Source organism: Methylobacterium sp. Leaf106 (genome assembly GCF_001422895.1).
GTDB lineage: Bacteria > Pseudomonadota > Alphaproteobacteria > Rhizobiales > Beijerinckiaceae > Methylobacterium > Methylobacterium bullatum.
Genome location: NZ_LMNB01000034.1, coordinates 55,495 through 111,543 on the forward strand (window position 1 = coordinate 55,495; position 56,049 = coordinate 111,543).

General features: G+C 69.4%; 50 protein-coding genes and 1 tRNA gene (2 of these 51 cut by a window edge). 17 read left to right on the forward strand and 34 right to left on the reverse strand.

The features are described from left to right. From ASF34_RS19875 to ASF34_RS19930, 11 genes are all read right to left on the reverse strand, one after another. Positions 1–3,627: the 5' portion of a baseplate multidomain protein megatron gene (locus tag ASF34_RS19875; RefSeq protein ID WP_056163861.1), read on the reverse strand. The gene continues 282 nt to the left of window position 1, outside the view; 3,627 of the gene's 3,909 nt are visible here — the first part of the coding sequence; it begins with the start codon at positions 3,625–3,627; its stop codon lies off the left edge, out of view. Between the two features lie 270 nt (positions 3,628–3,897). Then, positions 3,898–4,344 (reverse strand): NlpC/P60 family protein, encoded by a 447-nt coding sequence (locus ASF34_RS19880; protein ID WP_056163865.1) that lies wholly within the window; start codon positions 4,342–4,344, stop codon positions 3,898–3,900. A 19-nt stretch (positions 4,345–4,363) separates the two neighbouring features. Next, entirely contained in the window at positions 4,364–5,257 is an 894-nt protein-coding gene (locus tag ASF34_RS19885) for a DUF2163 domain-containing protein (RefSeq protein ID WP_056163868.1), read from the reverse strand. A gap of 15 nt (positions 5,258–5,272) precedes the next feature. Continuing rightward, entirely contained in the window at positions 5,273–5,908 is a 636-nt protein-coding gene (locus ASF34_RS19890; protein ID WP_056163871.1) for a DUF2460 domain-containing protein, read from the reverse strand. A 55-nt stretch (positions 5,909–5,963) separates the two neighbouring features. Next, positions 5,964–6,536 carry a phage tail tape measure protein gene (locus ASF34_RS19895; protein WP_056163875.1) on the reverse strand — a complete coding sequence of 191 codons (573 nt, stop codon included), beginning with the start codon at positions 6,534–6,536 and terminating at the stop codon, positions 5,964–5,966. A gap of 256 nt (positions 6,537–6,792) precedes the next feature. Then, the gene (locus ASF34_RS19905; RefSeq protein ID WP_056163880.1) at positions 6,793–7,011 is read right to left on the reverse strand and encodes a phage tail assembly chaperone; all 219 of its coding nucleotides are present in this window, start codon (positions 7,009–7,011) and stop codon (positions 6,793–6,795) included. Further along, positions 7,008–7,331, reverse strand: a complete 324-nt coding sequence (locus ASF34_RS19910; protein ID WP_056163882.1) for a gene transfer agent family protein — start codon at positions 7,329–7,331, stop codon at positions 7,008–7,010. Before ASF34_RS19910 ends, ASF34_RS19905 begins: the two co-directional genes overlap by 4 nt. After that, positions 7,331–7,738, reverse strand: a complete 408-nt coding sequence (locus ASF34_RS19915; RefSeq protein ID WP_018045758.1) for a phage major tail protein, TP901-1 family — start codon at positions 7,736–7,738, stop codon at positions 7,331–7,333. Before ASF34_RS19915 ends, ASF34_RS19910 begins: the two co-directional genes overlap by 1 nt. A gap of 62 nt (positions 7,739–7,800) precedes the next feature. Next, positions 7,801–8,241 (reverse strand): tail completion protein gp17, encoded by a 441-nt coding sequence (gene gp17, locus ASF34_RS19920; RefSeq protein ID WP_056163885.1) that lies wholly within the window; start codon positions 8,239–8,241, stop codon positions 7,801–7,803. Further along, entirely contained in the window at positions 8,238–8,585 is a 348-nt protein-coding gene (locus ASF34_RS19925) for a phage head closure protein (RefSeq protein ID WP_056163888.1), read from the reverse strand. Before ASF34_RS19925 ends, gp17 begins: the two co-directional genes overlap by 4 nt. 22 nt (positions 8,586–8,607) lie before the next feature. Further along, complete coding sequence (locus ASF34_RS19930) at positions 8,608–9,168, reverse strand: head-tail connector protein (RefSeq protein WP_056163891.1); 561 nt, start codon at positions 9,166–9,168, stop codon at positions 8,608–8,610. Between the two features lie 50 nt (positions 9,169–9,218). Between ASF34_RS19930 and ASF34_RS19935 the strand changes: the two genes are divergently transcribed. Continuing rightward, complete coding sequence (locus ASF34_RS19935; RefSeq protein WP_244479055.1) at positions 9,219–9,968, forward strand: S1 family peptidase; 750 nt, start codon at positions 9,219–9,221, stop codon at positions 9,966–9,968. A gap of 108 nt (positions 9,969–10,076) precedes the next feature. Continuing rightward, positions 10,077–10,940, forward strand: coding sequence for a S1 family peptidase (locus tag ASF34_RS19940; RefSeq protein ID WP_056163900.1), 864 nt, complete (start codon positions 10,077–10,079; stop codon positions 10,938–10,940). Positions 10,941–10,989: 49 nt separating this feature from the next. On the opposite strand, the gene ASF34_RS19945 is transcribed toward ASF34_RS19940, so the two are convergent. Both ASF34_RS19945 and ASF34_RS19950 read right to left on the reverse strand, forming a co-directional pair. Beyond that, positions 10,990–12,297: a phage major capsid protein gene (locus ASF34_RS19945; RefSeq protein ID WP_056163903.1), complete on the reverse strand. Its 1,308-nt coding sequence runs from the start codon at positions 12,295–12,297 to the stop codon at positions 10,990–10,992. Then, positions 12,294–12,836, reverse strand: coding sequence for an HK97 family phage prohead protease (locus ASF34_RS19950; protein ID WP_056163906.1), 543 nt, complete (start codon positions 12,834–12,836; stop codon positions 12,294–12,296). The genes ASF34_RS19945 and ASF34_RS19950 overlap by 4 nt, the downstream gene beginning before the upstream one ends. 80 nt (positions 12,837–12,916) lie before the next feature. On the opposite strand from ASF34_RS19950, the gene ASF34_RS19955 reads away from it, so the two are divergent. The 3 genes from ASF34_RS19955 (at position 12,917) to ASF34_RS19965 (ending at position 14,167) form a co-directional block, all read left to right on the forward strand. Next, positions 12,917–13,153 carry a type II toxin-antitoxin system VapB family antitoxin gene (locus tag ASF34_RS19955; RefSeq protein ID WP_026176264.1) on the forward strand — a complete coding sequence of 79 codons (237 nt, stop codon included), beginning with the start codon at positions 12,917–12,919 and terminating at the stop codon, positions 13,151–13,153. Next, positions 13,150–13,563, forward strand: coding sequence for a type II toxin-antitoxin system VapC family toxin (locus tag ASF34_RS19960; RefSeq protein ID WP_056163908.1), 414 nt, complete (start codon positions 13,150–13,152; stop codon positions 13,561–13,563). Before ASF34_RS19955 ends, ASF34_RS19960 begins: the two co-directional genes overlap by 4 nt. 166 nt (positions 13,564–13,729) lie before the next feature. After that, positions 13,730–14,167: a YybH family protein gene (locus tag ASF34_RS19965; protein WP_018045748.1), complete on the forward strand. Its 438-nt coding sequence runs from the start codon at positions 13,730–13,732 to the stop codon at positions 14,165–14,167. 5 nt (positions 14,168–14,172) lie between these two features. On the opposite strand, the gene ASF34_RS19970 is transcribed toward ASF34_RS19965, so the two are convergent. From ASF34_RS19970 to ASF34_RS19990, 6 genes are all read right to left on the reverse strand, one after another. Next, positions 14,173–15,333 carry a phage portal protein gene (locus tag ASF34_RS19970; protein ID WP_056164025.1) on the reverse strand — a complete coding sequence of 387 codons (1,161 nt, stop codon included), beginning with the start codon at positions 15,331–15,333 and terminating at the stop codon, positions 14,173–14,175. A 319-nt stretch (positions 15,334–15,652) separates the two neighbouring features. Then, on the reverse strand, positions 15,653–16,930 hold the full coding sequence (locus ASF34_RS19975) for a DNA-packaging protein (protein WP_056163910.1): 1,278 nt from the start codon (positions 16,928–16,930) through the stop codon (positions 15,653–15,655). After that, complete coding sequence (locus ASF34_RS19980) at positions 16,863–17,612, reverse strand: putative DNA-binding transcriptional regulator (RefSeq protein ID WP_056163912.1); 750 nt, start codon at positions 17,610–17,612, stop codon at positions 16,863–16,865. Before ASF34_RS19980 ends, ASF34_RS19975 begins: the two co-directional genes overlap by 68 nt. A 260-nt stretch (positions 17,613–17,872) precedes the next feature. Further along, a complete protein-coding gene (locus tag ASF34_RS23035) occupies positions 17,873–18,259 on the reverse strand; it encodes a VOC family protein (RefSeq protein ID WP_274533770.1) in 387 nt (128 codons plus the stop codon). 762 nt (positions 18,260–19,021) lie between these two features. Further along, positions 19,022–19,531 (reverse strand): hypothetical protein, encoded by a 510-nt coding sequence (locus ASF34_RS19985; RefSeq protein ID WP_056163915.1) that lies wholly within the window; start codon positions 19,529–19,531, stop codon positions 19,022–19,024. 99 nt (positions 19,532–19,630) lie between these two features. Further along, the gene (locus ASF34_RS19990; RefSeq protein WP_056163918.1) at positions 19,631–20,155 is read right to left on the reverse strand and encodes an Hsp20 family protein; all 525 of its coding nucleotides are present in this window, start codon (positions 20,153–20,155) and stop codon (positions 19,631–19,633) included. Positions 20,156–20,804: 649 nt separating this feature from the next. Here ASF34_RS19990 and ASF34_RS23200 point away from each other — a divergent pair. From ASF34_RS23200 to zwf, 7 genes are all read left to right on the forward strand, one after another. Then, positions 20,805–20,945, forward strand: coding sequence for a hypothetical protein (locus ASF34_RS23200; protein ID WP_018045742.1), 141 nt, complete (start codon positions 20,805–20,807; stop codon positions 20,943–20,945). Between the two features lie 272 nt (positions 20,946–21,217). Then, a complete protein-coding gene (locus tag ASF34_RS19995) occupies positions 21,218–22,633 on the forward strand; it encodes an MdtA/MuxA family multidrug efflux RND transporter periplasmic adaptor subunit (RefSeq protein WP_056163921.1) in 1,416 nt (471 codons plus the stop codon). Positions 22,634–22,814: 181 nt separating this feature from the next. After that, entirely contained in the window at positions 22,815–25,931 is a 3,117-nt protein-coding gene (locus ASF34_RS20000) for an MdtB/MuxB family multidrug efflux RND transporter permease subunit (RefSeq protein WP_056163924.1), read from the forward strand. Continuing rightward, positions 25,928–26,518, forward strand: a complete 591-nt coding sequence (locus ASF34_RS20005) for an endonuclease domain-containing protein (protein ID WP_244479056.1) — start codon at positions 25,928–25,930, stop codon at positions 26,516–26,518. Before ASF34_RS20000 ends, ASF34_RS20005 begins: the two co-directional genes overlap by 4 nt. Then, positions 26,515–29,787 (forward strand): efflux RND transporter permease subunit, encoded by a 3,273-nt coding sequence (locus ASF34_RS20010; RefSeq protein ID WP_056163931.1) that lies wholly within the window; start codon positions 26,515–26,517, stop codon positions 29,785–29,787. The genes ASF34_RS20005 and ASF34_RS20010 overlap by 4 nt, the downstream gene beginning before the upstream one ends. Before the next feature lie 281 nt (positions 29,788–30,068). Next, positions 30,069–31,505: an efflux transporter outer membrane subunit gene (locus ASF34_RS20015; protein WP_056163934.1), complete on the forward strand. Its 1,437-nt coding sequence runs from the start codon at positions 30,069–30,071 to the stop codon at positions 31,503–31,505. Positions 31,506–31,704: 199 nt separating this feature from the next. Further along, positions 31,705–33,228, forward strand: a complete 1,524-nt coding sequence (gene zwf / locus ASF34_RS20020; RefSeq protein WP_056163937.1) for a glucose-6-phosphate dehydrogenase — start codon at positions 31,705–31,707, stop codon at positions 33,226–33,228. A 237-nt stretch (positions 33,229–33,465) separates the two neighbouring features. Here the strand turns inward: zwf and ASF34_RS20025 are convergent, their stop codons facing one another. The 3 genes from ASF34_RS20025 to ASF34_RS20035 form a co-directional block, all read right to left on the reverse strand. Then, positions 33,466–34,245 carry a restriction endonuclease gene (locus tag ASF34_RS20025; protein WP_056164027.1) on the reverse strand — a complete coding sequence of 260 codons (780 nt, stop codon included), beginning with the start codon at positions 34,243–34,245 and terminating at the stop codon, positions 33,466–33,468. Positions 34,246–34,982: 737 nt separating this feature from the next. Then, positions 34,983–35,480: a MucR family transcriptional regulator gene (locus ASF34_RS20030; RefSeq protein ID WP_056164029.1), complete on the reverse strand. Its 498-nt coding sequence runs from the start codon at positions 35,478–35,480 to the stop codon at positions 34,983–34,985. Between the two features lie 561 nt (positions 35,481–36,041). Then, positions 36,042–36,704 carry a class II aldolase/adducin family protein gene (locus ASF34_RS20035; RefSeq protein WP_018045733.1) on the reverse strand — a complete coding sequence of 221 codons (663 nt, stop codon included), beginning with the start codon at positions 36,702–36,704 and terminating at the stop codon, positions 36,042–36,044. A 99-nt stretch (positions 36,705–36,803) separates the two neighbouring features. On the opposite strand from ASF34_RS20035, the gene ASF34_RS20040 reads away from it, so the two are divergent. After that, complete coding sequence (locus tag ASF34_RS20040) at positions 36,804–39,446, forward strand: bifunctional acetate--CoA ligase family protein/GNAT family N-acetyltransferase (RefSeq protein ID WP_056163940.1); 2,643 nt, start codon at positions 36,804–36,806, stop codon at positions 39,444–39,446. Positions 39,447–39,546: 100 nt separating this feature from the next. Here the strand turns inward: ASF34_RS20040 and ASF34_RS20045 are convergent, their stop codons facing one another. The 4 genes from ASF34_RS20045 to ASF34_RS20060 form a co-directional block, all read right to left on the reverse strand. Next, a complete protein-coding gene (locus ASF34_RS20045) occupies positions 39,547–40,281 on the reverse strand; it encodes an ABC transporter permease (RefSeq protein WP_244479058.1) in 735 nt (244 codons plus the stop codon). Positions 40,282–40,489: 208 nt separating this feature from the next. After that, on the reverse strand, positions 40,490–41,857 hold the full coding sequence (locus ASF34_RS20050; RefSeq protein ID WP_056163945.1) for a hypothetical protein: 1,368 nt from the start codon (positions 41,855–41,857) through the stop codon (positions 40,490–40,492). 351 nt (positions 41,858–42,208) lie between these two features. After that, positions 42,209–42,526 carry a hypothetical protein gene (locus ASF34_RS20055; RefSeq protein WP_043764995.1) on the reverse strand — a complete coding sequence of 106 codons (318 nt, stop codon included), beginning with the start codon at positions 42,524–42,526 and terminating at the stop codon, positions 42,209–42,211. A gap of 201 nt (positions 42,527–42,727) precedes the next feature. Then, positions 42,728–43,213: an SRPBCC family protein gene (locus ASF34_RS20060; RefSeq protein WP_018045728.1), complete on the reverse strand. Its 486-nt coding sequence runs from the start codon at positions 43,211–43,213 to the stop codon at positions 42,728–42,730. Positions 43,214–43,707: 494 nt separating this feature from the next. Here ASF34_RS20060 and ASF34_RS20070 point away from each other — a divergent pair, with 494 nt between their 5' ends. Beyond that, complete coding sequence (locus ASF34_RS20070; RefSeq protein WP_018045726.1) at positions 43,708–45,282, forward strand: 2-isopropylmalate synthase; 1,575 nt, start codon at positions 43,708–43,710, stop codon at positions 45,280–45,282. Positions 45,283–45,384: 102 nt separating this feature from the next. Continuing rightward, positions 45,385–45,460: transfer RNA gene (locus ASF34_RS20075), tRNA-Lys, on the forward strand. A gap of 349 nt (positions 45,461–45,809) precedes the next feature. On the opposite strand, the gene ASF34_RS20080 is transcribed toward ASF34_RS20075, so the two are convergent. The 3 genes from ASF34_RS20080 to ASF34_RS20090 all read right to left on the reverse strand — a co-directional run bounded on the left by ASF34_RS20080 (position 45,810) and on the right by ASF34_RS20090 (position 48,742). Next, on the reverse strand, positions 45,810–46,061 hold the full coding sequence (locus ASF34_RS20080; protein ID WP_018045695.1) for a hypothetical protein: 252 nt from the start codon (positions 46,059–46,061) through the stop codon (positions 45,810–45,812). 402 nt (positions 46,062–46,463) lie between these two features. After that, entirely contained in the window at positions 46,464–47,303 is an 840-nt protein-coding gene (gene pucL / locus ASF34_RS20085; RefSeq protein WP_056163949.1) for a factor-independent urate hydroxylase, read from the reverse strand. Between the two features lie 41 nt (positions 47,304–47,344). Next, positions 47,345–48,742, reverse strand: coding sequence for a nucleobase:cation symporter-2 family protein (locus ASF34_RS20090; protein WP_244479059.1), 1,398 nt, complete (start codon positions 48,740–48,742; stop codon positions 47,345–47,347). A 175-nt stretch (positions 48,743–48,917) separates the two neighbouring features. Between ASF34_RS20090 and uraD the strand changes: the two genes are divergently transcribed. Both uraD and ASF34_RS20100 read left to right on the forward strand, forming a co-directional pair. Further along, positions 48,918–49,814, forward strand: coding sequence for a 2-oxo-4-hydroxy-4-carboxy-5-ureidoimidazoline decarboxylase (gene uraD, locus ASF34_RS20095; RefSeq protein WP_056163953.1), 897 nt, complete (start codon positions 48,918–48,920; stop codon positions 49,812–49,814). A 105-nt stretch (positions 49,815–49,919) separates the two neighbouring features. Then, positions 49,920–50,183, forward strand: a complete 264-nt coding sequence (locus ASF34_RS20100) for a hypothetical protein (RefSeq protein ID WP_056163956.1) — start codon at positions 49,920–49,922, stop codon at positions 50,181–50,183. A gap of 85 nt (positions 50,184–50,268) precedes the next feature. On the opposite strand, the gene ASF34_RS20105 is transcribed toward ASF34_RS20100, so the two are convergent. The 5 genes from ASF34_RS20105 to ASF34_RS20125 all read right to left on the reverse strand — a co-directional run. Next, a complete protein-coding gene (locus ASF34_RS20105) occupies positions 50,269–51,324 on the reverse strand; it encodes a BMP family ABC transporter substrate-binding protein (RefSeq protein ID WP_056163959.1) in 1,056 nt (351 codons plus the stop codon). Between the two features lie 95 nt (positions 51,325–51,419). Then, positions 51,420–52,346, reverse strand: coding sequence for an ABC transporter permease (locus ASF34_RS20110; protein ID WP_056143483.1), 927 nt, complete (start codon positions 52,344–52,346; stop codon positions 51,420–51,422). A gap of 28 nt (positions 52,347–52,374) precedes the next feature. After that, complete coding sequence (locus ASF34_RS20115) at positions 52,375–53,466, reverse strand: ABC transporter permease (protein ID WP_056163962.1); 1,092 nt, start codon at positions 53,464–53,466, stop codon at positions 52,375–52,377. A 302-nt stretch (positions 53,467–53,768) separates the two neighbouring features. Then, a complete protein-coding gene (locus ASF34_RS20120; RefSeq protein WP_056163965.1) occupies positions 53,769–55,364 on the reverse strand; it encodes an ABC transporter ATP-binding protein in 1,596 nt (531 codons plus the stop codon). Positions 55,365–55,366: 2 nt separating this feature from the next. After that, positions 55,367–56,049 carry the 3' portion of an 8-oxoguanine deaminase gene (locus tag ASF34_RS20125; RefSeq protein ID WP_056163967.1) on the reverse strand. Its footprint extends 682 nt past the window's final position, so the window shows 683 of its 1,365 coding nt (coding positions 683–1,365); the start codon falls outside the window, past its right edge — the gene reads right to left on this strand; it ends in the stop codon at positions 55,367–55,369.

Genomic DNA, 56,049 nt, shown 5'->3' on the forward strand with positions numbered 1-56,049 from the left:
CAGCCTGATCCCGCCGGCCTCGCGCCGCGCGGCCGGATGCACCGGCGCGAGTGGAAGGAGCGGCAGCAGGCCGGCGCTCGCCTGGAGCTCGACATAACTCGGATCGCCGGGGTCGCGGGCGGCCGGCCCGATCCGGTAGCGGAACGGCCGGCCGGCCTCGTCGAGCCGCTCCACCAGGGGCACTACCGCCCCGTCGTCGAGGCGCACCACGAGGCAGCCGGCCGGGTTTGCGCGCCGGCTGAGATCCTCGCTCCCCATCAGGCCGCGCAGCAGGCGGCTGAGGCGATAGGTGCCGGGGCCGATCAGATCGGCGCCGGCCGCCGCGATGATCTCGACCCGGCCGTCGCTTCCCACGAGGGCGAACAGGTTGCCGCCGGAGAGCGCATCGTCCTCCGCGATGGAGGACAGGGCACCGGCATGGCGCAGGCGCACATCGAGCCGGGTTCCCCGGTCGAAGCGCCAGAGCGGTCCCGGCGGCAGCGGCGTCAGCGTCTCGCCGAGGCAGGCCGGATAATCGACGATCCGGTGCAGGCCGAGGGGGCCGCTCTCGCCGGCCGAGCGCCAGACGGCCATCTCGCCGGGCCAGGGATCGGCCGAGACCGCGAGGTATTGCAGGATCGTTGGGCTACCCCTGTCCACGGGCAGGTCGAGCACGCGGGCGAAGGGCCGCCCGGCCATGGACGGGGGTGGCCGGTATCCCCTGTCGTCGGGGCTTCGGTTCGCGCCGAGGCGAGAGCTGTGGACCGGCACGGCGCGGGTCTCGATCCGCCGCGCGCCGGCGCTGTCGGCGATCCGCACGATCCGATGCGGCAGCGGCGCGCCGGGCAGGTACAGGAGATCGCCGGGCACCAGGTCGATCCGGCGCGGGCTCACCGCGAAACCCGCGCTGTCGCGCCCGGCGATGGCCATGTCGAGGAGCGCCTCGGCCAGCGCTTCGGCGCTCCCCCTGCGGGTGACGATGGGCGCGTCGGCGTTGCTCTCGCGCCGTCTCAGGCCGGTGGGGCGGATCGCCGAGGCGGTGGCGGTCCGGTAATCGGCGCTCTGCCCGTCGCAGAAGGCGAGGGTGAGCCCGCGGGGCAGTTCCGATTCCTCGGCGCGGACGAAGCTCAGCGGCGCCCGGACCCGCTCGGTGAGCACGAGATCGGCGGCCGCCAGGACGATCGGGCTCTCGCGGCGCGGGCCGCGAATGTCGAGCCTGCCGCCCACCGCCGAGACGTCGAGCCCGTAGACCCGGGCCAGCGGCTCCAGGGCGCCGCGCGCCGACATCGGCCGGTCGATGACGTAGCCGTCGAGAAAGGCATCGGCGGCGATCCGGGCCGGTGCCGTGATGCCGAGATCGGCGAGGATCGCGCCGATCAGGCGGTCGAGCTCCAGCCCCTCGATCCGTCCTGTGATCCAGTGACCCAGGGACCAGTTCTCCGCATCTGCCCAGACCGTGTCGAAATCCGGGAAGGCCGGGAAGGGCCGCGCGTCCCAGCACCAGACGAAGACGGAGCCGGGCGACACCATCGGGCCGCCATAGATGGGCGAAACCGGGTTGTGAGCCGGCTCGAAACCCGGCAGCGCCGCATCGAAGCGGGTCAGGATGGCGGTGAGGCCACGGGCCTGGATCAGGTCGTCGCGCACGTTGGCCGAGAAGGGCGGAGCTGCGTTCTCGGAGGATTTCGCGTCGGGAAAGACGTTGGGGCCGTTGGTGCCCCTGTCCACGGCGGGCACGCCGATCTCGGTGAGCCAGATCGGCTTGGATCGGGGAATCCAGGCCGTGGTGCCGGTCTCGACCCCGCCGTCGCGCTCGCGATGCGGGTTCGACCACCAGGAGACGAGGTCCTTGGCCCGGTAGATCCAGGGTTTGGCCGCAGCGCCGTCGGTGATGGGGGTGCGCGCCTGCGCCCGCCGGTCGGCGTCATTGGCATAGTACCAGTCGAACGCCTCCCCGGCCCCGAGGCGGCGCTTGAGATAGGCGGTGTCGTAGACGCTGTCGGTCTCGGCGAGGTCGGCATGGTCCGCGCCGTCGCGCCAGTCGCTGATCGGCGGGTAATAGTCGATGCCCACCGCCGCGATGGCGGGATCGGAAAACAGCGCGTCGAGGGGGAATCGCACGGTGGCCCCGCCGTCGCGGACATGGGCGCCGTACTCGGTCCAGTCGGCCGCGTAGACCAGGGCCACGCCGGCCCCGAGGCGGGCGCGCACCTCCTGCGCCAGGGCCTTGAACGCCTCCACCGCCGGATAGCGCTCGGCCTCGCCCCGCACGCGGGTGAGGCTCGGAAACTCGCTGCCGATGATGAAGCCGGAGAGCGAAACGCCGTCGGCCGCCCAGCCGGCGGCGAGGTCGGCGTAATGCAGGAGGAAGCGGCGGTAGCCGTCGGGATTGTGGAAGAAGGCCGCGACCTGCGCGGCCGCAACGGCGGTCCCGTCCGGGCTGCCGGGATGGTCGGGGGCCGGGAAACAGGTGATGCGCCCGCGCCAGGGATAGGGCGGCTGGTGGCCGGCGCCCGCGTCGCGCGGATCGGGCAGACCGTTGCCGGCGGGCACGTCCATCATCACGAACGGGTAGAGCACGACCTCGAGACCGCGGCGGCGCAGCTCTGCGACGAGGCGGCCGAGCCCTGCATCGGAGGGTGTGCCGCCATAGGCAGCACCTCCCATGGGCGCGGTCGAGACCGTCTTCACCTCATCGCGGGTCAGCCCGGCGACGCTCCAGGTGTCGCCGAGGGTCGCCTTGTCCGGCCGGTCGACCTTGGGCGTCACCGTGCATCGGCCCGCGCGCAGGTCGCTGCCGAACCAGCTCGCCACCACCGAGACCCGGGCGAGGCGCGGGCACAGGGCCTCGAGCGCGTCGAGGGAGGCGGTGACGTCGCTCGCCTCTTGGAACTGAAAGCGGTTGGCCGCCCGCGTGGCGCCGAAACCCGCATCCTCGGTGACGAGGCGGGGGTCGAGGCCGAACTCCGTCGAGCCGGGAATGAGGCAGACCGCGCGGACCATCCCGGCGAGCCCCTCCACCGGGCGGATCACCTCGAAGGCCAGTTGCGGCACCCGGTTGCCGAACTCGGCCAGCGCCATCCGCTCGAACACCATATAGGCGAGGCCGCGATAGGCCGGGGCTCGTTCCGCGCCCTCCTTGGCGACGATCAACGGATCGGGCGCCTGGTCGGCCCCGCCCCGGTGCAGGCGGTAATTCAGCGTGGTGAGGTCGATCTCGCGGCCATCGGCCCAGACCCGGCGGACATGGGCGATCTCGCCCTCGCACAGCCCCACCGCGAGGTCGGCGAAATACGCGTAGGTCGTGGTCACGGTCTTCTGGCCGTCGCCGCCCTTGCCCCCGGACGAGGCGCGCTGGACGCTGGTATTGGCCACCTCCAGCGGGCGCGTCGCCCAGATCAGGGTGCCGCCCACCTTGGCGCGGCCATAGACCCGCTTGATCGGCTCGCCCTCCGTGGAGGACAGCCCGGCCACATCGGTCAGGCGCGGGCCTTCGACGACGCGCGGCCCGGCCCGCGACCCGAACAGGGCGCTGTCGATCGCGCCGCCGGCCACGGCACCGAGCGTGCTCAGCACGGCCCCGCCGATCGGGCCGCCGAGCGCGGTCCCGAGTGCCGCCCCGGCTGTCTGCAGGATGAGCGTGGCCATGCGGGAGGGCTCCGGGAGGGAGGGCTAAAGGATCAGGGACACTCGGTGCGCATCGCCTCGCCCCGCTCGCGGGGAGAGGGACGTGTCTCCCCCTTGCCGGGGAGCATGTCGAGGCGGCAGCCGAGGGTGAGGGGGCTTCTTCGGACGAGCCTCACTCGGAGCCGCCCCCTCACCCTCGCTCCGCTCGTCACAGGCACCGCGAGGTGCCTGTGACCCTCTCCCCGCGCGCGGGGAGAGGGGAGGCGCACCTTTCGTCTAGGCTTCCCGATATCAGGCGCCGGGAAACCGGAACACATGCGCCAGGTGACGGCGCCACCATCGCGTGAGGGCGACCTCCGTCACCGCCGCGCCATCATGGGCGTGGATCATCGTCCCGGCCCCGCTCGCGATCGCGCAGTGCTTTGCCGGCAAATGAGAGCGGAAGGCGAAGAGTAGAATGTCGCCTGCTGCCGGTATGTAGCTGGCCGAAAAGTCGCGCACGGCGACGAGGTGGCGCCGTGCGGCTTCCGCCATCGGGTCGGCGCCACCGGGGGCGGATTCCGCCCAGGAGGCCGAATAGGGCGGTGCGGTCTCTGGCTCGGGGCCGAGGAGCCCGCGCCAGACCCCTCGGACCAGGCCGAGGCAATCGCAGCCGACGCCCTTGAGCGAGGCTTGGTGCCGATAGGGCGTGCCGATCCAGCCCCGTGTCTCGGCGACGATCCGGTCGGCGCTTGGCATGACGTTCTCCTTTGCCGGCTCAGCGGAACAGGCTGCCGCCGTCGAGGGCGGTGCCGGAGCCGGCGGTGCCGCGGATGACGAAGTCGTTGCCGGGCATGTGCGGGAAGCCCTGGAAGTTCACCGCATTGGCGAAAGTGTCGACGCAGGTGGACAGGCGCTTGTCGCATCCGGCCGTGAGCGTGAAGGCGTCTCCCGCCGCGACGGCGCGGGGCGGCTCCTGCCAGAGTTCGATCCGGGCGCCCCCCTCGACCACTGTGTGGGACCGGACGTCATTGGCGAGTCCGGCATTCCCGCCCGAGTTCCAAGTGAGCCGCCCGCCGCTGAAGCGGCCGGCGGGAAAGGCGCCGGCCAGGGTCGTCAGCATCTCGCCGGGCTGCGCCGGCGCCAGAACGGTCCCGGTGGTGCGGAAGCGCGGATCGGCGAGATCGACGCGGCAGCGCGCATCGCCGAGGTCGGCGCCGCAGGTGGCGCGGAAGGTCCGGCCGCGCTCCTCGTCGAGGCGGTCCATCAAGCCGCGCACTTCCGCCACAAAGGCGGTGCCCGCCCGGCGGATCTCGCCGATGGTCCCGACATCCAAGAGGAGGCGCGTTCCCGGATCGGTCCAGTCCACGAGCCACGTCTCGATTCCGGCCGCGTCGTAGAGCCCGCCCGCCACGTCCGCGTCGGCGATGCCCAGCGACGTCAGCGCCCCGGCCACCTCGCCGCCCCCCACCGCGAAGCCGAGCTCGGCGCTCGCCTCGGCGGCCTCTAACCCCGAGCGCGCAGCGAAGGTGATGCCGGAGAAGACGAGGTCGCGGTCGTGGTCGGTGAAGCCGAGGGTGAGGCCGTCGCGCCGGGTCAGCGACCAGCAATGGCACAGGGTGGTGGACCCGCCGGCGAGATGCGCGGCGAGGGCGGCGGGGATGTCGCGCATGCGTTCAGGCTCCGGTCAGGGCACGATCTCGACGAGGGGCACGTTCGGGATCTCTCCGGCGCTGAAGGCCTGGAGGTCCACGCTGAGCTCGTCGGTGTCGAAGCGGACGGGCACGTCGAACCAGAACCCCGCCGTCACCGGCGCACCCGCGGCGGGGGCCGCCGCCAGGGTGACGAGGCCCGTGGTGCCGTCGCAGGTGAAGGAAGAGGCCGGTCGCTCGACACCGGCCACCGCCACCCGCACGGTCTCCGCCACCGGCTTGGCGATGAGGCGGCGATAGGGCAGCGGCCCGGTGCCGTAGGTCTTGGCGAGGGGAAACACCCGCGTCGCACCGTCGCCGAGGCCGAGCCGCTGGTCGCCCGGCCCCACCGCCTGGCTCGGCGGCCCCGAGCGATGGTCGATCCGGTCGCGATAGCGGAATCCGTAGAGGCGCCCGCGCCGCTCTTCGAAGAAGGCCAGGACCGCATGCAGGGCGTCGAGGGTGCGGATGCCCAGGCCCGCATCGTAGCGCCGCCGCGAATCGGCCCAGCGGCTGTTGCGGTGCTCGCGCCCCGAGGCCAAAGTCACGATCTCGGTGAGGCGGCTCGGCCCCCCGCTGCCGCGCAGCGCCACGTCGAGGGGAAAGCGGACCTCGTGGAAATCACCGGCCATGGCGGGCCTCCCTGGATGATGGTCAGGATGCGCGACGGCCCCGCGTCGTTCTCGCTCAGGACGCGCGCCTTCCGCGCGCTACGGCGCGGGCGAGGGCGGCGGCCACCTGCGCCTCGGAGCGGCGGAAGCTCTCTGCATCCGGCGTCGCGATATGGACGGTGACGGAGACCGGCTGCCCCGCCGCCCCGCCGGCGACCCCGAGACGCCCGTCGCTGCCCCGCGCGAGGGGCAGGATCGCCTCCGGGCCGGCCTCGCCCATCAGGCCCGTCCCGTCGCGCAGGGGGAAGTAGGTGGGGGCGGCCACCACGCCGCCGCTCGCGAAGGGGCGCACCTGGCCGCCGGAGATCACCCCGCCCTTGGCGAAGGCGGTGCCCGATGCGCCGGAATTGATCAGGCTCCTCACCAGGGATTCGATGCCGCCCTTCACCGGGTCGAGGACGGCCTTGCCGGCCATGCCGGCGAGCTTGGTCACGAGGGATGTAAGCGCCCCGTCGAGCTGCTTGGCCGGGCCGACCGTGCCGGTGAAGGCCTTGCTCAGGCTGTCGCCGAACTTCTGGGCCAGATTGTCCAGGGTGCTCAGTTGCTTCGCCCGCGCGGCGAGGGTGCGGTCGATCTCGGTCTCGGCCATGGGTGCCTCCTGTCATCTGCGTCTCAGGGGCTCGGTTCTCCCCGCCCCCATCCGATCCACCGACCTCATCCTGAGGTGCCGCAGCGCAGCGAAGGCCTCGAAGGAGGCCTCCAGAAGCCGCAGAGTGGGCTGGAGGGCTCCTTCGAGGCGGCTGTCGCCGCACCTCAGGATGAGGTGGTTTTTTGGGACGAGACGTCCCTCGCGGACAGCACGGCGGCTCGCGCGGGAGCCGGGTTTCATCGACGGCCGAACCAAATCACGACGGGTCTGGATAGGCATCCATCAGCCGCCGCAGGTCGGCGGCGCCGGTCGCGTCGCGCCGGCCGTCGCGACCGGCGGCGGCCATCAATTCGCGGGGCGTCGCCGCCCAGAAGTCGCGCGGGCTCCAGCGCAGGGCGTTCAGGCCCAGGGCCATGGCCTCGTCCCACGGGAAGGCGGAGGGAGCCTCCGGCGCCGTCCCGCCCGTGGGGCTCAAGGGTCCGGCGTATCGGCCCCGAAGGCGGCGGCGAGCGCCTCGCCGAGGGCCGTTGCGATGGGTTCGATCCCGCCGGAGAGCGGCAGCCGCGCCACCGTTTCGTCGTCGAGGTCGTGGCCGCCGCCGCGCAGGGTCGCGCCGAGGAGGGCGATGAGGTCGCGGCTGGCGAGGCGGCCTTCGGCGAAGCGGCCCGCGAGGCCGGTGAGATCGGAGGCGCCGAGCGCGTCTTCCAACTCGGCCAGGGCTCCCAGTGTGAGGCACAGAGTGTAGCGCCGGTCCCCGATCGCGACGGAGACCTCTCCGCGTCTGCGGTTGGCCATCACAGGCTCGTAAAAGTGAGGGGGCCGGCCGAATCGAGGGCCATGTCGAAGGTCACCTCGCCGGCATGGTCGCCGCGATATTCCAGGCTGGTGATCTGAAACAGGCCCTGGATCGTGCCGAAGGCCGGCACCACGACCTGCAGCGTGTCGATGCTGCCGTCGAAGAACATCTGGCGCAGGCGCGCATCGGAGGCCTCGTCGCGAAAAACGCCCGAGCCCGAGACGGCCGCGCGGCGCACCCCCGCCCCGGCCAGCAGCTCGCGCCAGCGCCCGACGGATTCGGCGCTCGTCACGTCCACGGTCTCGGCGTTGAAGGCGAGCTGCCGGGCGCGCAGGCCGGCCACGGCCGTGAACCCCGTTCCCTCGCTGATCCGGATGAGGAGGTCCTTGCCTTTCTGGGCACTCATGGGGTCGCTCCTTGAAGCGGGTTTCGCAAAGGTGGCCACCGGTTCCGCGGAGCAAAACCGGTTCAGGAGGTCGGCAGCCGCTCGGTGACGGCCTGGAGGGTAAGGATGGCGCGGGTCCCGCCGCTGCGCTCGTCACGGGCGCAGGCGAGGGATTCGACCCGCAGGATCGACAGGGCATGGCCGGCGGGGGAGAGCAGCGCCTCGTGCAGGAGCGCGGCGGCCCGGCCGGCGGCCTCGATGGCGCTGCGGCTGGAGCCGGGCCTGGCGAACAGGATCAGCCCGAGCCGATGGGTATGGCGCAGCGCGCCGTCGACGGAATCGTCCCGCATCTCGGCGGGTCCGAACACCGCATAGACCGGCGCCGCGCCGCGCGGCGGCTCGTCATGGATGCGGACCTCGCCGCCCATGAGCCGGCCGAGCTCCGCGTCGCCGCCGAGGACGGTGAGGATGGCGGCCCGCAGGGCGAGGAGCGGGTTGGCCGGAAGGGACAGGGCGTCGCTCATGTCGGGCCCCCCGTCGTGTCGATCAGCTCCTCGACCTCGCAGACGAGGTCGCGCCCGCGCCCGTCGGGATCGCCCGCCGCGCGGATGGCGAAGCGGCGCGAGCCGGAGACGAGCCGCATGGCGGGCGTGACGTCCGCCCGGTAGGCGAGGCGGATGCGGTGGGTCGCCACCGCATCGGACCGGCCGCCGCGTGTGCGCTCGGCATGGCCGGTGGATTCCAGCGTGCCCCACAGGAGCGGGCCGGCCACGAACCGGCGAAGGTGCCCGCCGAAACCGTCCGGGTCGTCGACGAAGCGTTCGAGCACGTAGTGGCGTCGCCGCGCGCCGATGGGCGGGTGCGTCATGGCAAAGCTCCGGACGGTACGGTTAGAGGCGCATCCGGCGGTGGGGGGCGATCAGCGCCTCCACCATCGGGGTGAGGGCGACAGGCAGGTCGCCGCGATGCTCGAACCCGTGCGCCGCCACGAGCCGGATCGCCTGGACGAGGGCAGGAGGGACCGGCGGACCCGCTCCGCCATAACCGGCATCGACCTCGATCAGGGCGGCGGTCCGGTACAGGGCGGGAAGGGAGGGCGAGACGATCAGCCCCGGCGCCTCGACCATGTCCGGCGCGAGGCGGACGAGGCCGGGGGCGAAGGCGGTGCCGGTGCCGGTCGCATCCACCGAGCCCGCGCTCGCCAGGGCAACGAGGGGGCTCAGGGGAAGGGGGACGAACCCGTCCCGGGGCCAGGCTGTGAGCATCACCCGGTAGCGTCCGGGCACCAGGATGCGCCGCGTCGCGAGCTCCACCATGGCGCGGGCCGAGGCGATCAGGCCCTCCACCAGACCGTCCTCGGCGGTGTTGTCCGGGTCGAGGCGCAGGTGGGCGCGCATGTCGGCCAACGTGACCGGCTCGACGATGGCGGCATCGACGCGTATCGGACTCATCGTCGTCTCCGGGTGGGGCGAGGAAGGGGATGGGCGGAATGGATCTCGACATGCGGTCTGCGGGTATCGCGCTGCTGCTCGGCCTCGCCGCCGCGCCGGCCGGCGCCGTCGTCGGCGGTCGCGAGGCGCCGGAGGCGGCCGGCTCGGCCGTGATGGTGCTGTCCTCGAACGGCGGCGTGTGCACCGGCATCGTCGTGGCGCAGGATTCGGTGCTGACGGCGGGCCATTGCGTGGCGGCGGGCTCCCGCCAGGGTGGCGCGGAGCACCGGGTGCATTTTCGCGACGAGGCGGGCCAGCCGGTGCTGGTCGATCTCGCCGCCCGCGCGGTCCATCCCGGCTACGATGCCGGCGCCATCGCCGGGCGTCGGCGCTCCATCGATCTGGCCCTCGTCCGCACCGCGACACCGCTTCCCGGCCGCTTCCGGCCGACCCCCCTGAGCACCGCCCTGCCGCGCGCCGGCGAGAGCCTCGTCCTCTCCGGCTACGGCGTTTCGAAACCGGGCGAGGCACGCACCACCGGCACCTTCCGCAGCGCCGTCCTCCCCGTGGTCGAGCCCTACGGGCAGAGCCGCATCCTGGTCTGGATGAAGCCGTCCGGCGGCGCATCCGGCGCCTGCCAGGGCGATTCCGGCGGGCCGATCGCGGAGGCGCCCGGAGCGCCGCCGCTGGCCGTCTCCGCCTGGGTCGGGGGCGGGGCTTGCGGTAGCATCTCGCAAGGCGTCCTGCTGGGGCCGCAGCGCGACTGGATCGACCGCACCCTCGCGGGCTGGGGCCGCTCCGCAGGCTGGTCCGCCCCCTGACGCCGCTCCGCCTCAGCGACGGAACCGGAGCTTGGCCGAGGGATTGCCTTAGGCTAGGCTTCATTCCAGGGACGTCCGGGGCTTTCAGCCGGGCGCGGGAGAGACACGATGTTCGCGACCGCGCTCCGCAGGGCCGTCGTCACGGCGCTGGTCGGGCTGATTCCGGCTCCGGCCTTTGCCGTGATCAACGGCGAAGTCTCCCGTGATCCCAATGGGTTGCGCGCCTCGGTGGTGCGCATCGAGAGCACCCAGGGCGAGATCTGCTCGGGCACCCTCATCGGACCCGATCTCGTGCTGACCGCCGCGCATTGTGTCATGCACCAGGCCGGCTACAGCGTCGTCGCCGTCGACCGGTCGTTCCGCCAGCGCCGCATCTCCGCCATCGCGGCGTCGATGCACCCCGATTTCGTGCCCGGCACCACGCCGGAGGATCAGCCGGGCATCGATCTCGCCCTCATCAAACTGTCCGAGCCGTTAGGGGCCGATTTCCAGCCCCTCGATCCGCGCGGCGGCGGGGCCATCGGCACCGGCGAGTCGGTGGACATCGCCGGCTTCGGCGTGGTGGCGGAGAACCGCCGCAACACCGCCCGCACCCTGCGGCAGGCCCATCTGGTCTCCATCGGCTCGCTCCAAGTCGCCAACACGGTCACGGTGGTGACCGACCGGCGCAAGCTCGCCGAGACGGCGGGAGCCGGCGCCTGCCTCGGCGATTCCGGCGGGCCGATCCTGCGCGGCGGTCCGGGCGGCTACCAGATCGTCGGCGTGGTCAGCTGGTCGAGCGGCGCCATGCGCCAGGACAAGCGCGCCCGCACCGCCTGCGGCGGCTTCACGGCGGTGACCCCCACCGGCCAGCATGCCGGCTGGATCACGTCGCGCGCCGCCGAGATGGCACAGCTCACCGCCAGCGAGGCACCCGCCAGCTTCCGCCGCTCCAACCGGTCGGACTGGATGGCGCGGCCGGGACGGCGGTAGGGCGCTACAAGGATTACCCCCGGGCTGTCTCGACCGGGGGCAGCCAGACTCACGCGAATTTCAGCAGCTTGATCGCGTCGAAATCCTGCACGCCGCCGCCCACGCGCTTGGTGGTGTAGAACAGCACGTAGGGCTTGGCCGAGTAGGGATCGCGCAGGACGCGCAGGCCGGCGCGGTCCACAACGAGGTAGCCGCGCTTGAAGTCGCCGAAGGCGATGGACAGGCTGTTGGCCGCCACATCCGGCATCGCCTCGGCCTCGGCCACGGGGAAGCCGAGCAGGGTCGCGATCCTGTCGGCCGAGACCGGCGGCTGCCACAGGTAGTTTCCGTCGGCATCCTTCATCTTGCGGATCGTGCTCTGGACCTTGCGGTTCATCACGAAGCTGGCGTTCTGGCGGTAGCCGGCCCGCAGGGCGTAGACGAGGTCGAACAGCACGTCGGACGGGTTGGCGGTGGGGAAGGCCCCGGCCGCGCCGGTGGCGACGAAGCCGAGCTTGCCCGGTACCCAGGCGGAATTCGCCACGTTGTCCACGCTGAGGAAGCCGCGCGGGCGGCTGACCCCGTTGCCGGTGACGAAGGCGACGCTTTCCTGTTCGGCGAAGGCGGTCTCCACCTCGTCGGCGAGCCAAGCGTCGATATCGACGATGGCATCGTCGAGGAGCGTCTGGGTCGCCGCCGGCATGGCATAGAGCTCCATGGCCGGGAAGCTCAGTTCCGAGAGAGACGGCGCGTCGGTCTGGGGCCGCGCCGCCGTCTCGGCGACCCAGCCCGAGACGGCATCGGTGGCGGAGACGGCGCGCTTGTAGAGCCCGCCCGAGATGGTGCGCACCGTGGCGAGCGCCCGGATCGGCGAGAGGTTGGCGAGCCGCCGCAACACGTCCCGTTCGATGGCCTGCGGCACCAGATAGCCGCCATCGGGGCCGGACCCGGCCGAGAGCGCCTTCTCCTCCAGCCGTTTGAGGCCGCCGCTCTCGCCCGCCCGGACATAGAGGTCGAAGGCGGCCTTGTGCTCCACGGAAGCCGGGTCCGGACGGCTCGGCCCGTCCCCGCCCAGGGGCGGACGGCGGCCGTCGAGGGTGAGGCGGTCGAGGCGGGTCCGCGCCGAGTCGAGGGCCGCGTCGATGCGGGCGAGCTTCTCCTCGGTGAGGACGTCGCCCGAGCGGCGACCCTCCAGTTCGGCGAGCCGGCTGTCGTTGGTTTCCTTGAAGGCCTCGAAGGCGCGGGAGAGTTCGCCCATGGCGGCGCCCACCTCGGCGTCGGAGGCGGGGCGCGCCGCCTTGTTTTCGAGAAGGGCGTACGGGTCGGCCTTGGTCTCCGGGGCGGCGGCAGCGGCGTTGGGCGAGACGTGGACGGTCATGCGAGCCTCTTGGGTTGGGCGACGGAGGGGAGGGTGAAGGGGGAAACGGCGGGCCGGCTGGACGGCGCTCCGCGTGGGGCGAGCCGACGGGCGAAGGCCCGCAGCTCCATGGCGAGTGGCGCCGCCGTTCCGTCCGGCACGGCGGCGCGGGCGCCGGGCAGGAGGGGGAAGGTGACGAGTGAGATCTCCCAGAGGTCGACCGCCAGCAGGCGGCGCAGGCCGCCGCGCTGTGGGCTCGACCGCAGGGTGCGAAAGCCGATGGACAGACCGTCGAGGCCGCCATCGCGCATCAGCGCGTCGACCTCGCGCCCGCGCTGGACGGCGAGGTTGATCAGCCCCTCCACCCGCAGGCCGCGCGCATCCTCGCGCAGGGAGAGCCAGCGCCCGATCGGCTCGGCCGGATCGTGCTGGAACAGCATCCGCACGCCTGCGGCCCCGCGCTCGCCGAGGCTCGCCGCGAAGGCCCCGGCGGACACGACGTCGTTGCCGAGATCGGGCACGCCGAACAGGCTGGCATAGCCGGTGAAATGGCCGTCCATGGCGGGCTCCCGAAGGGTGGGGTGACAATGGGGAGAGGGCGGGATATCCTCCTCATGTCGAGGATATCCCGGAGATGTGCATGCCGCTCTACATCAAGGACGACGAGACGGCGGGCCTGGTGGCGATGCTCGCGAAAGCATCCGGCGTCACCAAGTCCGAGGCCGTGCGCCGGGCCGTCACGGCCGAACTGAGCCGCCTGACCCCTCCGGTGCCGCTGCGCGAACGCCTCGCCGCCCTAAGGGCCCGTCATCAGCTGCCGAAGCCCACGGGGCAGGCTGCCGACAAGGCCTTCTTCGACGACCTGAGCGGAGAATGACGCTCTTCGTCGATGCCTCCGCGCTGATCGCGATCATCGCCGGCGAGGCGGAGGCCGACGCATTCGCGGACATCCTCGACACCGATCCCGACAGGCTGTGTTCGGCGCTCTCGCTCTGGGAAACCATCGCGGGCCTCGTGCGCAGCTACGCCTTCACGGTCGAGGCGGCCCGCGAACGGGTTCGCCTGACCTGCGAGGAGGCGGATATCCGCCTCGTTCCGATTGCCGGGCGGGAGTTCGAACTCGCCGTCGAAGCCTATGAGCGATTCGGCAAGGGCCGGCATCCGGCGTCCCTCAACATGGGCGATTGCCACGCCTATGCCTGCGCGAGAGCCCATCAGGCGGTCCTGCTGTTCAAGGGCGAGGATTTCACCCTCACGGATATCGTTCGGGCCGGACTTTCTGGATAAGCCACCGGCTCGATCGGCATGACACCTGACGTGTCGCGCCCCGATCAAGACGATGGTCCGAGTTGTCAATATCCGCCCGAATACATCAAGATTTCGCTTTCCTCATCGAAGATCAGTGGCATTATTCGACTTCGTTCTGCTGCGAGTCGGAAATGGAGGGGTCATCATGAGCTTGAGCGTAAAGCTATGCATCACATCCGTTCTGCTGTGCCTGCTTGGTCCGATCCCGGCCTCGGCCGCGGATCCCACCGCCGATGCCCAGGCCGCGGCGGCCCGCTGGGACAAGACCTACAATTCCGGCGACATGGACGGCCTCAAGGCCCTCTACGCCACCGATGCCATGGTGATTCCGAAGGGCGCTGCCGTGTCCGGCGCCGACAAGATCGGCGCCTTCTTCGCCGGGTTGAAGGCGAAGGGGTTCGAGGAGCACGCGATCAAGGTCAACTCGGCGCAGATGAAGGGGGACGTTCTCCTCGTCACCGGGCGCTGGTCCATGTCCGGCCCCGGCGAGGGAGGCGCGAAGAAGACGTTCGAGGGCAACTGGGTCAACGTCCTGGAGCGCGAGGGCAAGGACTGGCGCACGGTGCTGCACACCTGGAACTGACGAACCTATAACGCCGTCCCGTAGCCCACGGCCTCGCGTTTCTCCGCCTGGCTGAGAAAGTCCGCCGCCTGGACCCGGCGCCAGAGCGATTCCCGCTCCGGCGCCAGCGCCTCGATGGAGTCGAGGTCGGGCTCCAGCCGGGCGGGGCCGAAGGCGGGTTCCAGCCATTGGGCGAGGCTCTCGGCGGTGCGGCGAGCCAGGGGGATCACGGTCTGACGGTAGAAGGCGCGGTTGGCCTCGGCGTAATTGGCGTGGGTGTTGTCGCCCGCGAGGCCGAGAAGCAGGGGCGGCACGCCGAAGGCCAGCGCGATCTCGCGGGCGGCGGCGGCCTTGGCTTCCACGAAATCCATGTCCTTCGGCGAGAGCGAGAGCGGCTTCCAGTCGAGGCCGCCCTCCAGCAGCAGCGGCCGGCCGGCATTGGCGGCGCCCTGGTAATTCGCCTCCAGCTCGCCCTTGAGGCGGGTGAACTGCGCGTCGCTCAAGGTCGCGCCGGTGGAGGTAGCATAGACCAGTGCCCCGGAGGGCCGGGCGGCATTGTCGAGGAGCGCCTTGTTCCAGGCCCCGGCGGCGTTGTGGATGTCGAGCGCCACCGCCGCCGCCTCCATCGGCGACAGGCCGTAATGGTCGTCGGCCGGGTGGAACAGGGTGAGGTGCAGGATCGGCGGCACGCCCTCGCGGGTCTGGTCGTGCCGCAGAATCCGCCCGCCGACGGTATGGTCGTAGGCGATGGGCCATCCGTCGGGGCCGGGCACCACCCGCATCCGGTCCGGACGCAGAGCGTGGAGTTCGCGCGGGGTGCCGTCGAGGCTCACCGCTTCGAGATACGCGTTCCCCGAGACCATGAGGTGGCCATACAGCGTCTCCAGCAGGCGCGCGCCGCCCTCGCGGGCATTCGGCCGGGCGAGGAGGGCGAGGAGCGGATGCGGCCCCGCCCGGTCCGTCAGCACCAGGGGCAGGGAGGCCGCGGCCTCCGCCACCAGCCGCACCGCCCGGTGGACGATGGCGTTGCGCTGGAACCCCTCCCGCGCCAGCGCCCCGTAATCCCGCGCGGTCCAGACCGCCCGGCCCTCGCCATAGAAGGCGATGCCGAGGCCGGAAACCGGCGCCGCCTTGGTCTCGGCAACGGGAAAGGCGGCCCGCGCGAGGCGGGCGAGGAGGTTCGTCATGAGAATGTCCTCGACGGGGAACAACCCTCCCCCCTCTGCGGGGGAGGGTGGTCGCGGAGCGACCGGGAGAGGGGCGGCGCAGGTCTATCCTGAGAAGGCGGTGGCCGTTGCGCAGTCCCCTCTCCCCGCACGCGGGGAGAGGGCCGCGTCTCCCCCTCGTTGGGGAGCGCGGCAAGGCGGCAGCCGAGGGTGAGGGGGCGCGTCCGAAGGAGCCATACCCGGAGAGACCCCCTCACCTTCGCCCTGCCGGGCTCACGTCGCCTCCCGACAGGGGGAGGACGACGTCCTCTCCCCGCCCGGCGGGGAGAGGGGAATGCGCTCACATCCGCCGGATTCGCGGTTCCGCCCTCTGGCCCAGCATCAGGTGGGTCAGGGCCCAGACGAGGGCGTCGAGGCGGTCGGGCGAGGCGCCGCTGGAGAGGCCGCCCGGCCCGAAATCGCAGAGCTCGTCCTCGAGTGCCGGGAGACTCCCCACATGGTGGACGCGGCCCTGCGCGTAGAGCACCGAGACCGGCTCGGCCCGCAGATACTTGCCGCGCGTCGCCCGCACCGGGATCACCGGCACCGAGGCGTCCACCTCGGCGATGACGGCGATGGCCATCTCGCCGCCCTGGTTGACCTCGACCACGAGGCTGTCCGCCTCCAGGCGATGGTAGAGCGCCAGGGCCGCGCCGGCCCAGGCCTGCGGGCTCGCCCGGCCCAACGTGGCGTCGGCGACCACATAGGCATGCCCGTCCGGCCCGAGCCCGGCGGCGACGATCCCGCAGGCATCGGCCCCGGCCTTCGAGGAGGCGGGCGGGTCCACCGCCACGACGATCCGCCGAAGCTCCGGCATCCCGTCCCGGCGCGCGGCCTCGATCCCCTCCCGCGTCCAGAGCGCGTCCGGCCGGTCCTCGATCAGCTCGCCGTCGAGCTCCTGCCGCCCGAGCCGCGTGCCGGCGTAGCGACCGACCACGGCGTCGAGGAAGGACGGCGCGAGGTTCGCCGCGTTGTCGGCAGTGCGCGAGCGGCTCACCACGGTGAGCGGATCGGCGAGGATGCGGCGGATCAGCGGGATCGGCCGGGGCGTGGTGGTGACGAGGTTACGCGGCCGGTCGCCGAGGCGCAGGCCGAACTGGATCATGTCGTAGGTGGCGTCCGGTCGGCGCCATTTGGCGATCTCGTCGGACCAGGCGGCTCCGAATTGCGGCCCGCGCAGGGAATCCGGCTCCTCGGCGGAGAAGGCCATCGCCACCGCGCCGTTGGCCCATTCGAGCCGCCGCCGCGAGGGCGACCAGAGCGGCCGCGCCCCGGAGAGCGCCAGCAGGCCGGACGGCCCCTCGATCATCACGTCGCGCACGTCGGCATAGGTCTCGCCGATGAGGGCGATGCGGCCCACCGCCCGGGCGCAGAAGGCGGGGTCGCCCGTGGCCAGGGCCCGCACCCATTCGGCCCCCGTGCGGGTCTTGCCCGAGCCGCGCCCGCCGATCACCGCCCAGGTGGTCCAATCGTCCCGCGAGGGGCAGGGCGGCAACTGGTCGGTCCGGGCGTTATGGAGCCAATCCGAGGCCAGCGCCCGGATCAGGTGCGGCGGCAGGCTCGCCAGGAAGCCCGGCATCCGGCCGCTCGCCGAGGCATGCCGCATAGCGCGCCGCGATTGCCGCGCGCAGGGCGGGCAGGTCGCTGTCATCGGCCGGGGGGCGGGACGTCTCGTGAGCCCCGTCCGCAAGGTTGCGCTGCGCATCGCTTCGCTCCCGGTCTTCGCTGGAGAGGTCGTCGAGCAGCCGTTTCAGGCCGCCGAGGTCGCGCAGTACCTTCGCGGAATCGAGCGCGGGCGGCGTCTCGCCGCTCAAGGCCGCGTCGAACCGCGCGATCTGGCGGCCGATATGGGCGCGCAGGGCCTCGCCCAGATTGTCCATCACCCGCGCCGCCGGAGGGGCCGCCCCGGCCTTCAGCGTGCGCGGCGCCGGGCGGGCACGCGGCCTGCGCGCGAAGCCGCAGGCGCGAAACAGGGCCGGCGCGCCGGCGACGGTGCCTCCCAACGCCAGAGCCAGCGTCGCGGGCTCGATCTCCATCATCCCGTAGAGCGTCTCCACGGCGCGCCGCCGCGCGGGCGCCCAGGCTCCGGGGTCGAGCCGACGCTGCGCGTCGCTCACCCCCTCGCGCCAGCCATGCTGGCGGTTCCATGTGCTGACCGTCTGGGCGCGGACCCCCGTCCGCTCGGCGATCTCGCGGCTTGTCATGCTCGTCGTCCGCATCAGTTGCTCGACGAGCCGGCGTGTCTCCAGGGGAAGCTCCATCTCGCTGCCCCTCTCGTCACACTTCTTGAGCGTTCCTCATTGATACCCGGGAAGCGTCACGGTGTCAATCATAAATTCCTATTTTAGGATTTTTAGGCGAGCCCCCGATGGGGGCGGTGGGACATCTGACGCTTGGTCGCTTCTGGTCCCGACCCTTCACAGACCCTGGGAAAGTCCGCTTCGCGACAATTTTATGGACGGTGACCTAAGACCGGCGCGGTTGGTAAGCTGTCATTTGTCAAACGAAAGGACGATGCAAACTATCTTTTGCGGGTTGATATCTGAAACGGATTTCCATCCGGGTCTCTACCGTCGCATAGCGTCAGATCATCGCCCGAGATGACTTTTCCCAAGTCGGACGCACCTCGTTTGAGAAGTGCAGCGCGGCTAGCCGCAACATCGGTGCTGTAGAACACGACTTTTGGTCCGCGAGCGCCAGCACTGGGTTTGCCACGGTGTAACGCGATATTACATCCACCAGCTTTGAATTCTTGCCAACCTCCATCGCCGCCCGCAATTGGCTCAAAGCCGAGTACCTCGCGATAAAAGCGGCTCATCGCTTCTACGTTCTCCGTAAAATATATGACCCGTTGGATTTCTAGATGCACGAAAGACTCCCGTGTTGATGGTCGCTGTAAGACAGCCATCTGCAATTTTTTTTGCCAAGGGGGTCTGTCGCGGATTGTGAAGTTTCTGGAGGAGCGGATGTGCAACGTCCGCCTCAGGCCAAAAGGCCAGGTTCCGCTCCCCACCCTTAAACGACAGAAACCTCCGATAATGTCCAATACCTGATTGCGAACTTGCGGTAGAGCGGCTTGTTGAGCGAATGGGGGTTGTTCACGCAGCTTGGGAGTAAGCCAATAATCTTCGCCGTAATCGGAGTGTCACTAGCGGCTACTATGGCATTGCCTAATAAGCGCTCTTTGCTTTTATCTGCGGTCCTGATTGCTCTCATAGATGTGCTGGCGATATTAATACTGTTTGGATCGAATTCGATAAACCTTCTTGTCGTTTACCCCCTGATTGCTGTTTTGGTGGTAAGTATTGGAGCGTTTTTCGGAATTGGTGCAAAAGCTATTAGTATTAAGCTTTTATTGTCGCAAAAGCACCCGCTCAATTACATTTTTCTAGTAGTAGCCGCTTTTTCTGCAGCTTGCATGCCAGTATGGCTTGTAACTAAAATGCACTAGCTCGGTCGTTGGTGGAGTTGCGCCATAAGGCAGCAGGTCGGCTATCCAACCTGAGCCGACCTTCCTAGCTAGTGCCTAACTTCGGAAATCATTCGCCTCGGTCGGCGAGGGAATGGTGAGAGAGTCTTCACGAGCGCGGGCTCGATCACGTGCCGAAACCGCCGCCCTTTGGCGGCGGTCCCGTCTGTCGACGTGGCGGCGCGCGTCAACCTTCCCCGCTCAAGCCGGGATCGCGTCCGCGCTGGGCGGCGTCCGGGGGCGTGGCATGATCGTCGCCGGGCAGGGCGGCGGCTCGTCGTCGTCGTTGCGGCGGCGCGGGCGGAGATAGCGGTGCAGGTTCGCGAGGCGCGGTCGGCGGCGCGTCGCGGGGCGAGGGGCCCCGGCGGTCGTCTCCGGGGCGGCGCCGCCATCGAGTTCGGCGAGCGCCGTGAGCAGGGCCTCGACGGTGACCGGCTCGGCCCTGGCCCCGGTGAGGCAGCGCAGGCCCGGTGCGTTCTCGAGGGCGCAAGCATCCGAGACCCAGGAGGCCAGGATCGTCCGCTTCTCCTCGCGGGAGAGGAGCGGGTGCGCCAGCACCTCGCGCGGGTGACGGAACACGTCCCCGGGGGCGACCACGGCCTGCCAGGCCTCGAACGAGGCGGACTGGGTCGCGGATGGGTTCATGGGGCCGTTCATGAGGCCGGACGTTCCGAGGCCGGAACGGGACAAGTGCGTCTCCCTCATCGACATGATCGATCCTCCCTGATGGCTGTGAGGCAGGACTAAAACGATGCGGCCCTCGCGGGCCCGAAGGCCCCCGAGGTTCGACTGTCATGGCTCAAGGCGGGTTCAGGCCGCCTCGGCGTGGTCCTCGACCTGCGCGTGCGCGTTGTCCTGAACCTGCGCGTTGTCCTGGCCGATGGGGCTCGTCGCGCCGGCGATGGCGATGCGGCGGGGCTTGAGGGCCTCCGGCACCTCGCGCTTGAGGTCCACGGTCAGCAGTCCGTTGTCGAGGCTGGCGCCCGTGACCCTCACGTGGTCGGCCAGGTTGAAGGTCTGCCGGAAGGGCCGCGTCGCGATTCCGCGATGCAGATAGGCGCGCTCCCCGTCCCGGTCGGTGGTCCGGTCGCCTCTCCGGCCGGTCCTCTGGCCCGTGACCTGGAGGACGGTGTCGTGCTGCGTCAGGTCGATCTCATCCGGGGTGAAGCCGGCGACCGCCATGGTGATGCGATAAGCGTCGTCGGCCACCTTCTCGATGTCGTAGGGCGGCCAGGTCGTCGACGGCTCGACGCGGGCTGCCTGGTCGAGCAGCGAGATCATGCGGTCGAAACCGACGGTCGAGCGATAGAGCGGTGCGAAATCCAAGTTCCTCATGACCACATCCTCCTGAAGAGCAACGTGATGACAAAGGCCGCCGGACACCGTGTCCGGCGCCAAGGTGCGAGCCGTTCATGGCCTCGCACGCGTGAAACGCAGAGGTCGGCGTGCGGTTCCGGGGCGATGTGGATTTTTTTCAGCGTGAGGGGCCGGGCTTCTTCGCTTATCCGGTGGTGGCGGCGGACTCGTTCGTTGAGCGAAAAGGCGAGGAAGCCCGTCGCGCCTCATGTCGAACTCTCTTGGACATGGCGAACAAGCGTCGAGCGGATGTATGAATCCAGTCGCCCCCGGGCCGAGATCCTTCGGCCTTCGGTAGCGCGGGCGTGTCGGGACGGGAAACCGGAAGCGGAAATGTGCGCGTTCGCACGCTCCTTCTCCCGGCGCCCCGGGTCGGGCCTGACGATTGTTGACATTCATCAGGCGTAACGTAGGTTCTGGTCATGGCCGGAGCGGGCGCCGCTCAACGGAAACACCGCCCCCTCGTTTCTTTTGAGTGGCGTACCGCTCCGGTCCTTTTTCTGAAGCTGATCCTCCCCGAGAAGACAGCCGTCACGCCCTCTCGGCGTGGCGGCTTTCTCGCGTTCTGCTTGTGCTGCGATGGTCTTCCGGGGTAGCGACCTCGCATCGGATCACGAGGACGCCCCCGTTGAGCACCCGCGCATGTTGCGCTCTCGCCCTCCTCATCGCCCTGGCGGGGGCTGGATTGCGCCTCGTCGTGCCGGTGACACCGACGGATGCGGCCTATCACGCGGTGGTCGAGGCCTACCCGTCGAAGCCGCTGCCCTGAGGGCTTCGAACGGCCCGCCGCCCGCACCCTGGAAACAGCCCGGAAACTTCCGCGCCGCACTGGCGTCGCAATAGTCCTGCATCTCTGGCGGCGATGCTGAGCGAACGATCGACGGGCAAGGCCCCCCGGCAAACGTGCACGATTTCTTGCGCGGTCCTGGATCGTCGCCCCGCTGCGTGGTGGTCGCGCCCCCTGTTCCGTCGGGACTCCCGTCTCCATTTCGGTCAGACTGCATGGTGCCGGTCGGAAACGAGCGGCCGGATTGTCGAGGCATGAACGAACAATCGCCCATCCGGACCGAGACGGCCCGGCACATCGGACCCGAGGCACCGGCGCCCACGCGCCGGCGAAGCCGCACGGGGACGTGGCTCATCCTGCTCCTCCTTCTCGCGGGGGGCGGCGCGGCCGGCTACCGGTACTATCTCGCGCCCAAACCTGCGACGGAGACCGCCGCCGACGGCGCGCCCGCGCGTGGCAAGGGCGCCCGTGGACGACCCGGCGACATGGCCCAGGCTGTGGGCGTCGCCACGGTCTCGGCCGGCGAGATCCCGGTGGTGCTGTCGGGCCTCGGCACGGTGACGCCGCTCGCCACCGTGACGATCCAGTCGCAGATCAGCGGCTACCTCATGGAGATCGGCTTCCGCGAGGGCCAGACCGTCAAAAAGGGCGATTTCCTGGCCCAGATCGACCCGCGTATCTACGAGGCGCAGCTCGCCCAGTATCAGGGCCAGCTCGCCCGCGATCAGGCGCTGCTGCAGAATTCGAAGCTCGACCTCGCCCGCTTCCAGCGCCTCAGCCTGCAGGATTCGATCTCCAAGCAGAACGTGGACACGCAAGCGGCCCTGGTGAAGCAGAACGAGGGCACGGTCGCCATCGACCAGGCTCAGGTCGACCAGCAGAAGCTCAACATCGCCTATACGCGCATCGTCTCGCCCGTGGAGGGCCGCGTCGGCCTGCGCCAGATCGACCAGGGCAATTACGTCACCGCCGCCTCCACCAACATCGTGGTGGTGACGCAGCTGCATCCGATCTCGGTGGTCTTCACCCTGCCCGAGGACGACGTGGCGCGCGTCATGCGCCGCCTGCGCTCGGGCGCGAAGCTCACGGTGACCGCCTACGATCGGGGCGATGCCAACGTGCTCGCCACCGGCACCCTCGACACGGTGGACAACCAGATCGACACCACCACCGGCACGGTGAAGCTGCGCGCCCTGTTCGACAACAAGGACGAGAGCCTGTTCCCGAACCAGTTCGTCAACGCCAAGCTCACCGTGGACACGGTGCGCGATACGCCCATCGTCCCCACCTCGGCGATCCTGCGCGGCACGCCCGGCGCCTATGTCTACCTGCTCGACAGCGACGACAAGGTCGTGGTCCGGCCGATCACCGTCGGCGAGGCCGATGGTGCGCGCAGTGCCGTCACCAAGGGGCTGGCGGTGGGCGACCGGGTCGTGGTCGACGGGACCGACCGCTTGCGCGACGGCGCCAAGGTCCGCGTCACCGAGGGCGGCAAAGGCCAGCCGGCGGCACCCGGCGAGCCTGCGGCGCCCGGACAGGTGGCGCCCGGTCAAGCGGCACCTGCAACCGACGCCACGGCCACGACGTCGACGCCCGCCGCCGGGACGCCTCCCGAAAACCCGCCGCAGAAGCGCGAGCGCCGCAGAGAGCGGCCGGCGGCGCAGCCGTGATGGTCACTCTCGCCGCCGTTTCTCCCTCCCCCCTCTGCGGGGGAGGGTGCCTGCGGAGCAGGCGGGAGAGGGGACGACCTCTCCGCATAGGGCGCTCCCCTCTCCCGACCCACTTCGTGGGCCACCCTCCCCCGCAGAGGGGGGAGGGGAGGGGCGGCGCGCCCGTCGTGGCCCTTACCCCATGAACCCGTCCCGCATCTTCATCCTGCGGCCCGTGGCCACCACGTTGTTCATGCTGGCGATCCTGCTCGTCGGCATGGTGTCGTACCTGAACCTGCCGGTCTCGGCCCTGCCGTCGGTGGATTACCCGACGATCCAGGTTCAGACCTTCTATCCCGGCGCCAGCCCCGAGGTGATGACCTCGGCGGTGACGGCGCCGCTGGAGCGGCAGTTCGGCCAGCTCGCCAACCTCAACCAGATGACCTCGCAGAGTTCTGCGGGCGCGTCGGTGATCACGCTTCAGTTCAGCCTCGATCTCGGCCTCGACATCGCCGAGCAGCAGGTCCAGGCGGCGATCAACGCGGCGGGCAACCTCTTGCCCTCCGACCTGCCGGCGCCGCCGGTCTACGCCAAGGTCAACCCGGCCGACGCGCCGATCCTGACCCTGGCCCTGACCTCCACGACGATGCCGCTCACCGAGGTGAGGGATCTCGCCGAGACGCGGCTCGCCCAGAAGATCAGCCAGGTTTCCGGCGTCGGCCTCGTCAGCATGGGCGGCGGCCAGCGCCCGGCCGTGCGCGTGCGCTTCAATTCGCGGGCGCTGGCCGCCTACGGCCTCAACATCGACGACCTGCGCACCACCATCACCAACCTCAACGTCAATACGCCCAAGGGCACGATCGACGGGCCGACCCAGTCCTACGCCATCAACGCCAACGACCAGATCCGCGATCCGAAGGCCTACGAGCAGGCGATCATCGCCTACAAGAACGGCTCGGCGGTGCGGCTGTCGGACGTCGCGGACGTGGTCAACGGCCCGGAGAACACCAAGCTCGGCGCCTGGATGGACGAGACGCCCGCCGTCATCCTCAACATCCAGCGCCAGCCCGGCGCCAACGTCATCGCCACCGTCGACAAGATCAAGGCGCTGCTGCCCCAGCTGCAGGGGACGCTTCCCGCCGCGATCACGGTAACGCCTCTCACCGACCGCACCACCACCATCCGCGCCTCGGTGCACGACGTGCAGGTGGAGCTGGCGCTGGCCATCGGCCTCGTGGTCCTAGTGATCTTCCTCTTTCTGCGCAGCCTGTCCGCGACCCTGATCCCGAGCCTGTCGGTGCCGCTCTCACTGATCGGCGCGCTCTCGATCATGGACCTCTACGGGTTCTCCCTCGACAACCTGTCCCTGATGGCGCTGACGATCGCGACGGGCTTCGTCGTCGACGACGCCATCGTGGTCATCGAGAACATCGCCCGCCACGTGGAGGAGGGCGATTCGCCGATGGAGGCGGCCCTGAAGGGCAGCCGCGAGATCGGCTTCACCATCATCTCGCTCACCGTCTCGCTCATCGCGGTGCTGATCCCGCTCCTGTTCATGGGCGACGTGGTGGGGCGCCTGTTCCACGAATTCGCGATCACGCTCGCCGCCACCATCGTGATCTCGGCGGTGGTCTCGCTCACCCTCGTGCCGATGCTGTGCGCGCGCCTGCTCAAGCACGCGCCGGAGGCCAAGCGCCGCGAAGGATTTATCGCGCGGACCGGCCGGCGGGCCATGGACGGGGTGATCTCCGGCTACGGGCGGATGCTGCGCGTGGTGCTCAACCACCAGGGCCTGACCCTCGTCGTCACCCTCGCCACCATCGCGCTCACCGCCTACCTGTTCGTGGTCATCCCCAAGGGCTTCTTCCCGGTCCAGGACACGGGCGTGATCCAGGGCGTGACCCAGGCCGACCAGACCGTCTCCTATGCCGAGATGGCCGACCGCCAGCAGCAACTCGCGCGGATCGTCCTGCAGGACCCGGATGTGGCGAGCCTGTCCTCGTTCATCGGCGTCGACGGGCAGAACGTGACGCTCAATTCCGGCCGCTTCCTCATCAACCTGAAGCCGCACGAGGGCCGCGCCACCGATGCCAGCGCGATCATCCGCCGCCTGAAGGAAGCGACGCGCGGGGTCGCCGGCATCCGGCTCTACATGCAACCGGTGCAGGACCTCACCATCGACACGGCGGTGAGCGCGACGCAGTATCAGGTGATCCTCGAGAACCCGAACCTCTCGGAGTTCGAGACCTGGGTGCCGCGCTTCGTCCAGGCGCTGCAGCGCTCGCCGCTGCTGTCGGACGTGGCGAGCGACCTGCAGGGCAACGGGCTGGCGGCCTACGTCACCATCGACCGGCCCACCGCCGGCCGCTACGGCATCACCCCCGCCACCGTGGACAACGCCCTCTACGACGCTTTCGGCCAGCGCATCGTCTCGACGATCTTCACCCAGTCGAACCAGTACCGGGTGATCCTCGAGGCCGACCCGGACCTGCACAAGACCCTCGACAGCCTCAACGGCATCTTCCTGCCCTCCTCCACGGCGGCCTCGGGGCAGGTGCCGCTCTCGGCGGTGGCGCGGATCAGCGAGCGCCGGGCACCGCTCCTCATCAGCCATCTCGGCCAGTTCCCGGCCACCACCGTCTCGTTCAACCTCGCCGAGGGGGTGGCGCTGGGCGATGCGGTGAAGACGATCGAGGCGGCGCGGACAGAGATCGACCTTCCCCCGAGCTTCCGCGTAGTGCCGCAGGGCTCGGTCTTCGCCTTCCAATCGGCGCTCTCGAACCAGCTCTTCCTGGTGATCGCCGCCATCGTCACCGTCTATATCGTGCTCGGCGTGCTCTATGAGAGCTTCGTCCACCCGATCACGATCCTCTCGACCCTGCCCTCGGCGGGGATCGGCGCGCTGGTCGGCCTGATGCTCTACGGGCTGCCGCTGGACATCATCGGCGTCATCGGCATCGTGCTGCTCATCGGCATCGTGAAGAAGAACGCGATCATGATGATCGACTTCGCGCTCCAGGCCGAGCGCGAGGAGGGCATGGCCCCGCGCGACGCGATCTACGAGGCCTGCCTGCTGCGCTTCCGCCCGATCCTGATGACGACGCTCGCCGCCCTGTTCGCGGCGGTGCCCCTCATCCTCGGCACCGGTGTCGGTTCCGAACTGCGCCAGCCGCTCGGGATCGTCATCGCCGGCGGCCTCATCGTCTCCCAGGTCCTGACCCTGTTCACCACCCCGGTGATCTACCTCGCCTTCGACCGCCTGGAGCGGCGGTTCAAGCGCGGCGGTGGCGGCGCGAAGGCGGCGGGGGTGATGCCGTGAGCCGGGAGTTCGCCGTCACTCTCCCTCCCCCCTCTGCGGGGGAGGGTGGCCCCCGAAGGGGGTCGGGAGAGGGGAACCCGGTTTCCGGATCGGACGCGCAGAGCGACGCGGGGCGCAACCTCGTCAGACCCACTCCGCATCTGCGCGCGTTCGCCCGCGAACAACGTCGGCTCCGTACGCTCGCCGAGGATGCGTTCTGGCAGCAGGTGCGCGGTAGCCGCTTCCGTGGGCTCAAATTCAGACGCCAGGTTCCCCTGCCGCCCTACATCGCCGATTTCCTTTGCGCGTCCGCCCGTCTCATCGTCGAACTCGACGGCGCCCCCCATGTCGAGACCGCGCGCCGTGATCGCGATGCCGCGCGTGATGCCTGGCTGCGGGAGCAGGGATTCGAGGTTCTGCGCTTCCCGAATGACCGTGTCCTGAGCGATCTCTCTTCGGTCCTCGACACGGTCGGCGCGACCGTCGCGGCGCGGCTGGCTCGCGCCACCTCCGGCCACGTCGCTCCCCTCTCCCGACCCGGCCTGACGGCCGGGCCACCCTCCCCCGCAGATGGGGGAGGGAGCATGCGCCCGGCTCCCCGCCCATGAACGTCTCCGAGCCGTTCATCCGCCGCCCGGTCGCCACGACGCTGCTCACCATCGGGGTGTTGCTGGCGGGGATCTTCGCGTTCTTCAAGCTGCCGGTGGCGCCGCTGCCGCAGGTGGATTTCCCCGTCATCCTGGTCCAGGCGCAGATGGCCGGGGCCTCGCCCGAGACCATGGCGACGACGGTGGCGGCGCCCCTGGAGCGGCGGCTCGGCATCATCGCCGATGTGGGCGAGATGACCTCCACCAGTTCCGTCGGGACGGTGCGGATCGTCCTGATGTTCAACCTCAACCGCGACATCGACGGGGCCGCCCGCGACGTGCAGGCGGCGATCAATGCCGCGCGGGCCGACCTGCCCACCGCCCTGCGCTCGAACCCCACCTACCGCAAGTTCAACCCGGCCGACGCGCCGATCCTGATCCTCGGCCTGACCTCGAACACCCTGTCGCCGGGTCAGCTCTATGATTCCGCCGCCACGGTGGTGCAGCAGAAGATGTCCCAGCTCCCCGGGGTGGGGAATGTCGATATCGGCGGATCGTCGTTGCCGGCGGTGCGGGTCGAGCTCGATCCCACCGCCCTCTACAATTACGGGATCGGGCTCGAAGGGGTGCGCGCCGCGATCGCCTCGGCCAATGCCAATTCCCCGAAGGGGGCGATCGAGACCGACACCCGCCACTACCAGCTCTACGCCAACGACCAGGGCCGGGTGGCGGCGGATTACCGCGACATCGTCGTGGCCTACCGCAACGGGGCGGGCGTGCGCCTCACCGATGTGGGCAAGGTCGAGGATTCGGTGGAGGACAAGCGCAACCTCGGCCTCGTCAACGGCAGGCCGGGCGTGATCCTGTTCATCTACAAGCAGCCCGGCTCCAACGTGGTCGATACGATCAAGGCGGTGGAGGCGGCGCTGCCGCAGGTGAAGGCCGCGCTGCCCGGCGACATCGACCTCACCGTCACCGGCGACCGCAGCGCCACCATCCGCGCCTCCCTCGCCGAGACCGAGGAGACCCTGGTCATCGCGGTCGTCCTCGTCATCGGCGTGGTCTTCGCTTTCCTGCGCTCCGGCCGGGCGACCCTGATCCCGGCGGTGGCCGTGCCGATCTCGATCATCGGCACCTTCTCGGCCATGTACCTGCTGGATTACAGCCTCGACATCCTGTCGCTGATGGCCCTCATCATCGCCACCGGCTTCGTGGTGGACGACGCCATCGTGGTCCTGGAGAACATCCAGCGGCATATCGAACTCGGCAAGCCGAGGCTGGAGGCCGCCCTCATCGGGGCGAAGGAGGTCGGCTTCACCGTCATCTCCATGAGCCTGTCGCTGATCGCGGTGTTCATCCCGATCCTGCTGATGGGGGGGATCGTCGGGCGGCTGTTCGAGGAATTCGCCGTCACCCTGTCCCTGGCGATCCTGATCTCCCTGGTGCTCTCGCTCACCACCACGCCGATGATGTGCGCGCTGCTGCTCAAGCGCGAAAGCGTGCCGGAGGGAGATGCGCCGCGCCGCCCCAACCTGCTGATCCGGGGGCTGGAAGGCGCCTTCGAGGGAACGCTGCGCGCCTATGAGCGAACCCTGCGGATCGCCCTCAATCATCGCCGCCTGGTGCTGCTCACGCTGTTCGCGACGATCGGGCTCAACGTCTATCTCTACATCATCGTCCCCAAGGGCTTCTTCCCCGAGCAGGATACGGGTCAGATGATGGGCGGCATCCAGGCCGACCAGCGCATCTCCTTCCAGGCGATGAAGCAGAAGCTGGAACAGGCCACCGCCATCGTGCAGGCCGATCCGGCGGTGGACAGCGTCGTCGGCTTCACGGGCGGGCGCGCCACCAACTCGGCCAACGTCTTCGTCGGCCTGAAGCCGCGGGGCGAGCGCGCCTCGATCACCGAGGTGATGACCCGCCTGCGCCCCAAACTCGCGCAGGTGGCGGGCGCCCGGCTGTTCCTGTTCCCGCGCCAGGACCTGCGCATGGGCGGGCGCCAGAGCTTCGCGCAGTACCAGTACACCCTCCAGGGCGACACGGCCGACGAACTCTATGCGGCGGCGCCCCGGCTCGTGGAGGCGCTGCAGAAGAACCCGGTCTTCGCCGACGTCACCTCCGACCAGCAGGAGGGGGGGCTGGAAAGCCGCCTCGTCATCGACCGGGCCACCGCCTACCGCTACGGCATCACGCCCGACAAGATCGACAACACCCTCTACGACGCCTTCGGCCAGCGGCAGGTCTCGACGATCTACAACCCGCTCAACCAGTACCACGTCGTGATGGAGATCGCGCCGCGCTACCTGCAGAACCCGGAGACGTTGAAGACCGTCTTCGTCTCGACCTCGGGCGGCAAGGCGCGCGGCTCGGCCATCACCAACGCGGTGGCCGGGACCGTGGCGGGGGCCGCGGCGACGGGGACGACGGCCTCCACCATCGCCGCCGATTCCGCCCGCAACGCCGCCTCCAACGCCATCGCGGGCGGGGCGGGGGCCTCGTCCAGCGCGCCCGTTTCGAGCGCCAAGGAGACGATGATCCCGCTCTCCGCCTTCGCACGGGTCGAGACCGGCAACGCGCCCGTGCAGGTGAGCCACCAGGGCCTGTTCGTGGCCACCACGCTCTCGTTCAACCTGGCGCCGGGCAAGAGCCTGTCGGACGCCACCGCCGCCATCGAGGAGGCCGAGGCGCAATTGCGCCTGCCGGCCACGATCCACGGCGAATTCGCGGGTGCCGCCAAGACCTTCCAGGCCTCGTCCTCGCGCCAGCCCCTGCTGATCCTGGCCGCGCTGCTGGCCGTCTACACGATCCTCGGAATCCTCTACGAGAGCTTCGTCCATCCGGTGACGATCCTCTCGACACTGCCCTCGGCCGGTATCGGCGCGCTGTTGGCGCTCCTCGTCTCGGGCACGGAATTCACCATCATCGCGCTCATCGCGGTGTTCCTGCTCATCGGCATCGTCAAGAAGAACGCCATCATGATGATCGACGTGGCGCTGGACGCCGAGCGCACGCGCGGGGCCACACCGAAGGACGCGATCTTCGAGGCCTGCCTCTTGCGATTCCGGCCGATCATGATGACAACGCTGGCGGCCCTGCTCGGTGCCCTGCCTCTCATCCTCGCCGGGGGCGAAGGCTCGGAAATGCGCCGCCCCCTGGGCATCGCCATCGCCGGCGGCCTGATCGTGAGCCAGATCCTGACCCTCTACACCACGCCCGTCGTCTACCTCTATCTCGACCGCCTCCGCCGGCGGAAGCCGACGCCCGGCGTTTCGGTGAGCCCGGCCGAATGAGCGGGCGTGATCGGACGATGCGACCCGCGCGTAGCAACCCTCCCCCCACGGACCTCGGGCTTGCCCGAGATCCGTCTTTGGCTGGCCAAGTCGGGCAGGCCCGACTTGGTGCGGGGGAGGGTGCCTGCGGAGCAGGCGGGAGAGGGGGCGACCTCTCCGGATACGGCGCGCCCCTCTCCCAACCCTCGCTGACGCGAGGGCCACCCTCCCCCGCAAGGGGGGGAGGGAAGGGGCGTTGGTGCCTATCCCACCTCCTCCTCGCAACAACCCTCTCCGGCTGCATGGTCGGCCCCGATTACTCGCGCCCCTCCGTGGAGACGCCGCTGGCGTTCAAGCAGGGCGGAATGCGCGAGGACAGCGTGGCCCATGTCGCCACGCGGAAGGGATGGCGCGCGGCGCAGCCCAATGACGGGGCCGAGCGCGGCGATTGGTGGCGCGTGTTCCGCGATCCCGCCCTGGACCGGCTGATCCGCCTCGTCGACGTGGACAACCAGAACCTGCGCGTCTCCCTGGCCTCCTACGACCAGGCGCGCGGCCTCGTCGCCCAGGCGCGCTCGGCGCTCTACCCCACCGTCATCGGCGCGCCGACGATCACGCGCTCGCGGACGCTCGGCACCGAGCGCACCTCGGTCTCGCTCCAGGCCCAGGCCTCGTGGGAACTCGACCTGTTCGGCCGCATCCGGCGCAACATCGAGAGCGAGGTCGCCAACGCCCAGGCGAGCGCGGCGGATCTGGCGGCCGTGCGCCTGGCGATCCAGTCCGAGGTCGCCACCAACTATTACAGCCTGCGCTACCAGGATTCCCTGCAGCGCCTGCTCGACGAGACGGTGGAGGCCTACAAGAAGAGCCTCGCCATCACCGAGAACCAGTACAATGCCGGCGTGGCGGCTCGCTCCGACGTGATCACGGCGCAGACGCAGGTGCAGTCGACCCAGGCCCAGGCCATCGCGGTGGGCCTGCAGCGCGCGACCTTCGAACACGCCATCGCGACGCTGATCGGGCGCCCGCCCTCCGAATTGTCCCTGCCGAAGGGGAGCCTGCCGAAGTCGCCGCCGGCGGTTCCGGTGGGCATCCCCTCCGCCCTGCTGGAGCGGCGGCCGGACATCGCGCAGGCCGAGCGCAGCGTCCAGTCCCAGAGCGAGCAGATCGGCGTCGCCGTGGCGGCCTTCTACCCGACCCTGGTCCTCTCGGGCTCGGGCGGCGTCTCGGGGCTGACCAGCAACGGCGTCTTCTCGGCCGCGAACCAGGTCTGGTCGGTGGCAGCGGCCGGCAGCGAGACCCTGCTCGATGGCGGCGCCCGCACCGCCGCCGTGCAGATCGCGAGAGCCGCCTACGACGCCACGGTGGCGACCTACCGCCAGACCGTGCTCACCGCCTTCGCCGAGGTGGAGAACGGGCTCGCCGGCGTCCGCATCCTCGCCCGCCAGCAGGCGGCGCAGGAAGAGGCGGTGGCCTCGGCCCGCCGCGCCGTGGAGATCACCCTCAACGAGTACCGCGCGGGCACGCAGAACTTCACCACGGTCATCACCGCCCAGGCGCTGGAACTCAACAACGAGGTGACCGCGCTGCAGGTGCGGCTCAACCGCTTCACCACGGCGGTGACCCTCATCCGCGCGCTGGGCGGCGGCTGGGACGTGCGCAGCCTGCCGACCCCGGACGAATTGAAGGGCGACCGCCTGCCGATCGACCGGGGCCAGGCCGTCCGCACGGACGAATAAGGCCGTCCGCACGGACGAATAAGTCCGTCCGCACGGACGAATAAGTCCGTCCGCACGGACGAATAAGTCCGTCCGCACGGACGAATAAGTCCGTCCGCACGGACGAGTGATCGCTGCCTTGCACCATCCGTCGGAACGGCGCAGGGCATCGGCGGTTTGACCGGCGTCGCCGCCGTCGATGCCCGGAGTGTCCCGTCCCATGATCCATCCCGATGCCACAGTGAACGACGGCAAGCAGCCCCGCGCCAACGACGAGGTCAGGACGGCGCCGGCATGCACCCTCGTCATCTTCGGGGCGGCCGGCGACTTGACGAAGCGCCTGCTGATGCCGGCCCTCTACAACCTCGCCTCGGACGGCCTGCTGGCGGATGGGCTCAAGATCGTCGGGGTCGACCATAACGACCGCACGAGCGAGCAATGGCGCGACGACCTCTCGCAGACCATGCAGTCCTTCACCGAGGACCACACCTCCGAATTCCATCCGGACTCCATCGATCCCGGCCATTGGGGCTTCATCCGTGAGCGCCTGACCTTCACCAAGGGGGATTTCGAGGCGGCGGAGACCTATCGGCGGCTCGCCCGGGACATCGGCGGCAACGCGATCTTCTACCTCGCCGTCTCCGCCCGCTTCTTCGGCCCGGTGGTGGACCAGCTCGGCGCCGCCGGCCTGCTGAAGGAGGGGGAGGGCGCCTTCCGCCGCGTGGTGATCGAGAAGCCGTTCGGCACCGATCTCGCCTCGGCGCGCGCCCTCAACGCCCGCATCCTGAACCAGGCCGACGAGAGTCAGGTGTTCCGCATCGACCACTTCCTCGGCAAGGAGACGGTGCAGAGCATCCTGGCGCTGCGCTTCGCCAACGCCATGCTGGAGCCGATCTGGAACGCCCGCCATATCGACCACGTGCAGATCACCGCCGCCGAGACCATCGGCGTGGAGCAGCGCGGCGGCTTCTACGAGCCCACCGGTGCGCTGCGCGACATGGTGCCGAACCACCTGTTCCAGCTCCTGTCCATGGTGGCGATGGAGCCGCCCGGCAGTTTCGATGCGGAGGACATCCGCAACGAGAAGGCGCGGATTCTGGAGGCCGTGCGGCCGGCGACGCCGGACCGGGCGGTGCGCGGCCAGTATGCGCCCGGCGAAGAGCAGGGGCATGCCGTGCGGGGCTACCGCGAGGAGGCCGACGTCTCGGCCGATTCCCGCACCGAGACCTACGCGGCCCTGACGCTCACCATCGACAACCCGCGCTGGGCCGGCGTGCCGTTCTACCTGCGCACCGGCAAGCGCCTGACGGGGCGCCTCACCGAGATCGCCGTGCATTTCAAGCCGCCGAGCCACGGCCTGTTCGCGGGCACCGCTCTCGCGCCGAACGTCATGCACCTCCACATCGACCCGGACCAGGGGCTGAGCACCCAGTGGAACGCCAAGCGGCCGGGGCCGGACATGCGCCTCGGCGCGGTCATCTCCTCCGTGCGGTTCGGCGATTTCTTCGCCGAGGCGCCGAGCGTCGGCTACGAGACCCTGATCTACGATTGCATGGTCGGCGACCCGACCTTGTTTCAGCGGGCCGACGCCATCGAGGCGGGCTGGGCCGCCGTCGATCCCCTCATTCAGGCCTGGAGGGATGCTCCGGTGGAGACCTATGCGGCGGGCAGCGACGGACCGGCGGGGGCGGATGCCCTGATCGACCGCGACGGGCGGGCCTGGCTACCCCTCGCGGAGGTGTGAGGCTCGCGCGTCAGGGCCAGTTTGAGATGTTCTTCCAAGGCTTCCCCTCAGCATGAGCGCGGCGTAACGACCTCGAAGGAGGCTTCCAGGGATCGCGCGAAGACTTGAGGGCTCCTTCGAAGCCCTTTGCTCAAGCAAAGGGTACTTCAGGATGAGGGGGTCGGCTTGGGAAAATGGACCTTGGCGGATCACCGACTTTGGTATGCGCCGCCGCAGAGAGGTCCCATCGAAGGGCTCTCAGGCGGGCTCGGCGTCGATCCGCCGCGATCTGCGGATGGGCGCGAGGTCGCGCAGGGCGTCGTGGTGGAGGAGAAGGACGCCGGTGGCGCCCGACAGCCTGCGCGCGGCGGGGGTGAAGCCGGCATTGGAGACGACGGCCGCCATGTCCGCCTGCCAGTAGCGTGCCGCCGCCGAGGCTTCCTGCACCGCCGCGTTGCCCACGGGCTTCGTGTAGCGCTTGCACTGGAGCACGAGACGGATGCCTGAGCGCTCGGCGACCACGTCGGCCCCCTGGTCGCCGCTGGCCTTCGTCGGGCGCGCCGACCAGCCCGCCTCGCGCAGGGCCTCGGCGCAGAAGCGCTCGTAGGCGATGCCGTCCTCCGGCGCCTCGTCCTCGTCCGGTAGATCGACGGAGAGAGCGACCTCGTCCACGATGTCGAGAACCGTCTGCCAGCGGGTATCGGCGAGATCGGTGAACCCCATGGCGTCGAGATGCGGCAGGATCGTCCGCTCGGCGAAGTAATCCCGCTCCCGCAGCCAGCCGTCGTCGATCCGGTTGCCGTAGGCGTCTTCGAAACATTCCTGGCGGCGGCGCAGAGCAAGGGTCTCGGCATGGGTGCGCGCGAGCCGGCGGACCGTCCGCCTGAAACGCGCGGGCCTGTCGAGGCGATGCAGTAGGATCAGGCCAAGGCAGAGGCCGGTGGCGGCCAGGGCGGGTAGTCCGAACCAGAAGGCGATGCCGCCGCCGACGATCGTGGTCCAGAACAGGCGCGCGACGAGGCTCGATCGACCGGACATGCGCATCCCTTCCCGCCTTCGAGGCGGCCGCACCGGCCGCCTGTTTTCCGAGAATGCAGGGAGGGCCTTGCGACAGGCCTAACGGCACGGCGGCGAAAGACCGCCGGATGGACCACGATCGTCTCGCGGCATGACCAGGGACGGCGCGTCCTCAGTCTCTCTCAAATAGATCCGGTGTAGTTCCCGGTCCTGTCGGGCATAGATCTTGTCGTTCCGCCAGCGTTCGACAGACATCATGTCCCGACCTCGGGATCTCTTATTATATAGGATATATAGGAATGAGTTTCATTCAAATGTATCGCGAAAGTGGGTTCGTTTTTTTCGATAAATCGAACAACGGGCGCGGGTATCGTCGGTTGTCGTGACGAGCCGGACCGTCACCGGCCCCACAACTCTCCTGTGGATAGGTTTGCGGCAGCGGCTGTTTCGCGCCGAAGGTGCTTCGGGCACCTTGGTTCGATGCTTGTCCGAGGAGGTCCCGATCGTCGCGAGACATGTCGAGCGACTTGGAATCGTTGATCCAGCGAGAATGGGTCATCCCATCCGTTCGTCACACGCACGGCTTTGCTTCACTTGCCTTGGACGAAGCGCTCCGGAAACCGAACCGCGTCCTGGTGGCTCCCTCATGGCCGTCGCCTCGCCCCTCGAAGCCTTGCCCCTCGAAGTCTCGCCCCCGTAAGTCTCGTATCCCGGGCTGAGGGTGCGCCTCGGTGAGGCGAGCCACAGATTCGTCGGGCTCAGGAGGCGTTGGTGGCCGTGCGAGGGCGACGACCGCGCGGCGCGGGTGTCGGCGGTGCCTCGACGACGGGTGCCTTCACGCGGGATTTCCTGCGCTGCTGGCCGAGCCCCATGTTCTTCGCCAGTTCCGACCGTGCGGCCGCATAGTTCGGAGCAACCATCGGATAGTCGCTCGGAAGGTTCCATTTCGCCCGATATTCTTCCGGCGTCATGGAATAGCGCGTCCGAAGGTGGCGCTTCAGCGATTTGAACTTCTTGCCGTCTTCGAGACAGATGACGAAATCCGGCGTGATCGAGCGTTTGATCGACACGGCCGGGGTCAGCGGCTCGGCCTTTTCTGGCGTCTTCGCCGTCGTCAGGCTGCCCAAGGTCGCATGAACCGATGCGATGAGGGCCGGGATGTCCGAAACCGGCACGGAATTGTTGCTGACGAATGCCGAGACGATATCCGCCGTAAGCTCAATATAATCCGCCACGAAGTCGTTTTCGATTTCCACGCGCACCCCCGAAAGTAGGACAGCCTTAGACCGCTGCCAGGCGCCGATGGAGCCTGGCCGAAAGGTCTTGTCTTCAGATTGAATTGACTAGGCAGTTAGTATGATAGCCATTAACAAAGCGCAAGAGGCTTTGGCAAGACCAGGGTAACCGCAACAATTTGAAGGAAGCTTCTGGTGTGCTGCGGGAGCTTTCGGCATCTGAGGAATGGCCGACGATCTTTGCGTGAGGGGAGACTTTTTTAACTCCCTAGGCTGGAAAAAAAATCGAACTGAACAGAGATTTCAAAAGTTATTTGTGAAACTGGAACCTTTATGCTAGTTGGTGAGCTCTTTTAGCTCACGTTCGCAACTTCAGATGCGCGATGCGGTAAAAAACTACACGGGGCATCGGCTCGCACATGTGGTGCCCGACGCGGCCGGCGGGGCGGCCGAATGACCGCGCCGGGAAGAAAATTTTCTGGAAAACCCGATGTCGGGAGGCCGGTCACGGCCTCCGAGGGCGCGTGCCGAGCAACCTCTACGTAATCATCGCGGCCCGAGCCATTGGACGTAAGGGCGAACTCAAGGCGTTTCTGTGCGGCTCCGTGGCCCATAGTTTTCGAAGCGCCTGATCGTTCGCGCGATCTCGGCGTCGGACAGTATGACCGGCTTCCCGACCTGGAGGGCGACGGCGTATTGGCGGCACAGGGCCTCCATCTCTACCGCCAGCCACAAGGCCTTGCCGAGATTACGGCCGATCGCGATCATGCCATGGTTGGCCAGGAGGCAGCCGAGGCGGTCGTCGAGGGCGGCCACCGCCGCGATCGACAGGTCCTCGGTTCCATAGGGAGCATAGGGCGCGCAGCGTATCGTCGGGCCGCCGGCGGCCGCGATCATGTAATGGACGGCGGGAATCTCGGCGCCGCACATGGCGAAGGCGGTGCAATAGGTCGGATGGGCGTGCACGACGGCATCGATCTCGGGCCGCCGCCGCAGGATGTCGCGATGGAAGCGCCATTCGGAGGAGGGGGCGAGGGCATGGCCGTGCTCCCCCTCCATGCTCATCGGCACGATGTCCTCCGGGCGCAGCGCATCGGCCGGGATGCCCGAGGGTGTCATGAGAAAGCCGTCGCCGTGGCGTACCGAGACGTTCCCGGCGGTGCCCTGGCTCAGGCCCAGGGTGATGAGGGAGCGCATCGCCTCGACGATCGCGCAGGAAATCTCGTAAGCTGTGGGTTCTGACATGTGGTTCCCCCGGTCGAGAGTGATCCGCGCCCTATACCTTGCCGTCCGGCGCGATGTCGCACGCCGTCGCCCCGGTCTGATCGAAGGTCACGCCAGTCCATGAGCACCTATCGCTTCGAGGCGTTGCTCGCCCCGCGGGCGATCGCGGTCGTCGGCCTCGGCCAAGGCGCGGTTGGCCAAGGCGCGGTCGGTCAAGGCGCGCTCGGCCAGGCCGTGGTCGGCAACCTGGGGAAGGCCGGGTTCGCCGGCCCCGTCCATCTCGTCGGCGCGGCGGGCCTTCCCACCCTCGACGACCTGCCCGAAACGCCGGATCTCGTGGTGATCGTGGCCCAGGCCGCGGAGGTGGAGGGCTGGGTGGAGAAGGCGGGGCTGCGCGGTGCCGCCGTGGCCGTCATCCTCACCTCCGATCTGCCGGAGGATCTCTGCGAGGTGGTGCGCAACCGCGCCCGGCAATGGGGCATGCGTCTCCTCGGCCCCAACAGCATGGGCCTGACCGTGCCGCGCGCGCAGCTCGATGCCAGCCTGTTCGCGGCGGCGCCCAAGGCGGGCGATCTCGCCCTCATCTCGCAATCGGGCACGGTGGCGGCGGGCATCGTCGCCTGGGCCGCGCATCGCGATGTGGGATTCTCGGCCATCCTGTCCCTCGGCACCGCCTGCGACATCGATATCGCCGATTGCCTCGACCATTTCGCCGCCGACATCCACACCCGCGCGATCCTGCTGTCGCTGAACGTGATTCCCAACGCGCGCAAGTTCATGTCGGCGGCCCGCGCCGCCGCCCGCGCCAAGCCGGTCCTGGTGCTGCGCACGGGGCGCCACGCGGCTCCCCTGCGCCACACCGTCACCCATACCGGCGCCCTCGCCCGGCCGGATGCGGTCTACGAGGCGGCGTTCCGGCGGGCGGGGTTGCTGAGCGTCGACGGGCTCGACGCCATGTTCTCGGCGGTGGAGACGCTGGGCCGGCAGCGCCCCTTTCCCGGCCAGCGCCTCGCCATCCTGGGGAACGGCGAGGGCATCGGGGCGCTCGCCGCCGACAGGCTCGCGGACCGGGGCGGCACGCTGGCCGCGGCGGGGCTCGGCGGCAACCCCACCGATCTCGGCGTCGAGGCCGATGCGAAAGCCTATGCCGACGCCCTCAGGCCCCTTCTCGCCGATCCCGCCAACGACGCCGTGCTGGCCATCCACGTGCCCACCGCCCGCTCCGACAGCGCCGGCGTCGCTGCGGCCATCGCCGACACGGTGAGCGCGGCCCGGCGCAAGGGCGGGCGGCGCAAGCCCGTCTTCGCGGTGACGGTGGGCGATGACGGAGAGGCCGGCGCGGTGCTCGCCGCCGCCGGCATCCCGCGCTTCGCCACGGACGCCGACGCCGTGGAGGGTTTCATGCACCTCGTCCGCTACCGCGAGGCGCAGGACGACCTGATGCGCACGCCGGATTCCCTGCCGCGCGAATTCTCCCCCGACGTGGAGGCCGCCCGCGCCATCGTGGTGGCCGCCATTGAGGCGGGGGAGACCTGGCTCGATCCCCATGCCGTGGCGAGACTCCTGGCCGCCTACCGCATCGACAGCGTGCCGCTGACGCTCGCCCCCGACATCGATGCCGCCGCGGCGGCGGCCTGGCCCATCATCGCCGAGGGCGGCGCGGTGGCGCTGAAGGTGGTCTCACCGGACATCGTCCACAAATCCGATGTCGGCGGGGTTCGCCTGGACCTCACCAGCGAGGCCGATGTGCGCGCCGCCGCCGCCGACATCCTCACCCGTGCCCGGCGCCAGCGGCCGGATGCGCGGATCATGGGGTTCGCGGTCCAACCCATGGTGCGCAAGGGCAAGCGCCGCGAGCTCATCGCCGGCCTCGCCGAGGATCCCGTCTTCGGTCCCGTGGTGGTGTTCGGCCGGGGCGGCGTCGCCGTGGAGGTCATCGACGACCGGGCGCTGAGCCTGCCTCCCCTCGACCTTCGGCTCGCCAGCGAACTCATCGACCGCACCCGCGTGGCGCGGCGGCTGGCCGCTTATCGCGACGTCCCGGCGGTGGACCGGAGGGCGCTCGGCCTCGTCCTCGTCAAGCTCGCCCAGCTCTCCGCCGACCTGCCGGAGGTGCGCGAGCTCGACATCAATCCCCTGCTCGCCGATGCCAACGGCGTGCTGGCCCTCGATGCCCGCGTGCTGGTCGGCCCGGCCCCGGAGCGGCGCGGCGGAACCCGCAATCCGCGCTTCGCCATCCGCCCCTATCCGGTGGAATGGGAGCGCAACCTCGTCCTGAAGCGCGAGAAGGTCACCGTGCGCCCGGTGCGGCCGGAGGACGAGGGGCTGTTCAAGAGCTTCTTCGAGCAGGTCAGCGCCGAGGATCTGCGCCTGCGCTTCTTCATGCCGGTCCGCGATTTCAACCACGCCTTCCTGGCGCGGCTGACGCAGCTCGACTACGCCCGCGCCATCGCCTTCGTCGCCATCGACGCGCAGACGGCGTCGATGCTCGGCGCGGTTCGCCTCCATGCCGATGCAAACCACGAGAGCGGCGAATACGCCATCCTCATCCGCAGCGACCGCAAGGGCACCGGCCTCGGCTTCGCCCTGATGCAGCTGATGATCGACTGGGCGAGGGCGGAGGGGCTCCAGCGCATCGAGGGCACGGTCCTCCGGGAGAACCGCCCCATGCTGGCCGTGTGCCGCAGCCTCGGCTTCGCGGTCCATCCGGACAAGGAGGACGGCACGGTGATGAAGGTCGGGCTGACGCTCGGTGAGCCGTAGGCGGGGCCGGGCGAGGCTCGGTGCCTGTCACGAAACGCCCGCTGCGCCGTCGTACGAGCGGAGCGGCAACCGGAGCTGGCCGGGAATTTCGTGAGCGTCCTCAGTCCTTGGCTTTGTTGTTGTACAGCAGGATTCCAATGAAGATCGTGCCGATGCACCATTTGGTGAGATAGACGGCATCGAAGCTCGCATGCGGGTAATTCGGGTAGAATCCCAGCCGGAACAGCTCGATGACGTGCGAGAGCGGATTCCAAGAATAGATCGTCCGCATGGGTTCCGGGGACAGATCGACGGTCTTGAACGCGCCGCTGAACATCATCATCGGCCGGCTCAGGAATGCGTAGATTTTGCTCCATCCGGGAAAATACGACTGAATGCTCGAGTTGATGAGCGCCATCCCCAGAGATAGGCAAGTGATAGCGAAGAGGCTGATGAGGCACATATCCGGAGACCAAGGTGCAGCCTCTCGAATACCGTAGATGTAGAGTCCAAGAAAGAAAATCGACATCAAAATGAAGTTTTGTATGACTTGAATCAGAAAACGAGACAGAAGAAAATCGAAGGGTTTGACGAAGTAATACTCTGCCGCTCGCGACTTCAGGCTACGAACGCCGCGAGCACAGCGTCGGAAGACATAGAACGGGAATACACCGGTTCCCATGAAGAGAAGAACGGACGGTCCAAAAGGAGGTTCTTTTCCAAATAGAAAGATTCGCAATCCTGCTACCGTCGCGATGACGACGATCGGTTCGATGAAAAGCAGAATGCCGATGGCCGGATGGAAGTTACGAAAGCGAACTCCGAAATCACGGACGATCAAGGCCGTCATGATCATCAGCCACGGTCGTGCCCTCTGCTTCGAGGAAGCGGCCGGGAGGACGATCGAGGAATGTGCCATCGTTCAGTCGCGATCCAAGGATGCCGGGTGACGCGGAGTGGCGGGTTGCGAGACCGGCACCTCGTGCCGGGTGTTGCCTCGTCACGAGGCCGGAATTCTGGCCGAGGCCGCGCCGACGGTCATGACGACCGAAGGCCGACCCCGCTCAGGCGCGGCTGTTCACGATCGAGCGCACGGCGAGCAGGCCGATGAACCAGATCGCCGCCAGGATGAAGGCTCCGAGCACCATCGACAGGAAGACGCGCGGGCCGCCCGCGCTTTCGGGCAGGGCCGGGCGAACGTAGGGGGTGAGATAGAGATGCTGGGCCGCCGCGCTGGCCCGAGCGCGGTCGAGGGATTGCAGCGAGGTGAGCAGGATCGCCTGCGCGTATTGCCGGTCCATGTCGAGGGCCTCGAACCGGGCGACGACGCCGGCCAGGACGTTGCGGCCGGAGCGGCTGCCCGAAACCTCGCGCTCGACGGAGGCCAGCTGCTCGCGTGCCGCCTGGACGCGGGACTTCAGTGCCACGACCGATGGTGCCGACTCGCTGAGATTCTGCCTCCGGATCGTGTCGTAATCGGCCTCCAGCTGCGACACCGATCCGCGCAGGGTGCCGATGAGCTGGGTGTTACCCGAGACGACGCTGGGTATCGGATCGATCACGCCTTCCTTCTCACGGAACTCGGCCATGGCGGCGCGGGCCTTGTCGAGGCCGGCTTTGGCCCGGACGACTTCCTGCTCGGCGAACTTGACGGCATCCTCCTCGGCGCGTTTGGCGATCTTGTTGACGAGGTTCTCCGACAGAGTGACGAGTTGGTTGGCGATGGTCAGGGCATCGTCGGGCCGGAACGCCTTGATCTCCACGGAGGCGAGCCCGGTGAGCGGGTCGTAATTCGCCCAGACCATCTTGTTCCAGTATCGCACCAGGTGCTCCGTCGACCGGCTCCTGTCGAACCGGTTCGGCCAATCGATCTCGGGACGGCTGTAGATCTCTCGGACATTGACGCTTTGAGACAGCTCGTCGACCACCTGACGGCTCTTGAGATAATCGATCACGACGAAGTTCTGCGCGGTGCCGCCGCTGACCGCCCCACCGTGGCCGCCCATGGCGCTGGCGACCGCCGATGCGGCCGTCCCCCCGCTGCTTCCTCCGCCGAGGGGGCCGGCGGACGGGGTCACCTCGGTGACGGAGAAGCGAAATTCGGCGAAGTATTGCGGCGTGGCGAGGAACAGGAAGTACAGGCCGAGCAGGCACAGCGGCAGGATCACGACGATGCCGAAGCTGAGCAGCGTGCGGCTCCAGTTATGTTCGGGCTGCGGCAGGGGGACGAGGGAAAACGTCTCGTCTTCCCCGGCATCGAGCGCCAGCTCCCGCCTCGCGTCGTCGTCCCGCCGGGGAACCATCTCGCGGTCGTCGTTCACCGCCAGTTCGCTGGACCGGGCCCGCTCTTCCTTGGTCACCGCCTCCTTGGACTCGAGTGCCGTGGCCCTGGCGGTCGGCAGGCGCGTGATGTTGTTGGGCGCTGAGCTCATGCGTCGCGGGGCCTGTCACCGAAATTTTGTCGCCCCCGACACTAGGAGATTTCCCGGCCCTTTTATGGCAACGCAACGAGGATGTGGCGGGTGTGGCTTTCCAGTCGCCGACCGAAGCCTCGCCAATGATCGTCGAGAAGGCGTGGGCATGGCTGCAATCCTCCGAGAGGATTCGTGAGATAAACCGGATCTCGCCTGCGTTCTTTACCGTCGCACGACCCGGCCCCATTCGCCGCGAGGCAGGGTCACACTTTCGCGAGGGGGGCGATTGCTTCGGCGTCGCCCGCGCCGTGGGGCCGGGTCGGGTCACCTGCCTCGTGAGGGGCGGCGATCCCGAACGAATGCCCGAGCCTACGGATAGCCGTAGCGTGACTTGGCGGCGGCGAGCAGGCCGATCGCCTCACGCTCGCGCCCGGCGGCGCAGGCTTCCGCGGCGCGCGCGAGGTCGGAGGAGAACCGTGCGCCCACCGGCGCGTTGAGGTTGCCGGTCGCCACATCGCTGTCCACCACGGCCTGTGTGCGGGCGATGCTCGGACCGCAGCCGGAGCCTGCCGGCAACGGGGCCGAGGCGACAGCGACCGGGGCGGCGGCCGGCGCCACCGCCGCCTTCGGAGAGGGGCCGGACGAGGTGCAGGCTCCGAGCCCCGCGGCGAGGCCGATGGCCAGCATCAGGCTGGCCGGTTGCGGCGGCACGATGTTCCTGGTCACGGCGGCTCTCCTTCACGCTCCGGCGCGATGGCCGGCACGGCATGGACGCCGCGCCGGGTTCTTGCCTTCACGCGAGGGGCGGGTCAATCACCGCAGCCGGGGCTCCGGCGACGATCCCGGACCCCGTGTCGGACCGTCACGTCAGCCCGTCACGCGAGCGCGTCATTTGGCCTTCTCGGCGATGGCCGCGAGGCCGGACTCGTAGATCCCCGTGATGGCATCGGTCGCCACCGTGTCCGGGACACCCTTGGCCTTGAAGGTCCCCGTCCACGTCACCGTCGATCCTGAGCCTTTCGGGCTCACCGCGAGGGTGGAGGAATAGTCGGAGACCGGCAGCGGGCTCTCGACGATGGCGTAGGTGTAGCTCATCGCCTTGTCGTCGCGCGCCGTCTGCGATTCGACGATGGCGCCGCCGCCCTTGAGGCTGAGTTTGCGCAGCATCGTGCCGCCCTTGGTGGAGGGCTCGCATTTGGCGATGGCCGGGTGCCAATTGCCGATGCCGCAGAAATCGCCGATCGTCGCCCAGACCTTGGCCGGGGGAGCCGCGATATCGATGGTCTTGGTGAGGTCGATGGCAAAGCCGGGGGCGGTGCCGGCAAGCAGAACGAGGCCGGGCAGCACGATTCGACGCAGGAAAGTGCGCGACATGGACGGGTGTTTCCTTCCGATATTGTTTTGTCGGCGCGGTACGAGGCGCACGCCGTGCCGTTGAACGGACGAACGTCAAGCTAGTTGCGAACCGGCACGCGACAATGGCCGGATCCCTGCCCACGAAGATGTGATGGACGGCGGCGCGTGCGGGGCGATCCTTGTCAACGGGGGCGTCGAGGGGTACGAAGCCGTTCGGTCGCATCGTTCGCGCGCCCGCTACGCCATTCGGGAGAGACGAGCCTTGGCCAGCGCCGGCTCCACGCAGGGAACCGCAGACACCGCCTTCGCGGCGGTGCGCGGTCATGCGCGTCCCCGAGCGCTCCTCGTCGGCCTTCTCCTCCTTATCCGCCCCTGAGGGCCGTCCGGGCGCGTGCGCCTGGGCTCTCAGGGGATCGTTTCGCGACCGGGGCCCGCGAGGGCTTCGTCGAGCCGATCGATGGATCAAGGCGCCGCGTCCCTCAGCGACCGCGCCTCCGACAGGACGACACGCCATGACCGACATCACCGCCCAGCCCAACGCCTCCCCGAAGGACCGGGTCCTCATCTTCGACACGACCCTGCGCGACGGCGAGCAATGCCCGGGCGCCACCATGACCCTCGACGAGAAGCTGGCGGTGGCCGAACTCCTCGACACGATGGGCGTCGACATCATCGAGGCGGGCTTCCCCATCGCCTCGATCGGTGATTTCGAGGCCGTCTCCGAGATCGCCCGCCGCTCGAAGCGCGCCACCATCGCCGGCCTCGCCCGCGCCATCCCCGCCGACATCGCGCGGGCCGGCGAAGCCGTCCGCCTCGCCCGGCGGGGGCGCATCCACACTTTCGTCTCGACCTCGCCGATCCACCTCGCCCACCAGATGCGCAAGTCCCAGGACGAGGTGGTCGAGATCATCCTCAAGACCGTGGCCCAGGCCCGCGACCTCGTGGAGGACGTGGAATGGTCGGCCATGGACGCGACGCGCACGCCGATCGACTATCTGTGCCGCTGCGTCGAGGCCGCGATCCGGGCCGGTGCGACGACGATCAACCTGCCCGACACGGTGGGCTACGCCACGCCCGACGAATACCGCAGCATGTTCCGCCAGGTGCGCGAACGGGTGCCGAATGCCGACAAGGCGATCTTCTCGGTGCATTGCCACGACGATCTCGGTCTGGCCATCGCCAACTCCCTGGCCGGCGTGGAAGGCGGCGCCCGGCAGGTGGAGTGCACGGTGAACGGCATCGGCGAGCGCGCCGGCAACGCGGCCCTGGAGGAGATCGTCATGGCGATCCGCACCCGCGGCGACGTGATGCCCTACGAGACCGGCATCGAGACCACGATGCTCACCCGCGCCTCGAAGCTCGTCTCCCACGCGACGAACTTCCCCGTGCAGTACAACAAGGCCATCGTCGGCCGGAACGCCTTCGCGCATGAAAGCGGCATCCACCAGGACGGTATGCTCAAGCATACCGAGACCTACGAGATCATGACCCCGGCCTCCGTCGGCGTCGCCAAGACCTCCCTGGTGATGGGCAAGCATTCGGGCCGCGCGGCCTTCCGCTCGAAGCTGGAAGAGCTCGGCCTGCATCTCGCCGACAATCAGCTGCAGGACGTGTTCGACCGGTTCAAGGCGCTCGCCGACCGCAAGAAGCACGTCTACGACGAGGATATCGAGGCCCTGGTCGACCAGGGCCTCGCCACGGCGCATGACCGCATCCGCCTCGTCTCGCTCTCGGTCATCGCCGGCACGCGCGGTCCGCAGCGCGCCACGATGAAGCTCGCCATCGACGACCGCATCGTCACCGAGGAGGCCGACGGCAACGGCCCCGTGGACGCCGTGTTCAATGCGATCCAGGCCCTGGTCCCGCACGAGGCGCAGCTCGAACTCTACAAGGTCGACGCCGTGACGCAGGGGACCGACGCCCAGGCCGAGGTCTCCGTCCGATTGAAGGCCGGCGACCGCAGCGTGACGGCGCGGGGCGCCGATCCCGACACGCTGGTGGCCTCGGCCCGCGCCTATCTCTCGGCATTGAACAAGCTCTCGGCCACGGCCGTGCGCCTGCACGCCCAGCACGCTGCATCGGTTTAGCCGGAAAAATGACGCCCCGGGGGTGGACACCCCCCGGGGCCTTTGCTATCAGCCCCCTCGTCGCAGCGGGTTTGGTGGCTGCCGCGACTGCCGCAAGGCAATGGGTGCATAGCTCAGTTGGTAGAGCAGCTGACTCTTAATCAGCGGGTCCAAGGTTCGAACCCTTGTGCACCCACCAAATAAACCGCTGATTCGATCGCGGTTTTTCAAAACACCTCAGAGCAGTCAGCCTCGGTCGGGAATGCGATCGGGGCTTTTTGCTGTCTCTTCCAGCATCTCTGGTGCGACCCGTCGAAGGGGCGGTCTCCGCTTCCTTGCAGTTCACCAGCGTTGGGAGCAACGAGGCGTTCGAGCCTTCCGCGCGGGCGCTCTCGTTTGCGGCTGTCCTCCACCTCCACAGCCACCTCGGCACGCAGGGTATCGAGAGTGTGGGCAGTCCTACGTACCTCCGCCGGGGGCGCTCGGCGACGCGCCGGGGAGGGGGCGGCCGTTCCCGGCGACCGATGACCGATTTCCGCCCTGGGGCCTCAGTCGCGGTGGCGTGGCGGGGTGGGCCTCACCGATCCCGTCGTGACTGCGCCGTCCCCATCGATCCGGGTGCGAATGGGGCGGGAGAAGCGGCTGTCGTATTCGCCGACGTTCCGGGCGGCGGCCTGTCCGTCGAGACCGCCGGGGGCGGTCGCGGCCGGGATGCCGGCCGGTGCGGTGTAGCTCTGCGCGAAAGCGGTGCCGGACAAGGCGAGACCGAGGGCGGCTCCTAGAATGAGGCGTGTCGTCATGGATGTCGTCCCAGGTTCGGGCCGGACTGCCTGAGGAGACGCGGCAGTCCCGGCCAATAACCTAGAATTTGTGCACCAAAGCCTCGTAAAGCAACACGGAATGGTCAGTGCGTGTGCATCATGTTCATGCACCGAGCGTGCGAGCCATATCCTGAGGATCGATGGCCACAGGAATAAGCCGTTTCATCCCATGGGTTTGGTTCGGGCTGCGACATTTTTTGCCAGTCATGGCCGGCATGGCATGCCTCTTCCGCCGCCCGCGCGTCCTCGCTCCATCGACGCGCTTGCCGGACGTTCGGGGATTACGGGGCACCGGGCCGGGCGCCCGTGGTCGCGGCCTCGCGGAAGGCCGTTCGGAAGGCGGCACTCCCCCTCCTCCGAAGGGCCGGGATCGTGCGGAGCTCAGCCTCGCCCGATCGTCGCCTCGATCTGACCGTGGGGCTCGTCGGTGGGCAGGAACACGGTGTTGGGGTTCTCCAGCCCGAACGGTGTCAGGTTGATCGGGATGTAGTGCTTGTTCGGCATGGCGAACCCGATCTCGGCGATCTCGGGAATGGCCGCCAGGACCGCCTCGCCCATGCGGTACATGCTGTCCTGCACGCTGGCGCTGTAGGTCGTGCCGAAGACCTCGATCAGGATGTCGAGCACCCGGGCATTGGTCGCGGTGTAGTCGGCGGGCGCGCTGGCCCAGGTCCAGGTGGCGTCCATGGCGGTCGCGGCGATGCGGTCGGTGGCGTCGGCCAGGGTGCGGTACGCGTCATCGACAAAATCGGCCCAGCCCGATTGCGTGGTCTTCATGAAGGTGAAGCCCCGCAGCCCCGACTGCATCACGGCGCCGTCGCGGCTCGCCACGAGCTTGACGTAGCCCGTCCCGTTGCCGTCGAGGGTGAAGACGTGGCCGTGCGGCCGGCCGCCGATGGTCTGGCGCAGCCAGCGCGTCTCCTTACCCTCGATCCCGATCTCCTCGACCTGCGGATACGTGTCGAGGAAGGTCGCGGCGACGGCCTCGGCGAAGGCTTCCTTGTCGAGGGACAGGTTCTTGGCCGCCACCACGTTGACGATGTTCTTCACGCTGTCGGTGGCGACGCAGGCCCGGTTGTCGCCGTCGGTCCAGGCGGCATCGAAGGCGCCCTTCATCAGGACCGCGAGGGACAGTTCGCGCGGGGTGTGGTCGTCGCCGTTGCGGGTGAGGCGCATCACCCGCACGCGGCCCTTGCCGTATTTCGAGGCGATCAGGGGCATGCTTGTCTCCCAGGAGGGGCGGTGAAGGACGACGGCCGTCCTCAATGTTCGGAGGATGCCGCCTGATGCCGGGCGGCGGCGCGGGCGGCCTCGTCGCCGGTCAGGCCGTTGAAGAACAGGTTCAGGCTCACCGCCGCGATCGCGCAGAGCAGGATTCCGGATTCGAGGAGCGGGTGCAGCGCGTGCGGCATCTGCTTGAAGAAGGCCGGGGCAACGAGGGGGATCATGCCGAAACCGACGGAGACCGCAACGACGAACAGGTTGTTGCGATTGCGGGCGAAGTCCACCGCGCCGAGGATGCGCACGCCCGTCGCGCCGACCATCCCGAACATCACGAGCCCGGCCCCGCCGAGCACGCATTGCGGCACCGCCTCGACCAGCGCCGCGAGCTTCGGGATGAGCCCGAGCCCGAGCATGATGAACCCGCCGACCACCGCGACGTAGCGGGTGCGCACCCCGGTGACGCCGACGAGTCCGATATTCTGCGAGAACGAGGTGTAGGGGAACGTGTTGAAGATGCCGCCGATGACGGTGCCGAGGCCGTCGCCGCGCAGTCCCCTGGTCAGGCGCTTCTCGTCGACGGGATCGGCGCAGATCTCGGCGAGCGCCAGGAACATGCCGGTCGATTCGATCATCACCACGATCATCACGATGCAGAGGGTGACGATCGAGACGGGATCGAAGGTCGGGGCGCCGAAGGCGAAGGGCCGCACCACGTCGAACCAGGACGCGGTGGCCACATGGCCGAGATCGACCAGCCCGAAGGCGGCGGCCACGAGCATCCCGGCGACGATGCCGATGAGCACCGAGGCCGAATTGACGAAGCCGGTGCCGTAGCGGGTGATCGCCAGGATCACGCAGAGCACGAAGGCGGCGATGGCGAGATGGAGCGGTGCCCCGTAATCTGGGTTGCCGATTCCTCCGGCGGCCCAGTTCACGCCCACCTTCATCAGCGAGACGCCGATGACCAGGATGATCGTTCCGGTCACCACGGGCGGGAACAGCGGCAGCAGCCGTCCGATGAGCGGCGCCACGAGAAACGCGAACAGGCCGGCCGCGATCACGGCGCCGTAGATGCCGGTCAGCCCGATCTCGGGATTGGTCCCCATGGCGACCATGGGCGTGACGGCGGCGAAGGTGACGCCCATCATCACCGGCATGCGCACGCCGATCCCCGGCAGGCCCCAGCTCTGCAGCAGCGTCGCGAGGCCGCATGCGAACAGGTCGGCGCTCACCAGCATCGCCACCTGATCCGGCGGGAGTTTCAGGGCGCGCCCGACGATCAGCGGCACCGCCACGGCGCCGGCATACATCACCAGGACGTGCTGCAGCCCGAGCAGAGCGAGGGCGACGGGAGGCACCGTCGTCACGGGCGCCGTGGCCGGCTCGGTGGCGTCGAGGGTGTCGGGAGGGGCGGCGATGGTCGTGGCACTGGTCATGGGGTCGACGCCTCCGCCGCTCCGGGCAGATCCCTCACCGGGGATGCGGTGTCCGTGGGCGCAAGGCGTGTGCCACCGGGGCGGGACCCGGCGGTGGCGCGCATGGCCCGTTGCCTGCACAGGCGGGGCCTGCGATGCGTCGTCATCGCCTGCCTTCAACGGAGAGCCCGCCGCCATGGCGTCGACACTCGCAGCTCTGAACGAGGCCTCCGACGCGGACTTCGTGGCCACGCTCGGTGCCGTGTTCGAACACGCGCCCTGGGTGGCCGAGGCGGCCCTGCCGCAGCGGCCCTTCGCCACCGTGGAGGCGCTGTTCTCGGCCATGCGCGATGCGGTCCAGGGCGCGCCGGAGGGGCGGCGCCTCGCTCTGCTCACCGGCCATCCCGAACTCGCCGGGCGCGCCGCCCGATCCGGGGCCATCGCCCCCGATTCCATCGCGGAGCAGGCCGCCGCCGGCCTCGACCGGATGTCGGAGGCGGAATACGCCCGGTTCGAGGCGCTCAACGCGGCCTACCGCGACAAATTCGGCATCCCCTTCATCCTGTGCGTCAAGCGGCACGGCCGCGCCTCGCTGCTCGGGACCTTCGAGGCGCGGCTGGCCTCCGCTCCCGATGTGGAGCGGCGCACGGCCGAGGCCGAGGTGATGCGGATCGCCGCGATCCGCCTGAACGCCCTGGTGAGCGGCCCCGGTCCGCTCGCCACGACGGGCCGGATCTCGACCCATGTCCTCGACACCGTCCGGGGGAAGCCGGCCGCCGGGGTGGCCGTCGACCTCGTCGAGTTCGTCTCCGCGACGGAGGCGGTGCTGGTGGCCCGCGCGGTGACCAACGCGGACGGCCGCACCGACATGCCCCTGATCCACGGGCGCCCCGTGCCGATCGCCACCTACGAACTGCGCTTCGGGCTCGGCGACCACTTCCGGCGGGTCGGAGCGGGTCCCGGCCCCGCCCTCCCCGAGCCGCCCTTCCTCGACATCGTGCCCCTGCGCTTCGGGGTGGGCGACCCGGAAGGCCATTATCACGTGCCGCTGGTGGCGACCCCCTGGAGCTATCAGACCTATCGCGGAAGCTGATGCGGAACCTCTCCGGCCCGGCTTCGATTTTCTTCGAGCGGCCAAAGACTTGCTTCTCGTTTTACGGTTCTCTCGCTCTTCGCTTCTCTTGAAAGGTCATCGACCATGCGTATCACGATGTCGGCCCTCGCTCTGTGCGGACTCTTCGGGTTGACCGGCGCGGCCCTCGCCCAGGGGACCGGTGCGCCCGCCGGCCGCGACCCCGCGACGGCTCCCGGCGGGACCGAGGGGATCGCCGGCCCGCGGAACGAGCGCGAGGCGATCCGGAGCGGCGATGCCGTCGCCGCGCCGCCCGGACTCGGCGTGCCGGCTCCCCCGCCCTCCGACGAGCCGAAGGCCGACCGGCCGGCGCGCCACCACAATCACTGATCGCAGGGGCGCTCCCCTGAACGAAGAAGCCCCGCCGGGACGCTCCGGCGGGGCTTCTTCTCGTGCGAGGATGTCGAGCCCGGGGTTATTGGGTCAGCTTGTCGTCGATCCCCTTCACGTACCAGTTCATGCCGAGGATCATCGGGTCGGGCGCGGTCTCGCCCTCCTTCACGGCGACGCTCCCGTCCTGCTTCAGCACCGGCCCGGCGAAGGGGTGGATCTTGCCGTCGGCGATGGCCTGCTTGGTCTCCTCGGCCATGGCCTTCACGTCGTCGGGCATGTTGGTGAAGGGGGCCAGCACGACCATGCCCTCCTTGATGCCGCCCCAGGTGTCGTGGCTCTTCCAGGTTCCGTCGAGGACCGCCTTGGCCTCCGCGATCACGTAGCCGTTCCAATCGTCGGTGATGGAGGTGAGCTGGGCCTTGGGGGCGAAGCGGTACTGGTCGGAGGACTGGCCGAAGGCGAGCTTGCCCTGTTTCTCGGCTTCCTGGAGGGGAGCGGCCGAGTCGGTGTGCTGGGTCAGGATGTCGGCGCCCTGCGCCAGGAGCGCCTTGGCCGCCTCCGCCTCCTTGCCGGGATCGAACCAGGTGTTCACCCAGACCACCTTGATCTTGATGTTCGGGTTGACCGCCTGCGCCCCGAGCATGAAAGCGTTGATGCCGCTGACGACTTCCGGAATCGGGAAGGACGCGATGTAGCCCACCGTGCCGGATTTCGAGAGCGTGCCGGCGATCTTCCCGCAGACGTAGCGGCCTTCGTAGAAGCGGGCGGAATAGGTCGAGACGTTGTCGGAGCGCTTGTAGCCGGTGGCGTGCTCGAACTTCACCTTGGGAAACTTCCGGGCCACCTTCAGGGTCGGCTCCATGAAGCCGAAGGAGGTGGTGAAGATCAGGCCGGCGCCGGAGCGGGCGAGTTTCTCGATGGAGCGCTCGCTGTCGGCCTCGGGCACGTTCTCGAGGAAGGTGGTCTCGACCTTGTCGGGCAAGGCCTCGGCCAGGGCCTTGCGGCTGAGGTCGTGCTGGTAGGAATACCCGAAATCGGCGACCGGCCCGACATAGACGAAGCCGACCTTCAGCTTGTCCGCCGCGAGCGCCGGCCCTGCGGCGAGCATCGCGCACAGAACCGCAGCGCCGAGCCTCATCGACCTACCGAGCCTCATTTTCTTGCCGTGCATCATGGACCTGCCCCGCATCGTGTCGTCCCTCCCGATCCATTGCCGTTCGCCGGCCCGGCGTGTCATCGGCTCGGCGTGAAGACTCGCCCGAGCGAGGCGGGCGCCAGCGAGCCGCCGTGGCGCTGCCCGAGAGAGAGCAAGACCAGGGCCAGGATGGTGGCGAGATAGGGCAGGGCGGAGAGGAGCTGGCCCGGCAGGCCGAGGCCGGCGGCCTGGGCGTGGAGCTGCAGCACCGTCGCCCCGCCGAACAGCAGGGCACCGGCCGCGACCCGCAGGGGCCGCCACGAGGCGAAGACCACCAGGGCGAGGGCGATCCAGCCGCGGCCCGCCGTCATCCCCGGCGACCAGAACGGGGTGTAGGCCAGCGCGAGATAGGCCCCGCCGAGCCCGGCGCAGGCGCCCCCGAACAGCACCGAGAGGAAGCGGACCTTGCGCACCTTCAGCCCGAGGGCGTGGGTCGCTACGTGGTCGTCGCCGATGGCGCGCAGGGTCAGGCCCGCCCGCGTCCGCCACAGGAACCACGACACGGCGACCACGAGGGCGACCGCCGTATAGACGAAGGCGTCCTGGCCGAAGACGAGCCGGCCGAGTCCGGGCAGGTCCGTGAGGCCGGGGAGGGACAGGTGCGGCGCCGGATCGCGCTTCATCCCGACGTAGTTCGCGCCCACCAGCCCCGACAGGCCGAGCCCCAGGATGGTCAGCGAGAGGCCGGAGGCGACCTGGTTCGCCGCGAGCCCGACGGTGAGGATGCCGAACAGGGCGGCCAGGAGCAGGCCGGCCCCGGCCCCGCCCAGCGCCCCGAGGAAGGTTGAGCCGGTCTGCACCGCCACGGCGAAGCTGACGGCGGCGCCGAAGATCATCATCCCCTCCACCCCGAGGTTGAGCACGCCGGAGCGCTCGGCCACGAGTTCGCCGATGCCGGCGAGGATCAGGGGGGTCGCGGCCGCCAGGACCGTGACGAGGACCATCTGGACGATGTCGAGGGTCATGATCGGCTCCGATATCCCTCGAAATGGCTCACGACGCCGTGCGGCCGGACGGGCCGCCCGGCACGAGCCGCACGTGATAGCCGGCGAACACGTCGGCCCCGAGGACGAGGCCGAGGAGCAGGCCCTGAAAGGCGCGGGTCAGGTCGAGGGGCAGCTTCAGATCGATCTGCGCGCCCTCGCCGCCGATGGTGGTCAGCGCGATGACGATGGCGGCGATCAGGATGCCCGGCGGCGAGAGCCGCCCGAGGAAGGCGACGATGATCGCGGTGAAGCCGTAGCCCGGCGAGATCTCCGGCTGGAGCTGCCCGATCTTTCCCGCCACTTCGACGATGCCGGCAAGGCCCGCCGCGCCGCCGGAGATGGCGAAGACGGCCAGCGTCAGGCGGGCGTCCGAGAAGCCGGCGAAGCGCGCCGCCCTCGGGCTCGCGCCGACGACCCGGACCTCGAACCCGAACAGGGTGCGGGCCAGTACGACGGTCGCCAGCACCACGGCGAGGAAGGCGATCACCACGCCCGCATGCAGCGTCTCGCCCTCCATGAGGTAGGGCAGCCGCGCCGCGGGATCGAAGCCGACGCTCTGGGGAAAGTTGTAGCCGGCCGGATCGCGCAAGGGACCGCGGACCATGTAGTCGAGGAGGAGCTGGGCGACGTAGACGAGCATCAGGCTCGTGAGGATCTCGGAGACGCCGAGGCGGACCTTCAGCATGGCCGGGATCATCGCGTAGGCGGCCCCGGCGAGCGTTCCGGCGACCAGCATCGCGGGCAGGATCCAGAGCGTGAACCCGCCCATGCCGTGGGTGGCGACGCCGACCCAGCCGCCGGCCAGGCCGCCGATGACGAACTGGCCCTCGGCCCCGATGTTCCAGAGGTTGGCGCGGTAGCAGAACGCCAGACCGGTGGCGATCAGCGCCAGGGGCGCGGCCTTCAGGGCGATCTCCTGGAGCGACCAGACCTCGCTCAGGGGCGTGACGAAATAGGTGACGAAGGCCTCGCCCGGCGAGACGCCGAGGGCCGCGACGGCAAGGCCGCCGATCAGCACCGCCGCCACGAAGGCCAGCGCCGGAGAGAGGATGTCGAGCACCGGCGAGCGGCGGGTGCGGGGAACGAGGTCAAGACGCATGATGCGCTCCGCATGTCGTCGGACCCGCCGCGCGTTCCCGCTGCCGCCCGAGCGGGGCCGTCCGGCGATGGATTTCGGGAAAGGCGCTGGTCCGCTCTCCCCGCGCGCGGGGAGAGGCCCGGTCGCACCTCGTCGTGCGGCCGGGGAGCGCAGGCGAAGCCGGAGCGGTGGTGAGGGGGCGGTTACGGACGAGGCTTCTTCGGACGAGCCCCCTCACCGTCGGCTGCCGCCTCGCTTCGGCGACGACGAGGTCGCCGAAGCCCTCTCCCCGCGTGCGGGGAGAGGGGATGCGCGGGCACCGGTCAGTGAGCATGGGGCACCGCCTTCGATGCGTCCCGGGGTTCGGCCGGCGCGTCTCCCGATCCGCCCATGAGCAGGCCGATGGCCTCGCGGGTCGTTTCGCCCGAGGGCACCGCCGTCGAGAGCGTCCCGTCGTGCAGCACGGCGATGGAGCCGGCGATTTCGAACAGCTCGTCGAGGTCTTGGCTGATGACGAGGATCGCGGCGCCGCGCGCGGAGAGATCGATCACCGCCTGCCGGATATGCGCCGCCGCCGCCGCGTCGACGCCCCAGGTCGGCTGGTTGATGACGAGAACGCCGGGCTCCGCCAGGATCTCGCGGCCGACCACGAATTTCTGGAGGTTGCCGCCCGACAGGGTGCCGGCGGCGGGGTCTGGCCCCGCCTTGCGCACGTCGAAGGCCTCGATCACCCGCTTCGCGAGATCGCGCGCGGCCCCGAGACGAAGCAGGCCGAAGCGGGTCAGCGGCGCGGTCGGGTAGCGTGAGAGCAGGGCGTTCTCGGAGAGGCTCATGAGAGGCGCCGCCGCGTGGCCGTTGCGCTCCTCCGGCACGAACGCCGCGCCGAGGCGCCGGCGCGCGTTGATGCCGAGTGCCCCCACGGCGGCGCCGTCGATGCGCACGGCATCGGGGTCCGGCGCGCGGGTCTCGCCCGACAGGGCGGCGAAGAGTTCGGCCTGGCCGTTGCCGGCGATGCCCGCGATGCCGAGGATCTCGCCGCCGGAGACGCCGAGGGAGACGTCGCGCAGCGAGGTGGCGTGCAGGCCCGGCGCGGGGAGGGTGAGGTGGTCGAGACGTAGGCGCTCCGTGCCCACTTTCCCGCCAGCGCGGCCCGTGACCTCGCGGACCGCGCTGCCCACCATCATGGCGGCGAGCGAGCGGGCCGTCTCCTCCTGGGGGTTGCAGGCCCCCACCACCTTGCCGCCGCGCAGGATGGTGGCGCGCACGCAGAGGCGGCGCACCTCGTCCAGGCGGTGGGAGATGTAGAGCAGCGCCCGGCCCTCCGCACGCAGGCGCTCCAGCACGGAAAACAGCACCTCGGCCTCGCCGGGGGTGAGCACCGAGGTGGGTTCGTCGAGGATGACGAGGCTCGGGTCCTGGAGCAGGCAGCGGACGATCTCGATGCGCTGGCGCTCGCCCGCCGAGAGCGACCAGACCGGACGATCCGGTTCGAGGTGAAGGCCGTAATCGATGCCGAGCTTGGCGATGCGGTCGGCCAGCGCCCGGCCGGACAGGTCCTTGGGCATGACGAGGGCGATGTTCTCGGCCACCGTCAGGTTCTCGCAGAGGGAGAAATGCTGGAAGACCATGCCGATCCCCAGCCGGCGGGCGGCTTCCGGATTGGGCAACTGCACGATGTCGCCCTTGTGGGTGACGACGCCCTCCGTCGGCTCCAGCAGGCCGTAGAGGATCTTCATCAGGGTCGATTTGCCGGCGCCGTTCTCGCCCAGGAGGGCGTGGATCTCGCCGGCGCGGATCTCGAGATCGACGCCGTCATTCGCCGTGAAGCTGCCGAAGCGCTTGACGATGCCGTAGGCGCCGAAGAGCGGGGTCGGTCCCTGCCTCGGGCGGGGCGGAGGGGCGTAGAGAGCGGTCGCCATCGTCAAACCGTGCCGAACAGGTGCCGGGCCAAGTGCGTGTGCTCCTCGCGAAGCCGGCGCGTGTCGAGGCCCACCGGGTGCCCGTCGATCACCCGCCATTGCCCGGCCACCATCACCCGGTCGGCCCGGTGCGCCCCGCACAGGACCAAAGCGGCGAGGGGATCGTGGCTGCCGGAGAAGCGCAGTTCGTCGAGGGTGAACAGGGCGAGGTCGGCTTCGCGACCCTCCTCGATCCGTCCGATGTCGCTGCGCCCGAGGCAGGCGGCGGAGCCCTCGGTGGCCCAGCGCAGGGCGTCGAGATGGGTGACCTTCTCCGCGCCGTAGGTGAGGCGGTTCAGCATCAGGGCGTGGCGGACGCCCTCCATCAGGTTCGAGTTGTCGTTCGAGGCCGAGCCGTCGACGCCGAGGCCCACGGGGCTGCCCGCCGCTTCGAGCTCGCAGGTCCGGCAGCAGCCCGAGGCCAGGGTCATGTTCGAGGTCGGGCAATGGCAGATTCCGACCCCCGCCTTGCCGAGGCGGGCGATCTCCGCGTCGTTGAAATGGATGCCGTGGGCGAGCCACGCGCGCGGGCTCATCCAGCCGACCTCCTCCAGGTAGTCGACCGGGCGCAGCCCGAAGCTCGACAGGCAATAGGCCTCCTCGTCGAGGGTTTCCCCGAGATGGGTGTGGAGGCGGCAATCGTGGC

What these genes read in the sequence shown, in the direction of transcription:
- gp17 (WP_056163885.1), bottom strand. Translation starts at nt 8,241, where the DNA reads ATGAGCGACGCCCTGTCCCTTCCGGCCAACCCGCTCCTCGCCCTGCGG.
- ASF34_RS20025 (WP_056164027.1), bottom strand. Translation starts at nt 34,245, where the DNA reads ATGTCCGGTCGATCGAGCCTCGTCGCGCGCCTGTTCTGGACCACGATC.
- ASF34_RS19930 (WP_056163891.1), bottom strand. Translation starts at nt 9,168, where the DNA reads ATGAGTCCGATACGCGTCGATGCCGCCATCGTCGAGCCGGTCACGTTG.
- ASF34_RS20040 (WP_056163940.1), top strand. Translation starts at nt 36,804, where the DNA reads ATGAGCACCTATCGCTTCGAGGCGTTGCTCGCCCCGCGGGCGATCGCG.
- ASF34_RS20055 (WP_043764995.1), bottom strand. Translation starts at nt 42,526, where the DNA reads ATGCTGGCCATCGGCCTCGCCGCGGGGCTCGGAGCCTGCACCTCGTCC.
- ASF34_RS19940 (WP_056163900.1), top strand. Translation starts at nt 10,077, where the DNA reads ATGTTCGCGACCGCGCTCCGCAGGGCCGTCGTCACGGCGCTGGTCGGG.
- ASF34_RS20050 (WP_056163945.1), bottom strand. Translation starts at nt 41,857, where the DNA reads ATGAGCTCAGCGCCCAACAACATCACGCGCCTGCCGACCGCCAGGGCC.
- ASF34_RS19880 (WP_056163865.1), bottom strand. Translation starts at nt 4,344, where the DNA reads ATGCCAAGCGCCGACCGGATCGTCGCCGAGACACGGGGCTGGATCGGC.
- ASF34_RS20115 (WP_056163962.1), bottom strand. Translation starts at nt 53,466, where the DNA reads ATGCGTCTTGACCTCGTTCCCCGCACCCGCCGCTCGCCGGTGCTCGAC.
- ASF34_RS19915 (WP_018045758.1), bottom strand. Translation starts at nt 7,738, where the DNA reads ATGAGTGCCCAGAAAGGCAAGGACCTCCTCATCCGGATCAGCGAGGGA.
- uraD (WP_056163953.1), top strand. Translation starts at nt 48,918, where the DNA reads ATGGCGTCGACACTCGCAGCTCTGAACGAGGCCTCCGACGCGGACTTC.
- ASF34_RS20015 (WP_056163934.1), top strand. Translation starts at nt 30,069, where the DNA reads ATGGTCGGCCCCGATTACTCGCGCCCCTCCGTGGAGACGCCGCTGGCG.
- ASF34_RS20045 (WP_244479058.1), bottom strand. Translation starts at nt 40,281, where the DNA reads ATGATCATGACGGCCTTGATCGTCCGTGATTTCGGAGTTCGCTTTCGT.
- ASF34_RS19885 (WP_056163868.1), bottom strand. Translation starts at nt 5,257, where the DNA reads ATGCGCGACATCCCCGCCGCCCTCGCCGCGCATCTCGCCGGCGGGTCC.
- ASF34_RS19895 (WP_056163875.1), bottom strand. Translation starts at nt 6,536, where the DNA reads ATGGCCGAGACCGAGATCGACCGCACCCTCGCCGCGCGGGCGAAGCAA.
- ASF34_RS20035 (WP_018045733.1), bottom strand. Translation starts at nt 36,704, where the DNA reads ATGTCAGAACCCACAGCTTACGAGATTTCCTGCGCGATCGTCGAGGCG.
- ASF34_RS23035 (WP_274533770.1), bottom strand. Translation starts at nt 18,259, where the DNA reads ATGGCTGTCTTACAGCGACCATCAACACGGGAGTCTTTCGTGCATCTA.
- ASF34_RS19910 (WP_056163882.1), bottom strand. Translation starts at nt 7,331, where the DNA reads ATGGCCAACCGCAGACGCGGAGAGGTCTCCGTCGCGATCGGGGACCGG.
- ASF34_RS20105 (WP_056163959.1), bottom strand. Translation starts at nt 51,324, where the DNA reads ATGAGGCTCGGCGCTGCGGTTCTGTGCGCGATGCTCGCCGCAGGGCCG.
- ASF34_RS19990 (WP_056163918.1), bottom strand. Translation starts at nt 20,155, where the DNA reads ATGAGGAACTTGGATTTCGCACCGCTCTATCGCTCGACCGTCGGTTTC.
- ASF34_RS19950 (WP_056163906.1), bottom strand. Translation starts at nt 12,836, where the DNA reads ATGGACGGCCATTTCACCGGCTATGCCAGCCTGTTCGGCGTGCCCGAT.
- ASF34_RS20110 (WP_056143483.1), bottom strand. Translation starts at nt 52,346, where the DNA reads ATGACCCTCGACATCGTCCAGATGGTCCTCGTCACGGTCCTGGCGGCC.
- ASF34_RS20070 (WP_018045726.1), top strand. Translation starts at nt 43,708, where the DNA reads ATGACCGACATCACCGCCCAGCCCAACGCCTCCCCGAAGGACCGGGTC.
- ASF34_RS19890 (WP_056163871.1), bottom strand. Translation starts at nt 5,908, where the DNA reads ATGGCCGGTGATTTCCACGAGGTCCGCTTTCCCCTCGACGTGGCGCTG.
- ASF34_RS19970 (WP_056164025.1), bottom strand. Translation starts at nt 15,333, where the DNA reads ATGACGAACCTCCTCGCCCGCCTCGCGCGGGCCGCCTTTCCCGTTGCC.
- ASF34_RS20090 (WP_244479059.1), bottom strand. Translation starts at nt 48,742, where the DNA reads ATGACCAGTGCCACGACCATCGCCGCCCCTCCCGACACCCTCGACGCC.
- ASF34_RS20080 (WP_018045695.1), bottom strand. Translation starts at nt 46,061, where the DNA reads ATGACGACACGCCTCATTCTAGGAGCCGCCCTCGGTCTCGCCTTGTCC.
- ASF34_RS19945 (WP_056163903.1), bottom strand. Translation starts at nt 12,297, where the DNA reads ATGACCGTCCACGTCTCGCCCAACGCCGCTGCCGCCGCCCCGGAGACC.
- ASF34_RS20120 (WP_056163965.1), bottom strand. Translation starts at nt 55,364, where the DNA reads ATGGCGACCGCTCTCTACGCCCCTCCGCCCCGCCCGAGGCAGGGACCG.
- ASF34_RS19955 (WP_026176264.1), top strand. Translation starts at nt 12,917, where the DNA reads ATGCCGCTCTACATCAAGGACGACGAGACGGCGGGCCTGGTGGCGATG.
- ASF34_RS20060 (WP_018045728.1), bottom strand. Translation starts at nt 43,213, where the DNA reads ATGTCGCGCACTTTCCTGCGTCGAATCGTGCTGCCCGGCCTCGTTCTG.
- ASF34_RS19925 (WP_056163888.1), bottom strand. Translation starts at nt 8,585, where the DNA reads ATGACGCACCCGCCCATCGGCGCGCGGCGACGCCACTACGTGCTCGAA.
- ASF34_RS19995 (WP_056163921.1), top strand. Translation starts at nt 21,218, where the DNA reads ATGAACGAACAATCGCCCATCCGGACCGAGACGGCCCGGCACATCGGA.
- zwf (WP_056163937.1), top strand. Translation starts at nt 31,705, where the DNA reads ATGATCCATCCCGATGCCACAGTGAACGACGGCAAGCAGCCCCGCGCC.
- ASF34_RS20100 (WP_056163956.1), top strand. Translation starts at nt 49,920, where the DNA reads ATGCGTATCACGATGTCGGCCCTCGCTCTGTGCGGACTCTTCGGGTTG.
- pucL (WP_056163949.1), bottom strand. Translation starts at nt 47,303, where the DNA reads ATGCCCCTGATCGCCTCGAAATACGGCAAGGGCCGCGTGCGGGTGATG.
- ASF34_RS19965 (WP_018045748.1), top strand. Translation starts at nt 13,730, where the DNA reads ATGAGCTTGAGCGTAAAGCTATGCATCACATCCGTTCTGCTGTGCCTG.
- ASF34_RS19935 (WP_244479055.1), top strand. Translation starts at nt 9,219, where the DNA reads ATGCGGTCTGCGGGTATCGCGCTGCTGCTCGGCCTCGCCGCCGCGCCG.
- ASF34_RS19985 (WP_056163915.1), bottom strand. Translation starts at nt 19,531, where the DNA reads ATGTCGATGAGGGAGACGCACTTGTCCCGTTCCGGCCTCGGAACGTCC.
- ASF34_RS20000 (WP_056163924.1), top strand. Translation starts at nt 22,815, where the DNA reads ATGAACCCGTCCCGCATCTTCATCCTGCGGCCCGTGGCCACCACGTTG.
- ASF34_RS19960 (WP_056163908.1), top strand. Translation starts at nt 13,150, where the DNA reads ATGACGCTCTTCGTCGATGCCTCCGCGCTGATCGCGATCATCGCCGGC.
- ASF34_RS20010 (WP_056163931.1), top strand. Translation starts at nt 26,515, where the DNA reads ATGAACGTCTCCGAGCCGTTCATCCGCCGCCCGGTCGCCACGACGCTG.
- ASF34_RS19980 (WP_056163912.1), bottom strand. Translation starts at nt 17,612, where the DNA reads ATGGAGCTTCCCCTGGAGACACGCCGGCTCGTCGAGCAACTGATGCGG.
- ASF34_RS19975 (WP_056163910.1), bottom strand. Translation starts at nt 16,930, where the DNA reads ATGCCGGGCTTCCTGGCGAGCCTGCCGCCGCACCTGATCCGGGCGCTG.